This is a genomic window from Exiguobacterium sp. SH4S7 (genome assembly GCF_004336795.1).
In the GTDB taxonomy this organism is placed as follows: Bacteria; Bacillota; Bacilli; order Exiguobacteriales; family Exiguobacteriaceae; genus Exiguobacterium; species Exiguobacterium aurantiacum_A.
In genome coordinates this window covers 57,672-114,373 of sequence record NZ_SJUT01000003.1, presented here as the reverse complement: position 1 = coordinate 114,373, position 56,702 = coordinate 57,672, and the positions used below count along the sequence as shown (strand labels likewise).

Below are 56,702 nucleotides of genomic sequence, written 5' to 3'. Positions count from 1 at the left end.
TAAGATTATCGGCCGCATCTATCCGTTCTTCGGGGCGCTCCTCATGATCAGCGCCGTCGGGATCGGGGTCAGCCTGTTCGTCCAAGGCTATCAAATCCCAGAGATGACATTGACGAACATGCACCCGGACGGCTTGCCGATCTGGCCCCTCTTGTTCTTCACGATCTCGTGCGGCGCACTCTCAGGATTCCACGCGACGCAGTCGCCAATCATCTCGCGGACGACGATGAAAGAGAGCAATGGTCGCAGCATCTTCTACGGCATGATGATCGTCGAGGCCGTCATCGCCATGATCTGGGCAGCGGCCGCGATGGCCATCTTCGAGCCGGGTGAACTGCTCGCGATGATCAACGCCGGCACACCGGCGCTCGTCGTCCAAGAAGTGGCGACGCCCATGCTCGGCAGCATCGGCGGCACGCTCGCCATCCTCGGCGTCATCGTCTTGCCGATCACGTCAGGTGACACGGCGTTCCGTAGCGCCCGGATGATCATCGCCGACTACATGAAAGTCGCGCAGAAGAAGTTCATGTCGCGCCTTTGGATCGCACTCCCGTTGTTCGCCATCTCGTTCATCTTGACGAAAGTCGACTTCCGTCTCCTCTGGCAATATTTCAACTGGGCCAACCAGACGACGGCGGTCATCGCCTTGTTCGTCGGGGCAACGTACTTGTACATCAAAGGACGCAACTACTGGATCGCGCTCGTCCCGGGGACGTTCATGCTGTATGCGGTCTGGTTCTATATCTTGACGGCGCCGATCGGCTTCAAGATGGACGGAATCATTCCGTACGTCATCGCAACGGTCGGGACGGTGACGTTGTTCGGATTGTTTTTCAAGCACGCCAAAGCGATGCGCGCCCAAGATCTCGAGTGCGACGCACCGGTTCGAAAAGCCGCATAACAAACAGGGCCTGGCATACATTGCCAGGCCCCTTTGTTGATCAGTCATATAAGTAAATCGAGAACGTCGTCCCTTCTCCGTACACGGAGTCGGCGTGGATGCCCCAACCGTGCGCCTCGGCGATCCGTTTGCAGATGCGCAGGCCGAGCCCGGTCCCTTTAATCGGGCGGTGGGAGTCGGAGTCGACCCGGTAGTACTCGTCAAAGATGTACGGGATGGACTCAGGAGGGATACCGATGCCTGGGTCACGCACGGACAAGACGAGCGTCGTATCGTCCATCGAGCCCGTGATCCAGATCGTCCCGCCTCTCGGGGAATACTTGATGGCGTTGCCAATCAAATTATGAAGCAGCTGTAACAACTTCTCCTGGTCGGCCTTGACCGTCGCGTCGCATGTGGATAAGACGACCTGGTGATTGGGGGATGTCGCCTCATAATGGGCGACAATACCTTCAAGAACCGGTTTGAGTGCGAACGTCGACAGCGTCAGCAAGTCCGCGGAGTAGTTGACGCGTTGATAGTCGAGGAAGTTGTCGACGAGCCGTTCGAGCCGCTCCGCTTCTCGCTTCACGAGCGTCAGCATGCCGTGCGTCTTCTCGTTATCGGTATGTTGGTACATGAGCAGTTCGGTGTAGCCGCTGATGGCGGTGAGCGGGGAACGGAACTCATGCGACAGCTCGGCCAAAAATGAATCTTTCTGCTCCTCGAACCGGCGCGCTTCGGTCTCGTCGCGCCAGAGGATGAACACGCCGCGCGGGGTGTGGGTGAAGTTCAAGATGAGTTGCAGCGTCCGGTCGCCGAGTTGGAAGTAGTGGGGTTCCATACTCGGACAGCAGCCGAAGCGATTGTCGAGCAATTCTTCCCAAAAAGACGTCACGGCAACCGGGTCGGCCTCGTTCCGTTCGAACATGTCATGGAAGAAGCGGCTCAAGGTCTCGAAATCGGTGAAGCGCCGCGTCGTCAGCGACGGACAGAAAGCACGGAGCGGTTGGTTCGTATACAGGTGGTTGCGGGTAAAATCGATATAACAGACGGCATCCTGCACTTCCTCGATGAGCGAAGCGATGGGAAAGTGCGGCAAGCGTCGTGTTGAATAGTTCGGGATGGCTCGTTTTGGACGTGTTCGGCCGTGCCTTGCGGATGAACGATAAAATCGGTTTCGGTCCATGCGTCGGCCTCCTCTCTACGATGTCGATTGATTTGTCTCTATTATACGACATTGTGCAGTATTTCCCTATATAGTCCATGGACCTACCTAAAAATGAGAGGAAATTGGGACGGTCGGCACAAATTGTTCAAACACAGATAAGTGAACGTATAAGACAATGGAAAGAGGAGGGATTATTATGAAGCAAGCGATTTTAGTGACTGGTGCGACCGGGAACGTCGGACAATACGTCGTGAAGTATTTAGAAGAACCGGGAGAAGCAGTCGTCGTTGCCGGGAGTAAGTTAGACGAGCTACAGCGGCGCTTCCCGACGGCGGCACGACACGTCGAACTCGATTTTGAAAACCCGGACACGTACGAAGCGGCGCTCGACGGGGTCGATCGCGTCTTTTTGATGCGTCCGCCACAGATCGGGGATGCGGACGTGTTCGTTCCGTTCATTGAGGCGATGGCCGAACGTTCGATTCGACTCGTCGCTTTTCTTTCACTCATGGGCGTCGAGACGAATCCGTTCCCGCCCCACTATAAGATCGAGAAGTATATCGAGCAGTCAGGTGTTCCATCCGTTCATATCCGGCCGGGTTTCTTCATGCAGAACGTGACCGGCGTCCACGCCGAGGAGATCCGTCAAGACGACGAGATCTTCATCCCGGCCGGTAACAGTCAAGTCAGCTTCATCGACGCCGAGGATATCGGCAAGGCGATCGCGTACGTCTTGGCCGACCCGGACTCACATCGCAATACGGCCTATACGCTCACCGGACCCGAGGCGCTCGATTATGTCGACATCGCCAACCAATTGACGATTCTGACCGGGCGGCGCATCACGTACGCCAAGCCGGGCATGCTGCGCTATCGCTCACACTATATTCAGGAACGTGGTCTGGATCCAGCGTATGTGAATGTGACGATGGCGCTCTACCTCATGACACGGCTCGGGACGGCGAAGGCGGTGACGGACGACTTTGAACGGTTGACCGGGGAGAAGCCCCGTTCGTTTGCTGCGTTCGCACGTGATCACGTAGATACGTTCCGGCGCTAAAAAAATACACCTTCATCCTTTAGCGGATGAAGGTGTATTTTTTAGAACAACGTATACGGGTTGACGCTGTTGGCGGCTGTCGAGCCGCTATAGACGTACTTGTTTTTATGGATCTCGAAGTGGAGGTGGCTCCCGAACGAGTTGCCTGTATTCCCGATCGTCCCGATGTTCGCGCCTTTTGAGATCGATTGGCCTTTGACGACGTTCAACCGATCCATGTGGGCATAGACGCTCGTATATGCTTGGCCGTTGATCGTGTGCGAGATCATGACGTGGTTCCCGTAGGCGCCATAGTTTCGGGCGACGATGACTTGACCGGAAGCGGCCGCTTGGATCGGTGTCCCTTTGGCGGCCGCGATGTCGATGCCGTTATGGAACGTGTAACCGTACTTTCCGCTCGCCGGGCCATACCCTTGCGACAATCTGCCTTGCGCCGGCATGATGAATTTAGCTGCCGTGGCCGTTTGTAACGCCGTACCGCTATATTTTTTGACATATGTACTCGCTACATATTTCGTGCTGCCGTTGTAATTGATTTTCGTCCATGAGCCGGTCGCCCCTAGATACGTGAACGATTGACCGAGCTTGGCGCTGCCGACCTTTTTGTAGGCGGTCGATGGACCCGTCCGCACGTTCAAGCTGTTCGTTGTGATTTTGACTTTATAAGAAGTGGCTGCTTCTACCGGTGTTGACGTTTGAAGCGTCAAACCGGAAACGAGAAGTGCGCCGAGAGTAATTGTCATTAATTGTTTTTTCATTTTTTGGTAAATCCTTTCGGTCAGTTAACAGGGCGACGGAACGATGTTTTTCTTAACCTTCTTTAGGAATTTTACCATCAAAAAATATAAACAAATATGTCATTTATATTTCAAAAAAATATATTGACATTTTACTATTAAATATAGGGTATATCATCTAATTGAAGCGATTGATCGAAGAGTTGGAGCGGGAAGAGGAAGACGCAAAAGCAAAACAAGAGGAATCGACAATGAAAGCGGCCGAATAACAAGGCCGCTTTTGTCATGTCTCGGTATGAAGTTGTGCTTCAATCAACTCGACGGCGATTGTCAGCGCTTGAATGCGCCGTTTCGCTAGTGTCAGTTGGGACTTATAGCGCTCAGGCTCATCTTTTGCCTCGAGCGTCTTTATCGTCACGTTCAGCTTGTAGAGAATCGAGTCGATTTGTCGTTTCGCTTCTGTTAGTTCTATGGCTGAATAATCCATGTTGCCTCCTAAGTAAGTGTTTTTCTCCAGTATACATATGAAAAACCGAGGCGGGCGCCTCGGTTTAGCGTATTTGCGGTATATATTTTCTGGTACGGCGGTTTGACGAGCGCGGTGCGACGAGGAAGAACAATCCTAACATCACCCCAACTCCAAGTCCCCATAGACTGTTGAACAAAAACATCAACACGATCCCGAAGACGAGTCCAATACTCACATCACCCATACGGTCAAACATTTACAACCACCTTTTCTTTGTTTGCTAGACCAATAATTTACCCGGATTTTAGACGAGATACACCTAACGACGAGATCTAGCTAGCATGTGTTTCTTTATGATACGTTTTTCTGCGAATTTGGTTTCGTTTTGTAAAAACTATAGACGACACTGATCAAGATGACGAGTACGATCGCACCGAGCGACATCCAGATCGGCATCTTGTAGACGTCACCGAAAATCATCTTCGTCCCGATGAAGACGAGCATGAAGCTGAGCCCATGCTTCAAATAGTAGAAGCGATCGATCAAGTTGGCGAGGACGAAGTAGAGGCTACGCAATCCAAGGATCGCCATAATGTTCGCGTAGAAGATGATATACGGGTCACGCGAGTAGGCGAAGCTTGCTGCGACCGAGTCGACGGCGAAGACGATGTCCGACAACTCGATAAAGATCAAAGCGATGAAGAGCGGTGTGAAGAATAACTTGCCGTTGATCCGCTTCGTGAATTTCCCGGACGACATGTCTTGCGTGAGCGGCAAGTGGTTTTTCAACCAGTTGATCGTCTTGTTGTCCTCGAGCGACTCATCCTTGCCGATATTTTTGAACATCATCCAGCCCGTATAGACGAGGAAAGCGCCGAACACGTAATAGACCCAACCGAAGTTCTCGAGAAGCGACACACCGGCGACGATGAAGATGGCCCGGAAGAGAATCGCACCGAGGATGCCCCAGAACAACACTTTATGCTGATACTTGAGCGGGATCGCGAAATAGGCGAAGACGAGCGAGAAGACGAACACGTTATCGATGGCGAGTGCCTTTTCGATGAAGTAGACGCTCGCATATTCGGTTGCGACCGTGCTGCCTTGCGAGTAGAACAACCAACCACCAAACGCAATGGCGATCCCGATCCAAACGAACGTCCATGTCCATGCCTCACGGAGCGAGACTTCGTGTGCCTTGCGGTGGAACACCCCGAGGTCAAGCGCGAGCATGAAGATGACGAGTGCCAAAAAGGCGATGAGTAGGGTCAACAATAATTCCTCCTTATAGGTTCATTTGAACTTTATATTATTATTATAAGTTCATATGAACTCAAAGTAAAGAGGATTCGTATTTCGCATTAAAACAAAGCGAGGAGAAATCAAACCTGTTGGGGCTATGGGAAGGGCTGGAAAATGGCACAGTCACATAAAAAAAGGCTTCTTAGCTGTTTTGCTAGGAAGCCCTTCGTCTTATTTTTTGCGTTTTTGAAATTGGTTGAAGACGCCTTTGACTTTATCCGTCAAGGAGTCGGAATGTCCTTCACCGCTTCGTTGGTTGGTCGTTTTATCATCGTTCATTTTCCCGGTGACTTCTTTCGCCTTAGCCGCAACTTGATCGATGATGTGGTCATACTTACCGTTTTGTTTATTTTCAGACATACGTCTAATTCCTCCTCGTTTCGAATCTTTATAAGTAATATAACCGAATTTGCACTAATCTAAACTTTTGAGGTCGTTAGAACTTATTTTTATGAAGGAGATCTCAATGATAGCGAGACTGACAAAGACAGGGAAGCCTCAGTGGTTTCCCTGTCTTTGTGTTGCCACGTCTTGGACGACGTCGGCGAGTGTCACGTGCTTCAACACAGATTCCATCGCCGCTTGGGCGTTGATGAAGATTGGTTCGATTGTCGCTTGGATATTTTGGCCGACGGGACATGCCGGATTCGGGTTGTCATGGATACTGAACAATTCATTCTCCTCGACGACGCTGACGGCGCGATAGACGTCATACAGCGAGATATCGGTCAAGTCTTTAGCGAGCTTCGCACCAGCTACGCCGGGTTTGACCTCGATTAATCCGGCTTTTTTTAGCATCGCCATGATTTTACGGATGAGGGCGGGATTCGTATTGACGCTTCCGGCCAAAAAGTCAGACGAGGTGACCCCGTCTTGATTGAACTCGATCAACGTCAGGATATGAATGCCGACCGCGAAACGGCTACTGATGGTCATAAGCCACCACCTTTCTGAACAATCATGTAAGCAGATTGGTTACATCCTTAGTATAACAGGGAACAAACAATTGACAAACGTATCAGCTGTAACTATTATGATTACATGTAACTGATTTAATTACAGGCTGAAAAGGAGGAAATGAATCATGAAATACTTAGTCACAGGTGCGACGGGGAAACTCGGATCAAAAATCGTCGAGGTGTTGCTCGAGTCGATACCGGCGAGCGAACTCGCAATCAGCGTTCGTAATCCGGAGAAAGCGGGAGCGCTGAAAGCAAAAGGAGTCGACGTTCGTCACGGCGACTTCGACAAGCCGGAAACGCTTGATGCGGCGTTTAAAGGTGTCGAGCGGTTGCTGATCATCTCGGCGGACGGGGACAACGACACGCGCATCCGTCAACATGCGAACGCGGTCGAAGCAGCGAAGCGGGCCGGGGTCAAGTTCATCGCCTATACGAGCCTCGCCGATGCGACAGAAAGTCAAAATCTCATGGCACCGCCGCACGTCGAGACGGAAGGGGCGATCGAACGAACCGGGATCCCGCATGCGTTCCTGCGCAACAACTGGTACTTAGAGAACGAGCTCGGTGGTATTCAAGGCGCGCTCGCCGGTGCCCCTTGGGTGACAGCGGCCCGTGACGGGAAAGTCGGTTGGGCGCTGCAACAAGACTACGCCGAAGCGATTGCGAACGTCCTCATGGCAGATGATTTCGAACAAGATATCTTCGAACTATCGGGTCCGCTCCACACACAAGCTGAACTCGTCGAAGCGCTCAGTGACGTACTCGGCCGTGAGGTCAAACTCCAAGAAGTTAGTGCTGAGGCGTACGCCGACGTCATGCGCGGTGCCGGTGTGCCGGAAGGGGCGATTCCGATTGTTGTCGGCATTCAAGACAGTATCCGCAACGGCTCGCTCGAAGTCGAATCAAATGACTTTGAGTTGGTGCTCGGTCGTCCGGTGACACCGCTCAAAGAGGCGCTTCAAAAATTCGTCACCGCGTTAGCATAACAACTACAGGACGGGATGCTTCGTCTTTCTGACCAGATTACAAATGACAACGTCACGTTCTCGATTTCGAAAACGTGACGTTTTTTGATGAATGCTAGTGATGGATCCTCACATATTTGCCCCTACGTCCGACATAGCATGTATACTAACAATTAATGGATAATCGAAAGCGTACATATGCAAGAACCGGTAAATATCATCTCGTTCATAGGGGGAGGGATTGTATGAAAAACATGATGTTTTCAATGGGAGTTGTCCTTGGATTGCTCTTACTTTTCGGATTAAGATATGAATTCAATGTGATTGGGGATATGGGCTTCAAAGTTACAGCCATCCTCATGTTTGTGACGATGCTCATCATTCGATCGGCTGCAAACATCTCTTTCTTCAGCCGTTAACTAAAAAACAGACCGCGAATCCAACATTCGCGGTCTGTTTTTTAGTTGGCCCGGGTTTCGAGTTGTCCGGTCACGTCTTCTAACGTGCTCGCGGTCGAAGCGAGGCGGTCCGACATCTGGCTCAGTTCTTTCTGGACGGCGACTTGTTCTTCGGTCGCGGCGGCGACGTGCTGAATCTGTTGTTGCAGTTCGCTCGCCGCTCGTTTTGTCGTCGCAAGGCGCGTCTCGAGCGTCTCCATTTGGGACGTCACGCGCTGACGCGTCTCTTGAATCGAACTGATTTGGCCATCGATCTCGGAGACGTCCTCGGTCAAGCGATGGAAGACGGCGGTCACATCGGCCGAGACGGTTTGACAGTTCTCGGTCGCGCGTTTGAACAACTGCGCCGAATCCCGGACGACGGTCGTGTCACTCATCAGTCCACCGAGGACGCGTGTCATCTCGGCCGCATAATCTCGGGACTGGACGGCGAGTTTCCCGACCTCAGAGGCGACGACGGCAAAACCGCGACCGGCGTCACCGGCCCGGGCTGCTTCGATCGAAGCGTTCAAGGCGAGCATGTTCGTCTGCTCGCTGATTGTCTCGACGTGTTGCAGGATGGCTTGAATCTCGGTCGACCGGTTCGACATCGTCGTGACGACACGTTCAAGCCGATCCGACTCACTGATAATCTCGTCGACTCTTGCCTCCATCCGTCGCATATCACCGTTCCCGGCAATGGCATCGGCCGCAATCCGTGACGAGGCGGCGGCCGTTTGGGCCATCCGTTCTTGGATGAGGGCGGTCAGGGAACGAATCGATTGAATCTCATCGGCACCATGATTCATCGATGTCTCTTGCTCGGTCGCATGGGCGACAATCGGATCGACCGTGACGGCGATCTGTTCCCCGGATTCGAGCGATTGATTGGCCACCGTCTCAAGTTCGGTCGCATGGTTTTTGAGTATCATGACGAGTTGGCTCGCGTCGGTGACGGCTTGTTTCAACAAGCGTTTTGTCTCGTTTTCCTGCTCCTTGACGCGTGATGACTCGAGGTTACGGAAATGGATCTGTGCGATTAGCACGGCACTGAGCAGGACGAGATAGACCGCATGGACGAGAAGCAGGCTGAACGGATAATCGGCCGTCCCGCAAATGATCTCAGGAACCAGGAAGTAGCCGGCCAAGTGTTGCACGGCGAAGATGACGGTGCTGTAGATGATCAAATCGATGCGGCGTATGAACGACAAAATCGCCAGCACGACGAAAATCGAGAAGTGGTACTCGACGAGCCCTTGTCCCCCAGCGACGGTCGAGATACTCGCGAACGTGAGCGTGAGCATCATCAATTGAGGAAAGGTGTGGGGCTTCACGCGATGGCTGACGACCATGGCAATCAACAGAACAATCGGGACAGCGAACAACACCCACGTCGCAATCGGATATACATAGTCGACAGAACCGTTCCGCAATACGATGTACGTATAGGCAAAATCAGTGAACCGGTGGAGCAGATGGACGATGACCGAAGTGAGGACGATAGCGGACGTGATGATGAGCATCAATTGATTTCGTTTTTGGACATTCATGTAGGTTCCTCGCATTCTGTATGTGTTTCTTTTGCGCTAATGTATTATCGGTCGGCCGTCCCGTTTTTATACTCAAATTGCAGACTCAACAGAAATACAGGCAGAAAAGACGGAGAAAGCACATTCATCGCTTTAAAAATGCTAAAAAAGGTCAACATTTTAAGGAAATAACTTCACAATCTCCCCTCACCTACGATAAAACAAATAGGGGGTATGACCATGAAGAATTTGAATATGTCAAAAAAGTTAGCGGTGTTGATTACCGTGTTTATCGCCACTCTTGTGATTGTGGCAGCACTCAGCCACGTCCTCATGGGACGTATGGCTGACGCGGGCGAAGAAATTTATGAGGAACGGCTGTTGCCGATTCGCTATTTAGGACAAATCCGGACGGACAACCGGGCGCTTGATGGTCATCTGCTAGAACTCATGTTGGTCACAGAGGGCGCTCGAAACGAGGAACTTCAAGGCAACATTACTGAGAGACGCGACAGCATCATCAATAATTTAGAATCGTTCGAGACGTCATTCCAGTCCAATGACCCAGAACTCGTAACCGCTATGGAACGTTTGAAAGAGGAGTCGGCAGCTTACCTAGAAGGTGTGGACGCGGTGACGCAACCAGCACTGCGTAATGAGAAGACGGCCGCTTACCGTGTCTATACGGATGAATTGAGACCGGTCCGACAAAAATTAGTCGAAACCGCGACGTTCGTCATGGACGGGATCAATCAAGAAGCAGAGACGGCGAGTGCGACGATGCAAGCAGACCGCGAACGATCCGTCCTCACCTTTTGGGCACTCGTCGCAATCGGCGGAGCGTTATCGATTGCGCTCGGCATCTACATCACACGACTAATCGTCCGTCCGATTCGTGAATTGAACAGACTGATGAGCCGGGCCGGTGCCGGTGATTTGACGGTTGAGAGCACATACGTGTCACGGGATGAGTTGGGTTCCCTCTCGACTTCGTTCAATGAGATGAAAGATAGTCTCCGGGAGTTGATCGGGAATGTCACATCGACCGCCGGACGCGTCGCGACGTCGTCCGATGATTTGAAATCGAACGTCGAAGAGACGACGAAAGCGACTGAGATGGTCGCCGTCACGATGGAAGAGATCGCGTCAGGCTCGCTCCGTCAATTGACGCGGGTGAAAGAATCGAACGGCACACTGACGGAACTGACAAACGGAATCCATCATGTCTCGGACAGTGCCCAACAGATGACGGAGCTCTCGGAAGGAGCGCTCCGGAAAGTCGGTACCGGGAATGACTTGATCGAGACGCTCGAGACACAGCTCGAGGAGATGAATGAGAAAGTCAAAACACTCCAACACGTCATCGGTCAACTCGATGTCCGCTCTCAAGAAATCGGGACGATCACCGGAACGATTTCAGGTATCGCCGAGCAGACGAACTTGCTGGCGTTGAATGCAGCCATCGAAGCGGCCCGGGCTGGTGATCATGGACGCGGGTTCGCCGTCGTCGCCTCCGAAGTGAAAAAACTCGCCGAAGAGTCGGCCGTCGCAACGAAGTTGATCGCCTCGCTGATTACGGACACACAGACGGAGACGAAACAAGCCGTCAAGACGATGCATGTCGTCGAGGATGATATGGCGCATAGCGTGACGAACGTCCAACAGGCAGGGACGGCGTTCGATGAGATTAAGCTTGCGATTGAAGAAGTGAGCCGGAAAGTCGAGGAAGTGTCTGGTGCTGTCGAAGAGATGGCGGCAGGTGCGACCGAAGTGTTGACATCGGTGCATGAGATTCAAGGCATCACCGAGACGACGGCGACCGAGACCGAGAACACATCGGCGGCAACGGAAGAACAGATGGCATCAATGGAAGAAATCACGGCGTCGGCGCAAGAACTGTCGAATATGGCAGACGAGATGCGTGAGATGACGAGACGATTCAACGTCTAAAGCAAACGGATGAGGCAGCCGCCTCATCCGTTTGTTTGTTTATTCTGACGTTAGCCCGAGCCACTTCTTGACCGGATTCCGGAAATAGTAGGTGACGCCCAGTAAACTGACGAAGACGAGGGCGGCGATGAAGATCGTCGTCACGCTCCCTGAAGCGAGGCTAGCACCTAAAAAACTGTAGGCGAGTGTCCCGGGGATCATCCCGAGCACGGTTGCGAGCAGGAACGACTTGAACCGCACTTTCGCGATGCCGCCGGCGTAACTGAGTAGATCGAAACTGACGAGCGGAATCAGGCGCAGCACGAATACGTATAAAAAGCCGCGCTCCTCCATCTGGGCGAACAGTTTCTCCGACCACGGATACTTCTCGACTTTGAGCACCGAACGCCCGAACAGCCGAGCCATGACGTAGCCGGTCACCGCCGCTGCGGTCGCACCGAACAGGATATAGAGGACGCCGGGCCAGACACCGAATGCGAGACCGGCGCCGAGCGACAAGACGGACGTCGGCAAGAACACGAGCGGGCCGATCGCATAGATCAAGAAGAAGACGAGCGGTCCCCACCAGCCGAACGACAAGACGATGTCCCGGACGTCGGACGGGCGAAGCTCGTAATGGAAATGGGTGATATAGAAAATTGTCCCGAACAGGACGAGCATCAAACTGATTTTGAGCGGGCGTGGCACGAGGAATCATTCCTTTCGAATCAATCATTCTTTTGTCCATCGTATCCTACTTTTCCTTCGAATGAAGGTGAACTAGCTTGTAAACTTGTGCCTGATGTGCTGAAGAACTGTCGAACAGAGTAAATGAGAAGTATCAGATGACGAAGAGATTTATCGTCTGACGCGGTAGAATTATGATGACAAGATAAAGAAATCAAGAAGTTAATCAATGAAAAAAACGTTGACAGCGCTTTCGACCGCATGCTATCTTTTAGTCGATGGAACGTAACTGTTTATTCAGGCGTAACCTAAGAGCTTGCACACGTTTTTCTGAGTGTACCGCTTTTGTAGGTTATGCCTTTTTGTGTGGACAAGCACCTAAAAGAGAGGGACCTAATATGAAAGTTGTGAAAGTTTTTAACAATAATGTCGTTTTAATTGAAAATGATAATAATGTTGAAGAAATAGTGACTGGAAGAGGCATTGGGTTCGGTATTCGAGAGGGAGACACCTTGAAGGATGTCAAAATCACACAAAAATTTGTACTAGAAGAACAGGCATCTGTGCATGAGCTGGAAGCACTTCTACAACGAATTGATGTGAAGGACATCGAATTGGCCGGCGATATTCTCCAACTTTATGAAACTGAAGTAGGGAATACGGTCAACAATATGGCTCTGCTTGGACTAGCCGATCACATTAACTTTGCGGTCGAACGTGCGCGAAAAGGGATGAACTTCCGTTCCGCGTTAGAGTGGGAAATTAAGCAGCTGTATGCGAAAGAGTACTCGGTCGCTCTGAGAGCGGTGGGGCTGATGCAACAGAGAACGGGTATCGAGATTCCCGAACAGGAAGCTGCCTTCATCACTCTTCATTTTGTGAACGCCATCGGGACCCACAATCGTATGGAAGAGACGATTTTTATTACGAAAGTGATTCAAAGCATCTCTAATATCATCAAGTATCACTATGGTTTTGAGTTCAACGAGAAGTCGTTCTACTTCACCCGATTTATCACGCACGTCCGTTATTTCGTCAAGCGACAACTAGACAATGAAGTGGCTTCCGAAGAGACTTCAAGTCTTCTGAACGTAGTGAAGCTACAGTACGAAGACGATTATAACTGCGCAGTTAAGATTAAGGAGTTTTTAGAAAAACAACACGGTTGGAATATTTCGAATGAAGAAGTCGTGTACCTTACGTTGCATTTGCATAAACTATCATCTGATAAATAGGGGCGCAACTGTTCAGGCGGGCGTAACCTAAAGAATTGATCAATGACGGGCTTACAAGCTGTCATTATTGATTTTTTGGGTTACGCCTTTTCATTTTGACTAAGAGAGGAAGAAAAAGATGAAATATGAAACGGAAAGTAAGCAAATCATCGAATTAATCGGAGGTAAGAAGAACATCACGAATTTGGTCCATTGTGCGACCCGACTTCGATTCAGTTTGAAGGATTCAACAAAAGCAGATAAAGCATCGTTAGAAAAACTGCCGTACATTTTGTCCGTGGTCGATAGTGGTGGACAGTATCAAGTTGTCATCGGTAACGCCGTATCCGATTACTACACCACAATCAAACAATTGGCTGGAATCGGCGAAGCGTCAAGTGAACCGACAAAAGGGAAATGGACGCTCAATTCCGTCTTCGAGGTGATTTCTGGTGCGTTCTCACCATTGATTCCTGCCATGGCTGGATCTGGGATGATCAAAGCGCTTCTTACTGTACTCGTTCAATTGAATTTGTTGGCAGAAGGCAGTTCAACTTACGCGGTTTTGAGCGCAGCGAGTAATGCAGTGTTTTACTTCCTACCGATTTTTCTAGGGATGACGTTAGCGACGAAACTTGGAGGAAACATGTATGTGGGTGGTGCCATCGGGGCGGCCTTACTAGAACCTTCTTTTACAGGCTTAATTGAGGTGGGGCGTACCGACTTTTTGGGACTGCCATTAGAAGCGGTCAGCTATGCGACAACGATTTTCCCGATTTTTATTGCGATGGCGATTTATGCCCAAGTGGATCGTTTCTTGAAGAAATTCATCTATCGTGACATTCAGTTATTTGCGGTGCCAATGATTGCTTTGATGATCATGGTACCGTTGACGGCGATTTTGTTTGGACCGATTGGGACAGACGTTGCGAACGCGTTAGCATCTGGTGTCAACTGGTTGATTGACAGTAGTAAGCTCATTTCTGGCTTTGTCCTTGGGGGTGGGATGACGTTCATGGTGATGTTTGGACTCCATTGGGGATTTTCTCCGCTTACGTTGGAGAACTTGAGCAAATACGGTGGAGACCCGATCGAAGGGATGGCAGTGGCAGCGGTGTTCGCGCAGGTCGGGATCGCCATCGGATTTTATCTTCGGGCGAAGAAACATTCAAAAATGCGTGCGTTGGCAGGTCCGACCGTCATGACGGGATTGCTCGCTGGGATTACCGAGCCGATTGTCTACGGGATTATTTTACGGTATAAACGGTTGTTACCGATTGTAGCGATTGCAGGTGGAATCGGAGGCGCGATTTGTGGAGTTTCAGATGTGACATTAAACGCTTACGTGTTCCATAACATCTTCTCGATGCCGGCATATACGCCGACGCTCGGGTATTTGGCGGGTGTCTCTACGTCGCTTGTGACTGGAGCTGTACTAGCGTATTACTTCGGCGTAAAACAGGACGAAATGACCGATTTTTATTCGGAAAACCAAGAGAACAATAGTCAAGAAAGCCAACTACAAGGCGTGACGATGGTTCATTCGCCTGTAGTCGGCGCTGTGATTCCGCTCGATCAAGTGGAAGATGCGGTCTTTTCAAGCGGGGTGGCGGGAAAAGGCGTGGCGGTCGTTCCTGATGAAGGACGAGTCGTCTCCCCATTCGATGGAACGGTCATCGTCGCGTTCCCTTCTAAGCATGCGATCGGTCTCAAATCCGATACGGGAGCGGAATGTTTAATCCATGTTGGAATCGATACCGTGAATCTGGAAGGTAAATTCTTTGAAGCGCATGTCGTGGCAGGCGAACAGGTCAAGCAAGGACAGACGATTTTGACGTTCGATAAAGATCAAATCTTGGCTGCAGGTTATAAATTGACGACCCCTGTGATCATCACGAACGGAGACAGTATGAACCGATTGGACTATGTGCAGACGACTGGAGAAATCACGACAGACACGGTCTTATTCTCTGTGTCGAAATAAGAGGAGGAATTCAAAAGATGAAAACAGATTTCCTATGGGGTGGCGCAATCGCCGCGCACCAAGTTGAAGGAGCATGGCAGACAGATGGGAAAGGCATAAGCATTGCGGATGTAATGACAGCGGGGACGAAAAATCAAGCCCGAAAGATCACGGACGGCGTCCTCCCTGGAGAATATTACCCAAACCACGAAGGCATTGATTTTCATGGTCGGTATAAAGAAGACGTGAAGATGTTTGCCGAGATGGGTTTTAAATGCCTGCGTACGAGCATCGCCTGGACACGAATTTTCCCGAACGGAGATGAGGCTGAACCTAATGAGGCTGGACTACAGTTTTACGACGACTTGTTCGACGAGCTATTGCGTCATGATATCGAGCCTGTGATCACGCTCGCACATTTTGAAATGCCTTACCATCTAGTCAAACAGTATGGGGGCTGGCGAAATCGTAAGATGATCGACTTCTTCACGACATTCGCGGTCACCGTCATGAAGCGCTATAAAGACAAAGTGAAATATTGGTTGACATTCAATGAAATCAACAATCAACGAATCTTAGACAATCCGCTCTACTCTTGGACGAACTCCGGTATCTTATACGCGGAGGATGATGACAAGCTCGAGACGATGTATCAGGCCGCCCATTACCAATTCGTGGCGAGTGCTTCAATCGTCATAGAAGGCAAGAAAATTAATCCGGATTTTCAAATCGGATGCGTGTTAGCAGCGACGCCGAATTACCCTCTGACAAGTGATCCGGAAGATATTTTGTTGGCGCAAAGAGAAGATGATCAGCAACTCTTTTTCACCGATGTCCACGTGAGAGGGCATTATCCGAAACGTTTCATCAAAGAATGGGAAAGACGAGGATATCATTTCGATATGACGGAAGCGGATGTGGACATCTTAAAAGCAGGAACGGTCGATTATATCGGCATCACTTATTATTTAAGTAATACGGTATCCGTGCGGCCAGAAGCGGAGCGATTGAACGATGAACTGCTTGGCAATGAAACGATTGTAGCGAATCCGTATGTGGAATCCACGGAGTGGGGCTGGTCGATCGATCCGATTGGGTTACGCTACTATTTGAATTTGTTGAACAACCGTTACGAGTTGCCAATCTTCATCGTGGAAAATGGCTTCGGGTATGCAGATCGATTTGAAGATGGACGAGTCCATGACCAAGAACGCATCGAATACCTCAACCAACACATCACGCAGATGAAGTTAGCAGTTGAAGTGGATGGCGTCGACGTGATCGGCTATACCGTATGGGGATGCATCGATCCGATTTCATTCACGACAGGGGAGATGAAAAAACGCTACGGATTCATTTATGTGGACCGTGATAATGACGGGAAGGGGACGCTCAACCGCTATCGAAAAGATTCGTTCGAGTGGTATCGTCACGTCGTTCGAACGAACGGGAAGAGTCTTCGTTAAAGATAGATGAGATATCAAACAAATGGGATATTTCTATTGCGATATACGCGTCGTATAAAACCCGCACTGGTTCGCCGAGGGCACTGAAAAACTTCAAATGATTTTGAGCAAAGGAGCGTCATCTCGGATGAGATGGCGCTCCTCTGTTTTCATCTTCATCGATTTTGTTAACTGAACAATAATAAAACTAAAAACGTTTAACTTGTTTTAATTTAATATAAAAGACAAAAAACACTTTTTTTGTTTACTAAACATTATTTATTTTATGGACTGAATACGTTAGAATCAGAGTGTGGTGAAACTGATGAGGAGGGAATGGCTATGAAAGACATGATGAAACTGTCTGAAGCATTTACAAACATTTTTCACGAGGACTTCGAGCGGATATTTTTTGCCCCTGGCAGAATCAATTTGATTGGAGAGCATATCGACTACAATGGAGGGCACGTCTTTCCGGCGGCATTGACGTTCGGGACATACGCATTGGTACGACGTCGGGCGGATCGACAATGCCGTTTTTACTCGATGAATTTTCCGGAAGCTGGAGTGGTCACTGTCCCGTTAGAGGAGCTTGATTACCAAGACGCGCACGGATGGGTGAATTATCCGAAAGCGATGCTCCGTTACATGCTTGACGGACGTGAACCGGCGTTCGGATTGGACTTGCTGTACTTTGGTGATATCCCTAACGGTGCGGGCTTGTCTTCGTCGGCTTCGATTGAATTGGTGACGGCGGTCGCTCTGAATGCGGTGTTTGATTTGAACTTTGACCAACTCGACCTCGTCAAATTCGGACAACGCGCCGAGAATGAATACATCGGGGTCAACAGCGGGATTATGGACCAATATGCGGTCGGGATGGGCAAGAAGAATCAAGCGATGTTACTCGATTGCGATACGCTTGAATGTACGTATGCGCCGTTTGAGTTCGAAGATGTGAAAATTGTCATCATGAATACGAATAAGCGGCGTGAACTGGCCGACTCCAAATACAACGAGCGGCGACAAGAGTGTGACACGGCACTAGAAGTTCTCAATCAAGAATTGAATATCCGTGCGCTCTGTGATTTGGACAGTGACACACTAGCAGAAAGACAAAATCGATTTGAAGATGAGACCATCTATCGCCGAGCAAGACACGTCGTCAGTGAAAATGAGCGCACACGTGAGGCGCTTCGCGTACTTCAGGCTGGTGATGTCCATCGCTTCGGAGAACTGATGGATGCCTCTCATCGCTCGTTGGACAAGGATTATGATGTGACCGGTGTCGAGCTGAACACATTGGTCGAGGCGGCGTGGAGACATGGAGCGATTGGGGCACGCATGACGGGAGCCGGTTTTGGGGGTTGTGCCATCGCTTTGGTTCGAGAAGATGAGATTGTCCGTTTCATCCGCGAAGTCACTGCAGACTATGAACGTCAAATCGGATATGAGCCGACTTGCTACGTTGCTTCTATCGGAGAAGGAGCCCATGAAATCAAAAGAGGGGTCATCTCATGAGTATTCTCGTTGTAGGGGGTGCCGGTTATATCGGCTCTCATGCAGTCTATCAACTGATTGATCGAGGTGAAGAAGTCGTCGTTGTGGATAATTTGTCGACAGGACATCGACAGGCATTGCATCCGAATGCGACGTTTTATGAGGGGGATATCCGAGATAAAGTCTTTTTAGACAACGTGTTCTCTCAAAGTCAGTTTGACCAAGTGATCCATTTTGCGGCAAATTCGCTCGTCGGCGAGTCGATGGAGAAACCGCTCGATTATTATGACAACAACGTCTATGGGACCCAGGTGTTGTTAGAGACGATGGTGAGACATAGTGTGCTTGAAATCGTCTTCTCCTCGACGGCAGCGACGTATGGCGATCAGGAAATCATGCCGATCACCGAGTCGGCCCTGACACATCCGACGTCGACGTATGGTGAAACGAAGCTCGCGATGGAGAAAATGATGGGTTGGATCGGCAATGCCCATGGACTACGGTATGTGGCGCTCCGCTATTTCAATGTGGCAGGGGCGAGATCGGGTGGGGAGATTGGTGAAGACCATCATCCCGAAACACATCTCATCCCGCTCATTTTAGAAGTGGCGAACGGGAAACGGAACCATATCTCCATCTACGGAACGGATTATCCGACAGAAGACGGGACGTGCATCCGTGACTATATCCATGTGGAAGACTTGGTAGATGCCCATGTACGCGCCCTCCACTATTTGCGGGACGGTCAAAAGAGTGACGTGTTCAATTTGGGTTCGAATGCGGGATTCTCTGTCCATGAGATGATTCAGGCGGCCCGTCAAGTGACGGGACACGCGATTCCTGCGCAGGCGACAAAACGTCGAGCGGGAGACCCGGCACGTCTCATTGCCTCTGCGGAAAAAGCGAAGCGAATACTGGGGTGGTCTCCTGAAAGAACCGATATCACCCGTATCATCGCAGATGCATGGGCATGGCATGCCGCCCATCCTGACGGGTATCGTGAGGTGGAACGATGAGTGCGCTTGTGAATGGACTTGTGACGGCAACACTAAAGAGTGGTCTCATCAAGGAGCGGGATGTCATCTACGTCAAGAACCGGTTGCTCGCGATGATGGGAGCGACACCGAGCGATGAGACGACGAACGGTCGAATCCCGGAACTCGTCGACCGATTAGTAGAAGAGGCAGTCCGAACCGGTTTGACTGAGGACAGTCAGTCACGGCGAGATCGATTTGCGGCCGACGTGATGGACCAATTCATGCCACGCCCCTCAGATGTGGAGCGGGCGTTTTACGATAACTACACGATAGATCCGGTCATGGCGACAGATTACTTTTACCGGCTGTCGACAGACTCGAATTATATTCAGACAGAACGTACGAATAAGAATATCTCTTATCAAGTAAATACAAAGTATGGAGCAGTCGACATCACCATCAACGTGTCGAAGCCAGAGAAAGATCCAAAAGAAATCGCGCAGCAGAAGAGCGTGAAGCAAGAGACGGTCCCGTACCCGAAGTGTCTCCTCTGTGTCGAGAACGAAGGGTACGAAGGGCGCTTGGACCATCCGGCTCGAGCCAATCATCGGCTTGTGCCGCTCGAGCTCGGGGGTGAGGAATGGTATATGCAATACTCGCCTTACGTCTATTACAACGAACACTGCATCTTATTGTCGGGTGAACATCGGGAGATGCGAATCGACCGTTCAGCATTCTTTCGTCTGCTCGACTTTGTAGAAAAATTTCCGCATTACTTCGCGGGTTCGAATGCCGATCTGCCAATCGTGGGCGGTTCGATCTTGTCGCACGACCACTATCAAGGAGGACGATATACGTTTGCGATGGCGGAGGCGCGTGAAATAGGCCAATTCGCTTTCGAGAAATTCCCGGACGTGAGCGGTCACACGTTGCTCTGGCCGTTGTCGGTCATTCGGTTGCGTAGCCAGAATCAGACCAGTCTGGTCGCATGCGCCGATCGAGTCTTGTCGATTTGGCGCAACTATTCGGACGAAGCGTGTCACATCTTGGCCCGTACGGATGCCCCACATAATACAATCACACCGATTGCGCGAAAAAAAGGTGCATTCTTCGAGTTGGACCTCGTTCTTCGCAACAACCGGACGACATCGGAACATCCACTCGGCCTCTTCCATCCCCATGCTGATGTTCATCATATTAAACGAGAAAACATCGGATTAATCGAGGTGATGGGACTTGCCGTGCTCCCAGCTAGGCTCCAGAACGAGATGGACGTGGTGAAGAGATTTATTGTAGGCGAAGTGGATGACGTACAAGATCTCCATCGAGAGTGGGCCTTCGCATTGAAACGGAGATACGACGGAAGGGAGAACGTCGAACGCTTCGTCGAAGTGGCCGTGGCCGAGAAGTTTGTAAAGGGACTCGAGGACTGTGGCGTCTTTAAATTGGACGACAATGGACAAGAAGGACTTCAGCGCTTTATCCAAGTAATTCAATCTCAGAAATCAAGGAAGGCGGACGGGTGAAAACTTGTCTGCTTTTTACTTTACGGTTGAAACAAAGTTTACTGTTTAGTAAAATAAAATCATATTTTACTTAGTAATGGAGGAATGATTACTTTGACAAGCATTCGTGAAGTGGCGAAGAAGGCGGGCGTTTCGATTGCGACTGTATCCCGCGTATTGAATTCGGATGAGAAATTATCCGTCAGTCAAGAAACACGTGATAAAGTACTGCAAACAGCGAAACAATTAAAATATAGCCCGCGAGAGAAGAAGACGCATAAGAATCGGATCGCCACCCTCGGTTTGGTCACGACGGTCAACGAGATTCAAGAGATTGATGATCCTTATTTCCGTGCGATTCGTCGTGGGATCGAGCAAGAGGCTGAGCGCCTGAAAGTGAATGTGAATCGGGTGATTCGCTTGTCTGATAAAAAGGCGGACTGGGAAGGGCTCAATCACCTCGGAGGGATTCTTGTGCTCGGGACAGTCGATCCAAAGACATTGGAATCCTTGTACCAAGAGAACCCGAATATCGTTGTCATTGACGACTCGCATACGGATTCACGATTCGATGCTGTTTACTCGGACTTCAAGACGGTGACGACGGCGAGTCTCGAGCATTTATATGAGCATGGTCATCGCAACATCGCCTTTATTGGCGGACGACGTGTTGTGATGAATCAGAACGGAGAAGTTGAATTCAATGACAATGAGGACCGTTATCAAGCTTATTTAGCATGGATGGAACAAAAAGGTCTAGGTCAATTCACTCATGGCTTGTTAGGAGAGTGGAGTACGTTAGAAGGACTGCGTTTAGGTGAACAGTTGGCCGAGCGAAGCGATACGACAGCGGTGTTGGTCGCGAGTGACCCGATGGCCGTCGGTGTGTATCGCGCCTTTCAAAAGCAAGGATACAACATCCCTGAGGACATCTCGATTTCTAGTTTCGATGATATTGAAATCGCTGAATTCTTGACGCCTTCGTTGACGACCGTGAAGGTGGAGACCGAAGAACTTGGGAAATTTGCCGTCAAACTGGCATTGGAACGGATCCGTGAAGAACGAGATATTCCCGTACGAGTCATGATTCCGGCCAAACTGATTAAGCGAGAAAGTATCCATTATAAAAATTGAATAAAAGCAATTGACAAAGTGTTTACTAAACGTTAAATTATAGATATGTTTAGTAAACGCTTTTATTTTAGTTTTAATGAAAGCGCAACCACTATTGGGAGGTTGAGCCATGACGTTAATTCAAGTTCATGAAACAGAGAGAGTATTTCACTTAACAAACGAATATTTTAGTTACGTATTACGTGTCGAAGAAGGCGACGTGTTAGCCCAGGAGTATTTTGGGCAGGCGATTGCCACATATAACGGAGGTCGGTATTATCCGCGTGTCGACCGTTCGTTCTCCCCAAACTTTCCAGAGGCGACAGATCGACTGTATTCCCTTGATACACTTCTTCAAGAGTATCCGGGCTACGGCACGGGCGACTATCGGACACCAGCTCAGTTAATTCGTCATGAAGACGGTTCGACTGTGACGGATTTCCGATATAAATCCTATGAGGTCATCAAAGGGAAACCGCGCCTCGCGGGGATGCCTTCTCCTTATGTCGAGCAAGAAGACGAGGCGTCGACGTTGATCATCACGCTGGAAGACCCGAAAGAACGATTGGTTGCCCGGCTCGTGTACACGATCTACCGTGATCGGTCGATTTTGACGCGGTCCGCCCAGATCCAAAACGTCGGGACGGAGACGCATTATATCCAAAAAGCGGCGAGCCTGTCGCTTGACCTTCCGCTACAGGAGCTAGATGTCATCACGTTGAACGGGACGTGGGGACGCGAGCGGATGATGGAGCGTGAACGAGTGAAGCGGGGCGTGAAAGTGTTCGATAGTAAACGAGGATCTAGTAGTCATCAGATGAACCCGTTTCTCGCACTCGTTTCACCTGAGACGACCGAATATACCGGAGAGGCGATCGGCTTCAGTCTTGTCTACAGCGGCAGTCACCAAATGATGCTCGAGCGCGATTCTTATGGACAGACGCGTGTCCAACTCGGAATCAACGAGTTCGGGTTTGAATGGCGCCTCGATCCTGATGAACAGTTTGAGACGCCGGAAGTCGTCATCGCCTATAGCGCGAACGGCACGATGGAGATGTCACAATCATTCCATTCGCTCTATCGAGAACGGCTAGCACGTGGGAAGCATCGCGATGCGGAGCGTCCGATTTTAATCAATAACTGGGAAGCAACTTACTTCGACTTCGATGAAGACAAGATCAAATCGATCGTCGATGAGAGTGCCGCGCTCGGGATCGAACTATTCGTATTAGACGATGGATGGTTCGGTCATCGGGATGACGACTACACGTCGCTCGGCGATTGGTTCGAATATGAAACGAAAATCCCGAACGGATTGACTGGACTTGCAGACTATATTCACGCCAAAGGCATGAAATTCGGTCTATGGTTCGAACCGGAGATGATTTCGAAAGAGAGTGAACTCTTCAAACAGCATCCGGACTGGGCGATCCAAATCCCTGGACGTGGATTATCGAAAGGACGAGATCAATATGTACTCGACTTTAGCCGGAAAGAGGTCCGCGACAACATCGTGCACCAAATGATCGAGGTGCTCGACCGTGTTCCGATTGACTATATCAAATGGGACTTCAACCGCAACGTGACCGAGGTCTTCTCGGCGGCACTACCGAGTGACCAGCAAGGAGAAGTCCTTCATCGCTATGTGCTCGGGCTATACGAAGTGCTCGAGACGATCACGGCACGTTATCCGGATATCTTGTTCGAAAGCTGTTCAGGGGGCGGCGGTCGGTTCGACCCAGGCATGCTCTACTATATGCCGCAAACGTGGACGAGTGATAATACGGATGCCATCGCACGCTTAAAAATTCAACACGGTACGAGTATGGTTTATCCGATCTCTTCGATGGGCGCACACGTCTCGGCCGTACCGAACCATCAGACACATCGTGAGACGAGTCTGAAGATGCGCGGCGATGTCGCGATGTCTGGCGTGTTTGGTTATGAGCTCGATGTGACCGAAATGTCAGAGGAAGAAAAAGCCACTGTGAAAGATCAAGTCACGTTCTATCAAGCGCATCGCCGTACGTTCCAATACGGCACATTCTACCGACTCAAGAGCGCGTTCGACAGCAATCATCCAGCCTGGATGTTCGTCTCAGAAGATGGGGAAGAAGCCATCGCTTGCGACTTCAGCGTCCTCAGTGAGACAGCACCACTCATCCGTGTCTTCAAATTGAAAGGGTTGGACGAAAAAGCGGTCTATGAGGTGGACGGACGACGTTATGGTGGCGATGAGCTGATGCGTGTCGGCTTCTATATCGAACCTGTCGTCAAAGGTGACTTCGCGAGTAAGTTGTATGTACTGAAAAAAGTAAACGAACATCAAGGAGGTCAATCGAAATGAATAAAACAGTGAAACTTGGCATGGCAGGGCTCGTCGCATCTTCTCTCGTCATCGCGGCGGGTTGCTCAGGTGGGGCCGACTCGGATCAAACAGAAATCGAATTCTTTTCACAAAAAGTCGAGATGAAAGGTACGCTTGAAGAAATCATCGAAGACTTCGAAAAAGAAAATCCAGACATCGACGTCAAGTTGACGAGCGTGAGCAATGCCGGAACAGTGTTGAAGACACGGATCGCTGGTGGTGACATTCCGGATATCGTCCATACGTATCCACAAAATGCTGATTTCAAAGGATGGGCCGCTGACGGTAAATTCCTTGACCTGTCTGAAGAAGACTTCCTCAGTAATTTGAAAGAAAGCGCGGCAGAATCGTATGCAATCGATGGAAGCATTTATTCACTTCCGCTCAACTCGAACGCGTGGGGCTTTTTCTACAACAAGTCGAAATTTGAAGAACTTGGACTTGAGGCGCCGAAGACGTGGGCGGAATTCGAAGATGTCGTGAACGAGATTAAAGATGCGGGAGAGACACCGTTCGCTGCAGCGCTCACAACAGATGACTCGTGGACGATGAACGGATACCATCAGCTTGCTTGGGCGACAACGACAGGCGGTTTTAATCAAACGCAAGATGCCTTGAAAAACAGTCCGAAAGATGGCATCCAAGTCGGCAACGAAGACTTTGAGGCAGTCGCGGAAGAGTTGAGCCTTGTCAGTGGCAACACACAAAAGAATGCGAACGGTGCCTCGTACAGTGATGCCGTCGCACTCTTCGCGAGCGGGGAGGCTTTAATCTTCCCGAACGGTATTTGGGCCCTTCCGGTCATCCGTGATCAACAACCAGACTTCGAAGTGAGCATGTTCGCGTATCCAGGACAAGAAGCGGGACAAGAGATGACAGTCGGCGCGGCCGATTTGGCACTTTCGGTCTCAGCTGCCGGATCTGACGCAGAACAAGAGGCATCGAAAAAGTTGCTCGCGTATATGACGGAAGGGGAAGTCATGCAGAAATACTACGACAAAGACGGTTCGCCGACTTCGGTCGAAGCTGTTGACGCAGAAGGGGCGTTCGAGGAAACGAAAGCTGTATCTGACCTCGTCTTCACGGACAAACAGATTATCTGGCTCCATTCCGAATGGCCATCAGAAGAAGAGTTCTGGCACCTTACAGTCGATTATATGAACAAAGGAGATAAAGATCAGCTCGCGAACGATTTGAACGCCTTCTTCAACGGTATGAAATAAAACATAAAGGAGTTGCACCATGAGAGAGAAAGGTTTTGTCAACCGCTACTGGCCGTACCTGTTCATTCTTGTGCCGCTCTTGCTTCAAATCGTGTTCTTCTTCATACCGCTCGTACAAGGTGTGATCTACAGTTTCACGGACTGGACAGGGCTAACAAGTTCTTATAATTTCATCGGATTCGATAATTACTTGGCCATCTTCTCAGATGCGAAATTCTTATCGAGCATCGGCTTCACGTTACTCTTCACGATCGGGCTCGTCGTCGGGCAGATCGTGCTCGGTATCGCGATTGCCCTGCTGTTAAATCAAAAGATTAAAGGAGTCGGGCTGTTCCGAACAGCCTACTTCTTCCCGGCGGTCATCAGTACCGTAACGCTCGGCTTGATCTTCAAACAGTTCTTCAACTATGGACTCGTTCCACTCGGAGAGGTTTTAGGAATTGAATGGCTCTCTCAAAGTTTGATTGCCAATGAAGGGACAGCGTTTTGGGGGCTTCTCTTTGTCGCACTTTGGCAAGGAGTAGCCATTCCAGTCGTCATCTTCTTGGCCAACTTGCAAAGCATCCCGAACGAGATTCGGGAAGCGGCCTCGATCGACGGGGCGAACCGGTGGCAGACATTCAAGAGCATCGAGTTACCATTCTTGTCGCCGGCCATCAGTATCGTCCTCATTTTAGCGATGAAGGCTGGGTTGACGGCGTTCGACCTCATCTATGCCTTGACGGGCGGAGGACCGAGCGGCTCGACCACGTCACTTGGGTTGCTCGTATACAACTATGCGTTTAAGAACAACGAGTTTGGATACGCCAGCGCCATTGCGATCGTGCTCTTTGTAATCATCGCGATCGTCTCTGTCATCCAAATCAATTCTTCGAAAAAATTTGAAGTGTAAGGAGGGGCATCATGAAAAAGGACAAAATTCATATACCGACATACGTGTTTCTGACAGTAGGGCTCGTCTTGATCGCCCTTCCGATGTATTTAACCGTGTTGAACTCGTTCAAAGAGACGCGTCAAATTACCGGCGGCTTCTTCGAGTTACCGGACCCGTTCACACTCGATAACTTCCGTCGTCTGTTAGACGATGGGGTCGTCCAATACTTTGCCAACTCGATGACAATCACGATCTCATCGATCGCGCTTATCATCTTGATCGTCCCGATGGCTGCTTATGCACTCGCGCGGACGATGCCACGTAACCGTGTCTTCCAAGGAATCTATATCATGTTGATCATCGGAATCTTCGTTCCGTTCCAAGTCATCATGATCCCAATCACGTCGATGATGTCGGACTTGGGGTTGTCTAGTAAGTTTGGGCTGATCATTTTGTACCTCACGTATGCGGTCCCGCAGTCGCTGTTCCTGTACGCAGGTTATGTCAAGACCGTCATTCCGAAAGAACTGGATGAAGCGGCGGCCATCGACGGAAGTGGAAAGTTCAATACGTACTTCAAAATTATCTTCCCGATGATGAAGCCGATGCACGCAACGGTGCTCATTTTGAACGCACTTTGGATCTGGAACGACTTCTTGCTTCCGTTACTTCTTCTCAACCGGGATGAATCGACGTGGACGCTCCCGTTATTTCAATTCAACTATCAAGGACAATACTTCAGTGACTTCGGGCCATCCTTCGCGTCATATGTCGTCGGGATCGCTTCGATTCTCATTGTGTACTTGTTCTTCCAACGCCATATCATTGATGGAATGGCGAACGGTTCTGTGAAATAAGCGAGGCTCCTACACGTGAAACGAAGACGGGTAGGAGCTTTTCAAAAGGAGAATAATCATGAGCTTAAAAAATGAAGTGATGTTGATCACCTATGCAGATAGTCTCGGTAAAAATTTGAAAGAACTTGATGAGATCACCCGTACGCATCTCGATGGGGTGATTGGTGGGATTCATTTGTTGCCGTTTTATCCTTCGTCTGGCGATCGTGGGTTCGCACCGATGGACTATATGAAAGTCGATGCGGCGTTTGGGTCGTGGGAAGACGTCCAACGTTTGAGTGAACGGTATGATTTTATGATGGACTTCATGGTGAATCACATTTCACGCCAGTCACCTTACTTCCAAGACTTTTTGGAGAAGAAAGAGGAGTCGCAGTACAATGACTTTTTCATCCGTTACAGTGAGTTTTGGCCAGGTGGAGAACCGGACCAAGACCAAGTTGACCTGATTTACAAGCGGAAACCGCGAGCGCCTTATGTAGAAGTCACATTCGCTGATGGGACGACAGAGAAGGTATGGTGTACGTTTGATGAAGAACAAATCGATTTAGACGTCACGAAAGACGCAACCCGTGACTTCATTAAACGACAGCTCGAGTTTCTCGTAGGAAAGGGAGCGTCAATCATCCGTCTTGACGCATTCGCCTATGCGAATAAGAAAATTGGGACGAACTGCTTCTTTGTGGAACCAGATATTTGGGAGATGCTCGAATATTGTGAGGAGGTCGTTGCCGACAAAGGCGCGACGGTTCTGCCTGAAATCCATGAGCATCACAGTATCCAAGAACGTATTGCTGAGAAAGGGTATTACGTGTACGACTTCGCTTTGCCGATGCTTGTGCTCCATGCGTTGTATAGCGGTCGTGCAGAACGATTGATCCGTTGGATGCAACGTTGCCCGCGTAATCAGTTCACGACACTCGACACACATGACGGAATCGGCGTAGTCGACGTCAAAGACCTATTGACGGACGAGGAGATTGAGATGACACGGGAAGCCTTGTACAGCAAAGGCGCGAACGTGAAGAAAATTTACAGCTCGGAAGCGTATAACAACCTCGACATCTACCAAATCAACTGCACCTATTATAGTGCGCTCGGAAACGATGACGCGTCATACTTGCTTGCCCGAGCCATTCAACTGTTCGCCCCAGGCATCCCGCAGGTGTATTACGTCGGACTTTTAGCTGGTGAGAATGACATCGAATTGTTGGAAGCGACGAAAGAAGGGCGGAACATCAACCGTCACTACTACTCGAAAGAAGAAGTCGCGAGCGAAGTCGAACGGCCGATTGTGCAGGAACTGTTCGATTTGTTCAAATTCCGAAATCGTTCAACGGCTTTCGATGGGGAGTTCGAAGTGCGGCAACCAACCGAGCACTCACTTGAAATCACTTGGACGCATGCATCGGTTCAAGCAATATTATCCGCCGACTTGTCGACGAAGGCATTTGAGATTCAAGAAACAAAGGAAGACGAGATGTCGTATAAGTACGAATCACCGTTTTTAATAAATAAATGACGTAAAGCCCACACTCAATCAAACGTGTGGGCTTTACGTCGACTTATCGACGATTGTGTTCGTAAGCAGCGATCCATTGCTCAGGTGTCATCTTCGCGACGAGCTCACCGATCAAGTCATACGGGATATGCTTCATGTTTTTGAAGCGGATGCAGCTTTTTCCCATGTCTATCTTCGTCGGCACTTGTGCGGCGTAGGCCTGCTCGAACCAACGCAACACGTCTTCGTCGGCGTAGACGCCCATGTGGTACAAAGCGACATGGTTTTTCTGGGCGATGACACTTAAGAACGGGAGCGGGGTACCGGGCGTGACATGATACCCGGGCGGATATGTCGACAGCGGCACGACGTAATGGATGCCGTTCCCATCGGTCGTCTTCTCAAAGCCGTCCGGTAAGTTCGCATCGATCACGTCGATCAAACGGATGAAAGCGTCGAGCCGTTTGTCATCGACGAGTGTCGTATAGTCCATTACTGTTCGCCTCCCCGTAAAATCTTCGTCATCGCCTTTCCTTTCGCGAGTTCGTCGACGAGTTTGTCTAAGTACCGGATCTCCCGCATGAGCGGTTCTTCAATGTTCTCAACACGGACGCCACAGACGACACCTTTGATCAAGGTGCGGTCTTCGTTCATATGTGGTGCCGTTGCGAAGAACGTATCGAAATCGACCTCGGCCTCGAGCTGCCGTTCGAGCCCGGCCTCGTCATAACCGGTCAGCCAGCGGATGATCGTGTCGACTTCATCTTTCGTCCGGCCTTTCCGTTCGGCTTTCGCGATGTAGTGCGGATAGACGCTCGCGAAGCTCGTCGTGTAAATACGATGTGCCATGAAATTCCCTCGTTTCGTGGAATGATAGCTTTATTTTCTCATATTTCCGCAAAAGGTGTGAGAACTCTTTTTGTTGTAAATACAACTAAACGGAGTATACTTAATGTATTGCAAATACAATAATCAGGAGGATTCGATGAAAGACCAGTTACGTGAAATCGGGATGATCGCTCGCGCCCTCGACTCGATCAGCAACATCGAGTTCAAGGAGCTCGCATTGACGAAAGGGCAGTATCTCTATTTAGTCCGAATCTGTGAAGAGCCAGGCATCATCCAAGAGAAGCTCGCCGAATTGATCAAAGTCGACCGGACGACAGCGGCACGGGCGATTCAAAAGTTGGAAACGAACGGGTTGATCGCCAAACAGGACGACCCGCACAACAAGAAAATCAAACGGCTCGTCCCGACCGAACGGGGTAAAGATCTGTACCCAATCATCATCCGGGAACATGAGCACTCGACGGACGTCGCGCTCGCTGGGTTGTCCGACCAAGAGGCCGAACAGCTGCTCCGGCTGTTGAAGCGGGTTCGTCAAAACATCGAAGGGGACTGGGATGCAGTGAAGAAAGGCAAGAAGCGAGACTACTAGAGGGGGGAGGCATATGATCACCATCAAAGCTTGTACGATCGAAGACGTCGACGCACTTCGAGACATCAGCATCGAGACGTTCACGGACACGTTCGAGGCGGAGAATGACCCTGAACATCTCGCCGCGTATCTCGAGCGGGCGTACAACATGCCCCAGCTCGAGTGCGAACTGTCGAACCCCGACTCGCAATTCTTCTTTGCTTATGTTGATGGGAGAGTGGCTGGGTATTTGAAAGTGAACGCCAAAGACGCCCAGACCGAGGTCATGGGCGATGAGGTGTTTGAACTCGAACGGATTTATGTCCGGCGCGCCTTCCAAGGCAGTGGCGTCGGCAAGGCGTTGTACGACCGGGCCGTCTCCTGCGCCCGTGAGCTGGATAAACGGGAGATTTGGCTCGGTGTCTGGGAACATAACCACAAAGCGCTCGCCTTCTATAAGAAGCATGGCTTCGTCCAGACCGGGGCGCACACGTTCTATATGGGGGATGACGCCCAAGCCGATTTGATCATGGCCAAGCGGCTTCGTCCGTGACCCATTCTAATAAACCTGACAAGTCGTCATACACGGCGTCGGGGGCTAGGTCGGGCATGTCGAGCGGTTTACCGTCGCGGTTGATCCAGGCGGTATGGAAGCCGAAATTTTTCGCCCCGGCGATGTCCCAGCCGTTCGAGGAGAGGAACAGCACCTCGTCCCGCTTCAGCCCGCTCGTCTTGAACCAATGCATGTAGGCGGCGGGAGACGGCTTGGTTTGTTTGACGCCGTCGACACTGACGAGTTCATCGAACAGCTCGGTGAACCCGGCGTTGTGGATGAGTTCCGTGAGCATCGCATCCGTCCCGTTCGAAAGAACCACGGTCCGTTTAGGGTGCAGTTGCTTCAACACATCCTCAACTTCCTCGTACGGCGACAGTTCTGCGTATGTGGCGATAAGGGCGTCCTCGGTGTCGGTCGTCCACGTCACCTCGGCCGCCGCCAAGGCGTAGCGCAGGGCGTCGCGTGTGACGACAGAGAAGTCCTCATAGCGGCCCATGATGTGGCGGGTAAAGAAGTAGTCGAGTTGTTTCGTCCGCCATGTCTGGCTAATCTGTTCACCTTTCCCTGGGAACTGTTCGTCACACGCCGTTTTGACGGAATGGACATCGAATAGCGTCCCGTACACGTCGAACACGAACGCTTGAATCGTCGGTTTCATGAGAAATCCCTCCTGTGTGGTATAGCATCCTTTAGTCTTTACCCGACTTGATGAGGATTAGACGAATGAGTACGATATCCGATAAGCTGAAAGCAGTCATCAAAGTCATAGGATAGGAGGAGTTCGATGTACGTTCCAAAACTATATGCCGTCAAGGACGTTGAAGAAGTCCACGCTTTCTTGAAAGCCCATCCGTTCGGCACTGTCGTCACGCATGACGGACAGAAGCCGATTGCGACGCACGTGCCGCTCCGGTTTCATGAAGCGGACGGTCGAATCTGGTTCACGACGCACGTCGCCAAAAACAACCCGCAATGGCAGACGATCGAAGACCAGACGGTGCTCGTCATCGTTCAAGGGTCGAACGCCTACATCTCGGCGTCCTTGTATGGCCACGAGGACGTGTCGACGTGGAACTATCAGGTCGTCCATACATATGGACAGGCGACTATCCTGAACGCGGAACAACTCGAGGAAGATCTGGCCGGGCTACTCCATGACCATGAAAAGGAAAGAGAGAACGCCGTCATCTGGGAAGAGCTGTCCGAGTCCGTGCAGCGACAGAAGCATGGCGTTGTAGGTTTCCGTATCGATATCGATGAAATGCAGGCGGCGTTCAAGTTGAGTCAAAATCGAAATGAAGCCGACTACAATCGCATCGTCTCCGAGCTCGAGCAAGCAGGGTGTCCGCTAGCGGACGTGATGCGAGAACATAAAAAATAACCCTGACCTCGTCTGCGCGACCGAAAACGCAGATGAGGTCAGGGTTTGTTTCATGACGATTCGAGATCGGCATGTTGGCTCGTGATGGTGCGGTCTAACTGGTGAAGGTACAATTTCGTCGTCAAAAACACGATAAATGAAAAGCCGAACAACAAATAGAGTGGTGACCGGTACGCGAGCATGCCGAGTGCCGTGAATAACAGAAGCGCGAGCACGATGATATATCCGTATCGCATGATACTGAATAGCGCCAATTTCAAAGCGTCCATCGTCTTCATTTCGTAATGCGTCAAAATCGGAAACAGGAACAAGGAAAGAGCGATGAAGACAAAGCCGATCACGAACAGACCCGTAAAGAGCATCGTTTGCCACGCATCGATTTGACGAATGAGTAAAAAGTCGATCAACAAGATGAGCAGAAACAAGGTCCAGACGGCACCGAGCTTGTAATGGCGGCGCACTCCTTCGTTAAAAAAGCGGAAGTAGGCGCGGAACACGCTGTAATCTTGGTTGACCGCCCATTGCCGTGTGACAGCGTTCAAGGCGTATAAGGCTGGGAACAGTGTGATGAGAGGCAAAATGCTCAGTAAAAAGACCACGTTCAGTTGAACCAGGCTGGTGACAAATTCGAGCACTTGGAATAATTTGTTGTGTTCATGCTTTAAGTTCATGATGACCTCCAAGAAGTTAGGGGTGAATCAGCCTAATTTAGATTCGAGACGATTATAGGGTGCGGTCGAGTTTCGGACAATCAATTCAGGTTCATACGTATGTGACGGTGGTGTCTCTGTTTTCTCGACAGCCGCAATGATCCACTCGGCTGCGGCACGGCCCAGCTCTTGTTTAGGATGGACGATAGAAGTCAATTTCACTTCCGTCGCGACTGCGAGTACGGAATCATCATATCCGACGAGTGAGACATCTTGCGGGACAGAGAGACGCAGGCTTCTTAGTTGGTCCAGTACGTTGAGGGCGAGTTGGTCGTTGTAACAGACGATTGCACTAGGTCTCTCGTCCGCGTTTTGAAATACTTGATGAATCACGTCATAAAAAGAAGGCACAAGTTCTTCTGTCGTATACGTTATAATTAATTCTGGCTCTAAGGGGAGGTTGTATTCCCGGAACGCTCGAATGAAGCCACGCATTCGGTGGACTCCCTGGAGGTCGTCCGTTTTGAAAAGTCCCATGATGCGCTCGTGACCGAGTTTGATCAGGTGTTCAGCAGCCAAGAATCCGCCTTTTTCGTCATCCATGATCAAGTATGGAGGCGTTAGTTGCGAATAGTATTGGTTAATCATCAAATAAGGAGTATGCTGTTGTTCGAGTTCTAAATAATATTTGATATTCGGATTGTAGCTACTGCTCTTTGTCGGCTCGACAATCAGCCCGTCGATTTGACGATCTAACATCATTTCGAGACATTGCTTTTCTTTCTCGACATTGTTATCCGTACAAGACAGTGTCAACGTATATCCTTTCGAAGCCAAATGTGATTCAATCCCCCGGATAATAGACGGGAAGATATAATCGGACATATAGGTTGTGATGACCCCGATGTTTTTACCATTGCCCGAACGTTCGATCGTTTGGGGAGTAGAGGTCGGAAGGACAAGGGAGCAGTACGTGCCCGAGCCCTGTTCACGGTAAAGATAGCCTTCGTTCACTAATTCCCCAACAGCTTGTCGAATCGTGTGACGGCTCACTCCAAAGGATTGGACCAATTCATTTTCAGAAGGAATTTTTTCACCTGGTCGTACCGTTCCATCTTTTATCCATTCAAGAATATGATCTTTGACCATATTGTACTTTGTGCGTTGTGCCATCTGGCGTCCCTGCTTTCTTTCATGTACGTCAGGAAACTCATACGTACAAGATATAATCTTACTTACATACTAACAAACAAATGTACCATTTACTATGAATAAGCAAAAAAAGCATCTGAATTTTCTATGAATATGTACGTACGAAATACAAAAATACATAAAAATCGAATTGACATGTCCGAACGTGTGTAATAGACTCAAATTGTACAGAAAACGCTTTCATTACTAACTATATCGGTTTGTTGGTGAGTAAATGTATAGTGTTGTGTGGGCTTCATTATACAGTTTGCTTTTTTATTTAACTCAACATGTACGTACATCTTTATCATGCTTTGCACATGAATATAAAGTGATGGAGGAATTCACAATGAATCGTAAATCGAAAAAAATGTTTGCGTTAACGATGTCAGCACTGATGACAACTTCTTTGGCGCTCGCCGGCTGTTCGGGAGATGAGGCAGGCGCTGATGGAAAAGTTGAACTGACATTTATGTTCCGTGGAAATCCAGAAGAGTTAAAAGCCTATCAAGCGACGGTGAAACGTTTTGAAGAAGCCAACAAAGACGTGAAGGTGACGATGGTCCAGACGGCCCCTGATCAGTACGATACAAAACTCAAGTCGGCCATCGCGGGTCGGAAGATTCCGGACGTCTTCTTCTATAATCCTGCCCAAGTGAAAGCATACGTAAACTCGGGTGTGCTACTCGATATCACAGAGGCGGTTGAAAATTCAGAAGACGTCAAGTTGGACGATATTTGGGAGAAGGGTGTCGACAAGTATCGCTTCGATGGTGAGACGCTTGGAGAAGGCGCAATTTACGGACTGCCGAAAGATTTAGGACCGTTCGCACTCGGCTACAACAAGACGATGTTCGAAGACGCGGGCATTGCGCTTCCGGATAAAGACAAACCGTACACATGGGATGAGTTCGTGGACGTTGCCAAACAGTTGACGAAAGATACGAACGGTGACGGAAAAATGGATCAATACGGCACTGGCTTCAACGTAAACTGGGCACTTCAGCCGTTCGTTTGGAGCAATGGGGCGGACTGGATCAACGAGGACGGCACGAAAGTGACGATCGATGATCCGAAATTCATCGAAGCGTTACAGTTCTTCGTCGACCAGCAGTTGAAACATGGTATCACACCGTCGATCGGGGAAACACAGACGCTCGACACGTACCAACGTTGGTTGAAAGGACAACTTGCCTTCTTCCCTGTCGGTCCTTGGGACATGGCGGCATTTAAAGAACAGCTGAAATTTGAGTATGATTTACTTCCGTGGCCAGCCGGTTCGACGGGTAAAGCATCAGGATGGGTCGGTTCGCTCGGAATCGGTGTCGGTTCAACGACGAAACATAAAGAAGAAGCAGCGGAACTAGCCATGTACTTGTCTGCCGACCAAGAAGGACAACAGGCGCTCGTAGATGCGCAAGTCCAATTGCCGAACAGTATGGAAATTGCAGACAACTGGGCGGCTGACACGTCGATCAAACCAGAAAACAAACAAGAGTTCCTTGATTTGATCAATGACTATGGCCGCGGCTTCCCAGCTGAGAAAACATACACGGCAGAATGGTATGACGAGTTCTTCAAAAACATCCAGCCTGTCCTCGACGGCAAAACGTCGGTTGAAGACTATGTGAAGACGGCGCAGCCGAAGATGCAGAAATTGCTCGATGCGGCGATCGAACAAGAGAAACAGGCGAACTGATCAGAGAGTCGAAACGGGGTGGCGATGTTCGCCACCCGCGTCTCTGACGTTGAAAGGATGGAAGAACAATGAAGACAAAATCGATTTCTAAGTTATATCGAACAGAGCAGCGATACGCCTATCTGTTCGTTGCGGCACCGGTCATTGGGTTTTTCCTCTTCGCGTTCGTCCCGTTGATGTACTCTGTTTACGGCGCCTTCACGAATTGGAACGGTCTCGGTCAAATGAAATTTATCGGGTTTGAGAACTTTGTTAACTTGTTCCAAGATGAATATTTTTATAAATCGATGTACAACACGCTCTTTATGATGATTGGAATCCCGATTGGAATCGCCCTCGCGCTCATGCTCGCTCTTGCGTTGAATCGAGGGATTTTTGGGACGAATACCTTCCGCGTGATTTACTACATTCCCGTCATTTCGTCGATTGCCGCCGTATCGATTTTATGGCAATGGGCGTACAACGGAGACTACGGATTGGTGAACCAATTTTTGGCTTTGATCGGCATCGATGGGCCGAACTGGCTCCAAAATACCGATACCGTCAAGCCGGCGCTTATCCTCATGGCAATTTGGAAAGGGCTCGGCTATACGATGCTCCTTTATTTGGCGGCGCTCCAAAGTGTTCCGAAATCATTTTATGAAGCGGCAAAACTGGATGGAGCCAACGCTTGGCAAAGCTTTTGGCACATCACGCTTCCGATGGTCAAACCGGTCACGTTCTTCATCATCGTGACGAACATCATCGGTGGAGCGCAAATTTTCACGGAAATCAACGTCATGACACCAACCGGGGGTCCGGAGTACTCGTCTGCCTCTGCGGTCTTCTATATTTGGCAAAAATCGTTCGGGAACTTCCAACTCGGTTACGCTTCGGCGATGGCGCTCGTCCTTGGGCTCTTCATTTTCATCGTCACGTTGCTCCAATTCCGGATGAATGAAAAATCATCGTTCGATCTTGATTGAGCGATTCGCGTATAGGAAAGGAGAATAACCATGCAATTAGCTCTCTCACGGAAAAAAGAGAACGTGGAAACGATGTCGGTGAAGAAGAAGGATCGGATCACGGATTTCTTCATTTTTATCTTCCTATCCATCGGAGCGGTCGTCATGATCGCGCCGCTGCTCTGGATGGTGTCGACGTCACTAAAATCAAAAGAAGATGTATTCGCGCTCCCGCCGGTATGGATCCCGACTGATATTTCGTTTAGTAAATACACGGAAATTTGGAGTATGGGTCCGCTGTTGTCAGGGATATCAAACAGTTTGATTGTCGCATTATCCGTCACGATTGTCGGGACGTTCACGTCAAGCTTGGCGGCGTTCGCCTTCGCGAAGTTGAACTTCAGAGGCAAGAATAAAATCTTCCTTCTCTTGTTCGCTTCTGTCATGATCCCATACCCGGTGCTCATGATTCCCCAGTTCATGATGTTCTCGAGCATCGGCTGGGTGGATACGCTGTTACCGTTAATTGTGCCTGGGTTATTCGGGAACATCTTTATGATTTTCTTCTTGCGCCAATTTTTGAACAGCATCCCGAACTCGATTATCGAAGCAGCGAAGATTGATGGGTGCTCGTACTTCCAAATCTTCTACAAGATTATTTTCCCGTTAATCAAGCCGGCCGTGGCCGCGCAGTTGATTCTTTGGTTCATGGCAATTTGGAACGACTATCTTGGGCCGATTCTCTATTTGAACTCGCCGGAGAAACAGACGCTTCAACTTGTCATCGCGAACTTTAACGCATCTTATGCAATTCAAAGTGATTATCCGTTAATCATGGCCGCGTCTGTCGTGGCATTACTCCCGATGTTGCTCGTCTTCATGATCTTCCAAAAACAGATCATCGAGTCGATTGCGATCTCTGGTGTGAAGGGCTGAGGTGTGACAGGACAGAGGCACCCGTCTTTTAAAAAGGCGGGTGCCTTTTTGATGGAGAAAGGGGATTTAACATGAGAAAAATGATGGTATGGCTAACACTACTCGCCGTAGCAATCGGAGGAATCTTTTTCTGGCGGACGACGAGTGCGTCAATCAATGATTTAGCACTCCCGAAAGCACCGTTTGAAAAGAAAGTGGACGATGTGACGCCGGAGGTGCTCAACAAAGAGCGTGAGTGGACGACGAACTTCACGCATGACGGGGCGATTTTGAAAGACGGAGACACCTATTACGTCTTTTCGACGGATTACATGGTAGGAAGTCCTCCGACGCCCGGCATTCAAATCCGCAAATCGACCGACCTGGTTCATTGGGAATTCGTCGGTCGTGTGTTTGATCAAGTGTCTGAGGAGGCGTTCGCTTGGGCCGGCGGGAACACATTTTGGGCCCCGGCGATCACGAAAATCGGAGATCGATTCCACTTATACTATTCTGTCTCAGGGGTCGGGAGTCGAACGTCGTATATCGGGCTAGCGACTGCGACAACGATTGAAGGACCTTGGGAAGATGAGGGCGCCGTCATCGCATCGAAAGAAGGTGACGGGGGTGTCGCCAATACAATCGATCCTCACGTGACGCAAGATGCGGAAGGCAAATGGTGGATGACGTATGGTTCGTACTTTGGCGGAATCTTTTTGACGGAGATTGACCCAGACACAGGAAAACGAGTGGATGAGTCGTCAGAAGGCACACTGCTCGCCAAGCGGAAAGACATGTCGATGGGTATCGAAGGGCCAGAAATTTTATATAACGGCGAGACGGGCTATTACTATTTGATGGTGTCGTATGGATGGTTGGAGGATACGTACAACGTCCGGATCGGTCGCTCGAAATCGATTGCGGGACCGTACGTCGATTCGGTTGGCCGGGACTTACGAGACGAATCGGATGAGTCGTTTGATACGGGCATGAAAATCGTTGGGCCGTATCGTTTCGAAGGAGATGACGGATACGTCGGGACCGGTCACTCCGCATTCTTACAAGATGGGACCGATACGTTCGTGCTGCATCAGGCGCGGCCGAGTGAAGATATCTACTGGTCACAGCTGCACGTCCGGAAAGTGTATTGGACGAAAGACGGTTGGCCGGTCGTCTCGCCCGAACGCTATGCGGGGGAGAGCGATATCGAGGTCGACGAAACGCACCTGGTCGGGGATTGGGACGTCATCACGTTCCCACGGTTTGACGACGGACAGCAAACCTCGAGTGTATTGACGTTGAAACGAGGCGGAACGCTCGAAGACGGGGACGGGTCGTGGGAATTGAATGATTCGGTCCTCGAGGTCCAAGTCGGACAGGAGACGTATGAGGCGCAAGTCGGAGCGGCTTGGGACTGGGAGACTTGGGAACCGACAATCATCTTCACTGGTCTGAGCGAGGATGGCACCGCCGTATGGGGCAAAAAACGATAAGAGGAGAAGAGGGACCATGCAAAAATTGAACAGTCCAAACCGAGAAGAACGCTATGTGTTGGAACGATTGACGAATGAAACGATGTGGGGCACGCACAACGCCCACGACCCGGCCTCGATCAAAGTCGGGGACTGGTATTACGTGTTCTCGACGGACGCTGCCCATGGGCATCAAATCAACGGCGGGATTCAAGTGCGTCGCTCGCGGGACTTGATCCACTGGGAATATGTCGGCTTGGCGCTTGAAGAGCTTCCGCACGAGGCTGTGGAATGGACCGGGGCGCCGGGACTTTGGGCGCCGGAAGTCGTATTCATGGGTGGCCGCTACGTCATGTATTATGCAGCTTCACAGTTCGGACAGACGCGTTCTTATATCGGTGTCGCCAGCGCGGAAACAATCGATGGACCGTGGCGGGATCACGGGCTCGTGGTGAAAAGTGAGGCCGGTACGTCGGGACCGAACGCGATTGACCCGAATATCACGTTCGATGCGCATGGGGATCCGTGGCTCGTCTACGGTAGTTTTTTCGGTGGGCTGTACGTGTTCCCGGTCGACCCGGAGACGGGGAAGAAACGTCCGGGGAGTGAAGAGACGTTGATCGCGAAACGGCATCAACGTGTCGAAGGGGCGGTCGAGGGACCGTATATCGTCTACCGGGAGGAGGATCGCCATTACTACTTGTTCGTCTCGTACGACTCCTTGTTCAAGGACTATCACATCCGTGTGGCCCGATCGACTTCGATCACCGGACCGTACGTCGATTTTGATGGGAACGTCATGACCGACCTCGAGATCGACCCGCAACAAGTTGGCATGAAGATTTTAGGCGGTTATCGGTTCGGGGATAATGAGGGCTGGGTCGGGCCTGGGCATAACTCCGTCTTACAAGACGGGGACGATGATTATCTCGTCCATCACGTCAGAGGTGAGCAAAATCCGCATTGGCACGAGCTGCATATCCGGAAAATCATCTGGACGAAATCGGGCTGGCCGCTCGTATCTCCGGAACGATATGCCGGGGAAGCGGAACGTCCTGTCGAGATGCAAGAACTCTTCGGAGAGTGGGAGTGGATTTACATGGACCGGACGTACCATGGCGTCCTACATTCGAGTAAGATTGAACTCCTGGCTGACGGGACGTTCGTGACGGAGCATGACGAACGAGGACGGTTTGAAAAACTGGCGGATGCGAGCATCAAGCTCTACGGTCCCGAAGGAATCACTTGGTATGTGTTACCGGGCTGGGATTGGGAGAATTGGCGAGAGACGCTCGTATTTGCCGGATTGTCTGACCAAGGTCATGTCTTTATCGGCAAAAAGTTATAAATATCCGTACAACTTCTGTCGATTCATTTTAAGTAGCTTGTCACAAATTGCTCAGAAAAATTACAAAAATGTTCGAATGAAATGTTGAAAACAGTTGATTAATTTAAAATAGTTGATACAATCAAGGTGTAAGTTATACGTACAACTTGATTGTATCTTTTTGTTTTCTGTATGAATCAAGCACGTTATTTGAATAGTTGTACGGATGAAAGGGAGAGGAGTGCCCACACACTTTATTTTTTTCATCCTTTATGTAAGCGTATTCTTTTGGAGGTAGGGTGATGAATATGACCAATTATACAATCGGTGTCGACTATGGGACGCAATCAGGACGCGCGGTCCTCGTCGACGTAGCGACAGGTCGAGAAGTGGCGACAGCGGTCAAACCGTACACACACGGCGTGATGGATGAATATTTACCGGACGGGGCGACCCGTCTCGAGCATGATTGGGCGCTCCAACATCCACAAGACTATTTAGAAGTACTGGAAATCACCATCCCGGCCGTCGTGAAAGAGGCAGGGATCACGCCGGAGCAAGTCATAGGGCTCGGCATCGACTTTACCGCATGCACGATCTTACCGATAGACGAACATTTGAATCCACTTTGTTTCCGTGAGGAACATCAACAGAATCCACACAGCTACGTGAAGCTTTGGAAGCACCACGCCGCTCAGGACGAGGCGGATGAGTTGAACCGCATCGCGGCCGAGCGGGACGAGGATTTCTTGAAACGATACGGCGGTAAAATCTCATCGGAATGGATGATCCCGAAAGTGTGGCAAATCTTGAACGAGGCCCCGGAGATTTATCAGGAAGCAGATCAGATTCTTGAAGCGACGGATTGGGTCGTCTCTCAGATGACGGGCCGTGTCGTTCGAAACAGTTGTACAGCTGGATATAAAGCCATGTGGCATAAACAAGACGGCTATCCGTCAAACGAGTTCTTCAAAGCGCTTGACCCTCGGTTGGAGAACGTCGTCGAAGAGAAACTATCGCGTGACATCGCGCCGATTGGAGCCAAAGCAGGCGAACTGACAGAAGCGTTTGCCGCGCGCATCGGACTCCTTCCGGGCACGGCCGTCGCGGTTGCGAACGTCGACGCCCACGTGGCGGTGCCGGCCGTCGGGATTGCAGAACCTGGCAAGATGTTGATGGTCATGGGCACATCGACGTGCCACATCCTGCTCGGTGAAGATGAACAAGTCGTCCCAGGCATGTGCGGCGTCGTCGAAGACGGTGTCATTCCAGGCTTGATGGGCTATGAAGCTGGTCAATCGTGTGTCGGGGACCATTTTGAATGGTTCACCGAGACATGTGTCCCAGGGCATTACGTGGAAGAGGCCGCCTTGAAAGGTATCGGTATCCATCAGCTGTTGACGGAGAAAGCAGCCCGTCAACGTGTCGGTGAGAGTGGACTCGTTGCTCTCGACTGGTGGAACGGAAACCGGTCAACGCTCGTCGATACGAATTTGACGGGTGTCCTTCTCGGAGCGACATTGCTCACGAAGCCGGAAGACATCTATCGGGCGTTAATCGAAGCGACAGCATACGGGACGCGGACGATCGTGGAAGCGTTCCGCAACAGCGGCGTCCCCGTGCATGAAGTGTATGCCGCAGGTGGGATTGCCGAAAAGAACGCACTCATGATGCAAATTTATGCGGACGTCTTGAACATGGAGATCAAAATCTCAGCCTCTTCACAAACACCAGCTCTAGGCTCCGCCATGTTCGGAGCAGTAGCTGCCGGCGTGGAGCGGGGAGGTTATGCCACGATCAAAGAAGCTGCAGCGAAGATGGGCCGCGTCAAAGAAGAGACGTATAAGCCGATCTTGGAAAACGTCGCGACGTATGACGCTTTGTTCGCCGAATACACGAAACTATACGATTACTTCGGTCGCGGCGAGAATGACGTGATGAAACGTTTGAAAAAAATAAAAGCTGAAGCCTCACGTGTGAAGGAGGAGCCTGTATGGTAAGCCGTCGCTTGAAAGAAGAAGTGTTACAAGCGAACTTGGCTCTTCCGAAGCACGGTTTGGTCACGTTCACCTGGGGCAACGTCAGTGGCATCGACCGCAACGCCGGCTTGGTCGTCATCAAACCGAGCGGCGTTCCGTACGAACGATTGACCGTGGAGGATATGGTCGTCGTCGATCTCGAAGGTAACATCGTCGAAGGTGAACTGCGTCCCTCATCAGACACACCGACCCATCTCGCGCTCTACCGGTCTCTCCCTGAGATCGGTGGTGTCGTGCACACACATTCGCCATGGGCGACAAGTTGGGCACAGGCGAAGCGGGCCATCCCGGCGTTTGGAACGACACATGCCGATTACTTTTATGGCGAGATCCCATGCACCCGTGAATTGACAGACGAGGAAATCGAAACGGCGTATGAACTCGAGACGGGACATGTCATCTTGGAAACGCTTGATGAGTTAATGCTCGAAGCAGTCGCCGTACCCGGTGTGCTCGTGGCGAACCACGCACCGTTTTGCTGGGGCAAAGACGCGGATGAAGCCGTCCATAACGCGGTCGTCCTCGAAGAAGTCGCGAAGATGGGCCTTCATGCCTTGAATTTAAATCCAGGCCTGACACCGATTAAACAGAGCGTATTAGATAAACATTATTTGCGAAAACACGGGGCGAACGCATACTACGGCCAAAAATGACCGTCACTCGCCTTGATATTAGGGGGACTTTGAATGTTGACAGCGAAAACATACGAATTTTGGTTCGTGACAGGAAGCCAAATGCTTTACGGCGAAGACGTGCTCCGACAAGTTGAACAAAACTCAAAAGACATGGTGGTCGGTCTCGATGCGGACGACGCATTCAAGGATCGAGTCGTATTTAAAGGCGTCGTTAAAAATTCAGAAGAAATTCGTCAGATGATGTTAAAAGCGAACGCGGACGACTCGTGTGCGGGTGTCATCACTTGGATGCACACGTTCTCGCCATCGAAAATGTGGATCAGTGGCATGCGTGTCCTGCAAAAACCGTTGCTCCATTTCGGGACACAGTTCAATCGCGATATCCCGTGGGATGAAATCGATATGGATTTCATGAACTTGAACCAATCGGCACATGGCGACCGGGAGCACGGCTTTATCACGAGTCGCATGAACGTCAAACGCAAAGTGATCGTCGGCCATTGGCAAGATGAGGCGACACGCGGCAAGATGGCGAATTGGATGAAAGTCGCGCATGCGTTGTCGGAGAGTAAGGCGTTAAAAGTGGCGCGTTTTGGTGACAACATGCGTAACGTCGCTGTGACAGAAGGCGATAAAGTCGAAGCGCAGATTCGCCTCGGCTGGACGGTTGACGGGTATGGGGTCGGCGATCTCGTCACATATATGGACGCCGTGACAGACGCTGACCTCGATGCGTTAATGAATGAATACGCGTCTCGCTATGAGCTCGCGAATAAAGGGATGGCTGAAGATGAATTCCTCGCATCCGTCCGTTATCAAGGTCGCATCGAGCTTGGGATGAAAGCCTTCCTCGAGGCAGGCGGCTATACCGCCTTCACGACGACGTTTGAAGACTTGCATGGCATGAAGCAGTTGCCAGGTCTTGCCGTCCAACGCTTGATGGAACAAGGGTATGGCTTTGCTGGAGAAGGCGACTGGAAAACGGCGGCGTTGGTCCGTCTCATGAAAATTATGGCGAACAACGAGCGGACGTCGTTCATGGAAGATTATACGTACCACTTTGAACCGGGTAACGAAATGGTGCTCGGTGCCCACATGCTTGAGATTTGTCCGACGATTGCTGTCGATAAACCAAGAATCGAAGTCCATCCGCTCGGGATCGGTGACCGGGAAGCACCGGCACGTATCGTCTTTGAAGGACAGAGCGGCAAGGCGTTGAATGCGAGTATCATCGATCTCGGACATCGCTTCCGTCTTCTCGTCAATACAGTTGAAGGCATCCAGCCGGAAGAAGCGATGCCGAACTTACCGGTCGCCCGCGTTCTTTGGAAAACAGAGCCTTCGATGGCGCAAGCGGTCGAAAACTGGATTCAAGCCGGCGGCGCGCACCATACATGTTACTCCTATGAAGTGACGACCGATCAATTGCGTGATTTTGCGGAACTGCTCGACGTTGAAATCGCAGTCATCGACGCCAAGACCGAGACGGTCCAGTTCAACAACGAGCTACGGTGGAACGAACTTTACTATCGACCATAATCTAAAGGGCCACTTTGATGGCCCTTCTTCATGGAGGAGAGACAATGAACAACCAACTCATTAAACCGATGCACAAGGCGACAGGAACGACGCAGATCATCGTCAATGCCGACTTATCGAAAGGGAAAATCAGCAAGCACATTTATGGGCACTTTGCTGAACATTTAGGTCGTTGTATTTATGAAGGCCTCTGGGTCGGTCCTGACTCCCCGATTCCAAACACCGACGGCATTCGAAATGACGTGATCGCTGCCCTGAAAAAATTGAATATTCCCGTTCTCCGCTGGCCGGGTGGCTGTTTTGCCGACGAGTACCACTGGAAGGACGGAGTCGGTCCAAACGAGAATCGTAAACGGATGGTCAATACGCACTGGGGCGGGGTCGTCGAAAACAATCATTTCGGCACCCATGAATTCATGCGCCTCTGTGAACTGCTCGAGTGTGAGCCATACATCTGCGGGAATGTCGGAAGTGGGACGGTCCAAGAAATGTCGGAATGGGTGGAATACATGACGTTCGGCGGCGAGTCACCGATGTCGAACTGGCGTCAAGAGAACGGTCGGACTGAGCCGTGGGAACTCACCTACTTCGGCGTCGGGAATGAGAACTGGGGTTGCGGCGGAAACATGCGCCCGGAATACTATGCGGATCTGTATCGCCGCTACCAGACGTACGTCCGCAACTATGACGGCAACAAACTCTATAAAATTGCTGGCGGAGCGAATATCGATGACTATAAATGGACAGAGGTCCTCATGCGGGAAGCAGGGACGATGATGGATGGACTCAGTCTCCATTACTACACGATCCCCGGCGACTTCTGGTTGGGCAAAGGATCAGCCCTCGATTTCACGGAGGACGAATGGTTCATCACATTGAAGCGCGCTCTCCATATGGATGAGTTGATCACGAAGCACGGCCAAATCATGGACCAGTATGACCCGGAGAAACGCGTCGGGTTGATCGTAGACGAGTGGGGCACTTGGTTCGATGTCGAGCCAGGGACGAACCCAGGTTTCTTGTATCAACAAAACTCGATTCGGGATGCACTCGTGGCTGCAATCCATTTCAACATCTTCCATAACCATAACGACCGCGTCCATATGGCGAACATCGCCCAAATGGTCAACGTGTTGCAGGCGATGATTTTGACAGAAGGAGACCAGTTCGTCCTCACTCCGACGTATCATGTGTTCGAGATGTACAGTGTCCACCAAGACGCAGAGCGCGTCGAACTCGCCGCGCATACACGTAACTATGTGGCCAAAGATGAAGCAATTCCGGCGGTGAACGCCACTGCTTCGCGAAATGCGGACGGGGTGCTCCATATTAGCTTGTGCCAACTCGACCATGAGCAAGGCGATACGGTCGAAATCGATTTACGGGGCATCGGCGCCATCTCTGACGTGTCGGCCCGAATCTTGACGGCGGACCACTTGAACGCCCATAACACGTTCGAACAGCCGGATCTCGTCTCACCACGCAATCATGATGTGACTGTCACGGAAGACGGGAAGCTCGTTTTCGACGTCCCGGCGATGAGCGTCATCACGATCGCGGTCCGCTGAGATGACAGTGGTGGAGACGCGACGATGCCGGACATGTCTTCCTCAGGAAACGGATACGGACTGGCTGTTAACCATCGATGCGGAAGTCATGGACCAAGTCCCAGATGCCGAATATGAGGCACGACTCACGCATTGTGCGGCTTGTCCGTTCCACCAACAAGACACCTGTTTAAAATGTGGGTGCTATGTCTCATATCGGGCCAGACTCGCGACGAAGCACTGCCCATTGAACGTTTGGTAAAAAGGAGTAGATGTCATGAAGCAGCAAACAGAGTCAACAATCGTACTCGAAAATGACTCGTGTCGCTTGAACATATTGACTTACGGTGCGACGTTGCAAGAATTCTCGATTCAAGACGAGGGTTGGAAAAACATCATCTTGTCATACGACACGGTCGAGGAATACATGAAGGACACGTATTATTTAGGAGCGACAATCGGTCGAGTTGCCGGACGGATCGACAACAGCACGTTCGATCTTGACGGCACGACCTATCGCTTACCTGCGAATGATGGAATGCATCATCTGCACGGCGGGGATGGTTTACACCGTCGCGTCTGGACGGTCGAACAGAGGACGTCCGACCGTGTGACGCTTCATTGCGTCAGTCCGGACGGAGCGAACGGGTATGGTGGCACGCTCGATGTCCGCGCCACGTTCGAACTGGTCGACCGTGGTGTCACCATCATGTACGAAGCGACATCTGACGAAGACACGGTGTGCGACTTGACGAACCATACGTATTTCAACTTGAGCGGAGGCGAGCGGGACATCTTGAACCATGAGCTTACGTTGTCCGCCGACACGTTCGCTGAGCTGCGTGATGATTTGATTCCGACGGGACGCTTGCTTGAAGTGGACGGTACACCGTTCGACTTCCGGACAGGTCGCGCCTTGTCTGATGGTGTCGCCTCGACACATCCGCAAAATGAATTGGTCAACGGCTACGATCATCCGTTTATTTTCACTGATCGACGTGAAGCGAGATTGTATGACCGAGAGTCACAGCGTGAGTTGACGTTGTCGACGACCGTCCCTGCCATCGTCCTCTATTCGGGGAATCAGATGAACGAGACGACTTCATTGCGTGAAGGGATGTCGAGACGTTACTACGGCGTCTGTCTTGAACCGCAACACCTCCCTGATGCGGTGCACCATGAGACGTTCCCGTCGATTCGCTTGAAGGCGGGAGACACGTACCGCTGGCAAACGACGTACCGAGTCGAGACAGGAGTCAGCCGATGAACCTCGAACAGATCAACCAACGTGTGCAAGCCTGTGACTGCGGGAATCCCCATCACGCGATCACGATTGAACGGATGGTCGCGTCAGATTACGTCTGGGACGAATTGGCCGCATTTGTACAAGAAAAAGGATGGACAAGTGTCCTTGTCGTCGCCGACGCCAATACCGAGCGCGTCGGGTTTCTCCCGCTACGAGAAGCCTTGATGAAAATCGGAGTCGATGTGTCGCTCGTTTCGCTCCAAGCGGACGAGCAAGGTGACGTCTTGGCGAATGAACGCTCGGTCGTTCAAGTGTTGCTTGCCCAAGAGGCAACCGTCGACGCGCTCATTGCGCTAGGAGCAGGTACGATTCACGATGTCACCCGTTTCTGTGCGGCCAAAACGAAAGTGCCATTCATCTCGGTGCCGACCGCACCATCAGTGGATGGTTTTACGTCAAAAGGGGCGCCGCTCATTGTAAGAGGCAAAAAAATCACGTACCAACTCGTTTCTCCGATTGCGGTATTCGTCCCGAACCAGGTGATTCGGAAGGCACCCGATGCATTGATTGCAGCCGGGGTCGGCGATATGCTTGGGAAGTACACGTCCTTGTTGGACTGGCGGTTTGGAGCGTTTGACGGTGGTGAACCGTTTTGTCCGGTCGCCGCATCGCTGACAGAACAGGCGTTACAATCGTGTGTGGACAACTTGCCTGCCATCTATGAACGAGACGCGGACGGGTTGGATCAACTGATGGAGTCCCTACTGTTGTCGGGGATCGCCATGTTGATTTTTGGCCATTCACATCCAGCTTCCGGCGGTGAACATCACTTGTCCCATTATTGGGAGATGGACTTTATCGCCAACCATCGTCCAGCGGTCCTTCATGGAACGAAAGTCGCCATCGCCACGATGGAGCTCATCGATACGTATAAAACGACGATGCTCGACTGGCCCAACACACCGGACTCGTTACGGACGTGGGCCGAGCTGATGCCGACACGGGAAGAGCTCGAACACATCTTCCGCGCGTTACAGGCGCCGCTTCGACCCGAAGAGATCGGGGTCTCCTCACTTCTGTTAGCGAGCAGTCGGAGAGAGGCATACCGCTTGAGAGAACGACATACGTTATTGAAACATATGAGCTTGAACCGAACACAATCTGAGGTAGGGGAGCGTTCTTTATGAGAGAGACGATCACGAATCCATTAGTTGAACAACGGGCGGACCCATGGATCACACGCCATACAGATGGCTATTATTATTTCACGGCCTCATTGCCTGACTTCACTGGCATTCCGCTCCGTCGAGCGAAAACGCTCGCAGGCTTGACAGAGGCGGAAGAACGAGTCGTTTGGAACAAGCATGAGACAGGAATCATGAGCGCTAATATTTGGGCTCCGGAACTACATCACATCCATGGGAAATGGTACCTTTATTTCGCGGCCGCGCGGGAAGACGACATTTTCGATCATCGGATGTACGTGCTCGAGAATAGCTCATCGAATCCGTTAGAAGGAGAATGGGTCGAGAAAGGGCAAGTCCGGACATGGTGCGAGTCGTTTTCCCTTGATGCGACGACGTTCGAGCACGAGGGACGTCTCTATTATGTATGGGCGCAAAAAGACCCGGCAATCGACGGCAACTCGAACCTTTACATCTCGGAGATGGAGAACCCGTGGACGCTCACGGGTCCACAGACGATGATTGCGACTCCGGAGTATGACTGGGAGAAGGTCGGGTTCCTTGTGAACGAAGGACCCGCCGTGTTGAAGCGGAATGGTCACATTTACATCACGTTCTCTGCGAGTGCGACGGACCACAACTACTGCATGGGTCTACTGCGCGCCGAGGAGACGAGTACTCTATTGGACGCTCGGAGTTGGACGAAACATCCCGAACCGGTCTTCGGAACCGATGAAACGGCAAGCCAGTACGGACCGGGTCACAACAGTTTTACGACGCTAGATGACGGGACGGACATCCTCGTCTATCACGCCCGCAACTACAAAGAGATTGAAGGGGACCCGCTATGGGACCCGAACCGACATACGCGTGTCCAACCGTTCATGTGGGATGAAGTCGGCCCAGTGTTCGGCCGACCGATTCGTGACGAGGAGGCTGTACGATGAAGCAAGTAGAAGATCGACATTTGATTTTAGAACAACGGGCCGACCCGTGGGTGTATTTGCATACCGATGGCTATTACTACTTCACGGCGTCAGTGCCTGAATATGACTTGATTGAGCTACGTCGGGCTAAATCACTTCAAGCGCTTAAGACGGCCGAGCCGGTGACCGCATGGGTGAAGCATGAGACGGGACCGATGAGCGACTTAATTTGGGCGCCTGAGCTACATCACATTCACGGTAAATGGTATATATACTTTGCTGCCGCGAAGTCACGTGACATCGTCAATGGTTTGTTCGACCACCGCATGTTCGTGTTAGAGAACGAATCGGCGAACCCGCTTGACGGGGAATGGGTCGAAAAAGGTCAAGTCCAGACCGAATGGGATTCGTTCGCCCTTGATGCGACCGTATTTGAACATAAAGACGTACATTATCTTGTGTGGGCGCAAAAAGATCCCGCCATCGACGGGAACTCAAATTTATATATCGCCGAACTGGAAAATCCATGGACCATCAAATTACCGCAAGTCATGCTGACGAAGCCGGAGTATGATTGGGAGACTCGTGGTTTCCTCGTCAATGAGGGAGCAGCAGTATTGAAGCGGAACGGCCACATCTTTATCACGTACTCTGCGAGTGCGACCGATGAGAATTACTGTTTGGGCATGTTGTGTGCATCAAGCGAATCTGATGTGTTGAACCCGGCGTCATGGTCGAAAGCGTTTCGGCCGGTGTTCCAAACGAATGAAGCAGTCAATCAATTCGGGCCCGGACACAATAGCTTCACGGTGAACGAGAACGGTGAAGACGTCATCGTTTACCATGCACGGACGTATACAGAGATCGAAGGTGATCCACTGTACGATCCGAATCGTCATGCGCGGGCCCAAGTGTTTATATGGAATGAGGAAGGCCGCCCTGAGTTTGGGAAACCGCTCTAAAAGAACGATTTTGACTTGAGCCTGCCTTCTCTGTAGATGGAGAAGAGCAGGTTTTTTAGTTTCTTCAATGGAACAACTTATGAATTCCTTAAACTTCACGTTGACAACGTCAAGCCGTTCATCCTATACTCATAAATGATAATGATTATCAATGTCGTTATAAAGGCATTGTCATAGGAAAAGGGGATTCGAACATGAAAAGTTACAAGAAATTGCTACATATGTTCATCATCATGTCTGCTTTCGTGCTCGTGCTCGCAGGATGCGGCTCGAACAATGAAGATGCGGCCACGACAGATGAGTCTGCCGAAACGGCAGAAGGCTATCCGATCACGATTAAACATGCGTTAGGCGAGACGGTCATCGACAAGAAACCGGAACGCGTCGCAACAATTGCTTGGTCGAACCAAGACGTCGCCCTTGCGCTTGACGTCGTCCCAGTCGGTTTCTCGGCTGCGAACTACGGTGTCCAAGACGGCAGCGGCATGTTGCCATGGACGGCTGAGAAGCTAAAAGACCTTGGGGAAGAAAACCCGAACATTTACCAAGACACAGACGGTCTCGACTTCGAAGCGATAGCTGACTCACAGCCGGACGTCATCTTGGCTGCCTACTCAGGCATCACGCAAGAAGACTACGACACGTTGAGCGAAATCGCACCGGTCGTTGCTTACCAAGAAACGCCTTGGGTCTCATCATGGCAGGACACGGTCCTCTACGACTCGATCGCCATGGGCATGGAAGCAGAAGGCAAACAGTTGATCGAAGACACAGAGAAACTCATCGCTGACAAAGCGGCTGAAGTAACGGACATGGCTGGCAAAAAAGCAGCCTTCATCGCGCTCAGCCCGGACGACCTTTCGAAGTTCTACATCTACACGACGGGTGACCCGCGTGGCGCCTTCATCGAAGAGCTCGGCATGGAGTACCCAAAAAACATCACGGACCAAATTAAAGACGAGAACAGCTTCTACCTCGAGCTCAGCTCGGAAAACGCCGACATCTTGAACGACGTCGACATCTTCGTCGCTTACGGCAACGAAGAGACGTTGAAAGCACTTCAAGCTGACCCGCTTTACAGCAAAGTACCGGCCATCGAGCGCGGTTCGGTCGTCATGATCGAAGACAACACGCCGCTCGCGGCTGCCGGGACACCGTCACCGCTCTCGATCGAATACACGATCGACGACTACCTGAAGCTCGTGTCAGAAGCAATCGGGAAAGTCGAGTAATCATATGAATACGCTGAAGAAGTTGCAAACGCCGAGACATTTCCCGCTCCTGCTCGTAGGGTCGATCGTCCTGCTCGTCGTCTGCATGCTCGCTTCACTTGCTTTCGGCTCACGGACAGTCGGATGGGATGAACTGCTTGACGGTTTATTCCGTCCGGCTGTTCAGTCGTATGAAGCGGACATTGTCCGGCAACGGGTCGTGCGGACGCTGTTCAGTCTCATGTGCGGCGCGGCGCTCGGTGTGTCGGGTGCTTTGATGCAGTCGGTGACACGTAATCCGATCGCTGACCCGAGCATTCTCGGGGTGAACACGGGCGCGGCGCTGTTCGTCGTCGTCGGGATCGCGTTCTTCAACATCTCGACTGCGGGCGACTACATCTGGTTCGCCCTCGTCGGTGCGCTCTTGACGGCCGCGTTCGTGTTCGGTATCGGCTCGCTCGGGCGGGGCGGCTCGACCCCGCTCAAGCTCGTCTTGGCCGGGGCGGCGACGAGTGCGGCCTTGTCCTCGCTCGTCATGGCAATCATGATCCCGCGCTCGAACGTCATGGACCAGTTCCGGTTCTGGCAAGTCGGCAGCGTCGGGGCGGGGACGATGGACTCGATCGTAACGTTTCTCCCGTTCTTCATCGCCGGCATTTTTATCGCCATTTTCGCGGCCCCGTCACTCAACATCATGGCGCTCGGCGAAGAGATGGCGACGGGACTCGGGGTCCGGATCGGTTCGTTAAAAGTCATCGCCTCGTTCGCCGGCGTCATCTTGTGTGGCGCAGCGACGGCATTGGCCGGTCCGATCGGCTTTATCGGTCTGTTGGCCCCGCACTTGATCCGTCTCGTGCTCGGCCCGGATGAACGGTATATCATTCCGATGTCAGCCTTATCGGGCGCCATCCTGTTGACGTTCGCCGACGTGGTCGGGCGTTTGCTCGGCAGTCCGGGTGAACTTGAAGTCGGCATCGTCACCGCGTTCGTCGGGGCACCGATTTTGATCGCCTTGACGATGAAAGTGAAGGTGCGTGGCCTATGATGAAACAGTCAGTTCAACCTATCATTCACAATAGTCGCAAGCGCCGGCAGCGTACGGTGTTCGTGACGCTCGTGCTATTCGTGCTCGCGCTCGCCTTGAGCGCATTGATGCTCATGCTCGGTAATACGATCTATCCGGTTGCGGACGTCGTCCGTGTCTTGTTCGGGGAACAAGTACCGGGTGCCTCGTTCGCCGTCGGCACGATCCGTCTGCCACGCATGCTCGCCGGCGTCTTCTCAGGACTCGCGTTCGGCATCGCCGGGACAGTGTTCCAGACGATGCTCAGAAACCCGCTCGCCAACCCGAACGTCATCGGCATCACGACAGGATCGAGTGCGGCCGCCGTGTTCGGCATCGTCGTCTTGCAGGCGAGCAACACGTTCGTCTCGGTGATCTCGGTCATCGGGGGACTCGCGACGGTGATCGTGCTCTACGTCTTATCAAAAGGCGCCGCTTTCTCGATCGGACGTCTCGTCTTGGTCGGGATCGGCATCCAAGCGATGCTGACCGCGGTCATCAACTACTTATTGCTCATTAGTCGCCAAAACGATGTCGGGACGGCGATGCGTTGGCTGAGCGGCAGTTTGAACGGGGTCAAGATGGAGACGTTGCCGCCGCTCATGCTCGCGGTCGCCCTCTGTCTCCCGGTCATCCTCCGCCTCAGCCGGCAGCTGCAGATTTTAGAACTCGGGGAGATGACGGCGACGTCGCTCGGCATCAAGACGAACCAGACCCGGATCCTCTTGATCATCGCCTCGGTGCTCATGCTCGCGCTGGCGACAGCAACGACCGGACCGATCGCTTTCATCGCTTTCCTTGCCGGACCGATCGCGAAACGGCTCGTCGGGGATGGACGCTCGACGATCATTCCGGCCGGACTTGTCGGCGTCGTCCTCGTGCTCGCCGCCGATTTGATCGGACAGTTCGCTTTCACCGTCCGCTATCCGGTCGGGGTCATCACCGGCATGGTCGGGGCACCGTATTTGATTTACCTCTTGATCCGGATGAACCGGAGAGGGGAATTGTAGACGACAGGAGCCGTGTCTGGTGGGACACGGCTCCTGTTTCGTCTAGGTGAAAGCGCCATCAAAAAGACGTTGACTTTGGTCGATGTGGGGTGTATGCTAAAAATCCTGCCCAAAAATCGAGGCACGGGAACTGGCATCAGTTCATTTTGAGTCAGAGAGGATACAATCCCATGAACCAACAACAATTAGTCGAGCGCGCCCGTCAATTGAAAGACAACGCCTACTCACCGTATTCGAATTTCCGCGTCGGAGCGGCCCTTCTTATGAAGGACGGGACGGTCATCGACGGCGTCAACGTCGAGAACGTCTCGTTCGGAGCGACGAACTGTGCCGAGCGCACGGCTGTATTCACGGCCATCGCGCAAGGTTATAAAAAAGGTGACTTCGAAGCCGTTGCGGTGTCAGGTGACACGGTCGACTTCTTACCACCATGCAGCATCTGCCGCCAAGTGCTCGTCGAGTTCGGTGATCCGGACTTTAAAGTGTTGCTCACGAACGGCAACGCCGACGTCAAAGAAGTGACGCTCGAAGAACTCGTTCCGCTCGCGTTCACAGAGCTCGAGATGTAAACAGCAGTGCCGAGTCCATGCGACTCGGCATTTTTTACTGTCTTGGCTTCCATTTATTGAAGAAGTTGTGCGGGGTTTTGATGCCTTGTAGCGTCCTGAATTCGTAGCCGCGTTTCTTCGAATGTCGGAGGATGTAGTCGAGTGCGGTCGGGGTGATCGAATGGTCGTGCGTCAGGATGATCGAGGCGATTCTCGCTCTGTAGTTCGCGTCGAGCCGGGCGAACACTTGATTTTGGACGCGGCGGTTGTCCGACTTATACCGGTAGTCGAGACTGTCGATGTTCCAGTCCCACATTTGGAAGCCGGCTTTCGCCATCGCTTGCCTGTGCGCTGACGTCATGTACGGATTGCTGCCGTATGGGGTGCGGACGATGTTCGATTTGACGCCTGTCACTTGGAAGACGAGCTTTTGGACCGTCTGCATCTCGCGCACGGCTGTCGTCGGCGTCCGGTAAAACTTATGCCGGTCGTGCGTCATCCCGTGCAGAGCGATGAGGTGTCCTTCGGCGACAATCCGCTTCAGCAGTTTCTCATTGCCTTTTATATTGTTGCCGAGAATGAAAAACGTGGCCTTGACCTTATGCTTCTTCAAAACGTCGAGCAACGCGCCCGTCTGACGATGCGGCCCGTCATCGAACGTCAAATAAATGAGGCTGCGGTCGTTGTACGCTTTTGGCGTCGCCGCGCTTGCTGGCGACAAAGGGCTGAGCAACAGACAGGCCAACACGAACAAAATCAAGCTCTTCTTCATCGTACAAACCCTCCTAACGTTAAGTCGACGGGGGTTGGACGGTGCCGGCGTGAAATATACGTTACTCTTTACCCGATTAGAAGGCGAAACAGCATATTTTTGTACAAGAAATGGATGATTCGCGTTGCTCGTTTCAGTTGATGGCTGATGGTGTTTTGAAGAACTGGATACCCTTGAAGTCACCAGTCGTTTTTGGGTATAACAAGGTAAAGGGGATATGAGAGAGGGGTGAGTCAGTTGACTATAATTGCTTATAGCGAAGCGCGGAAAAACTTGAAGAAAATCCTTAATCAAGTCCGCGACAATAGCGAAGCAATCACTATCGCTCGGGAAAATGGACGGAATACGGTCATCATGCCTGAGCAAGAATACAATCAATTGATAGAAACGATGTATTTGCTGCAAAGTCCGAAAAATGCTGAGCGACTTCTCGAATCCGTTCGACAGCTTCAATAAGACAAAACTCGACCTCACTAACATGACGCACACCTTTAGCGGCATGCGTCATGTTTTATGTATACCCCCACAATTTCTCGCAACTTGTTTGGAGCCACGACCTCGACGAACATCCTGCTCCCTTTCATCGTCGCATACGTCATCTCGACTTTGCGTTTTTGTGCGACCGCCGCATACACTTCTTTCGCGAACGGTGCCGGTGGAACGGTCTTTTCCCTGAGCCCTAAAATATTTTTCTCGAGCAGCGCAATCTTCGTCTCGAGATCATGCGGCAGCTCGTTCACGTACATTAAGCTGAACATATCACGAACCGAGGAGGGAATCATCATGGCAAACGTCGTCTTATATATCGCGATGAGTCTAGATGGAAAGATTGCTCGGACGAACGACGATCTCGACTGGTTGGTCGAGGTCGTTGGTGAGGGAGATAACGGTTACGCCGACTTCTTCAAGACGGTCGGTGCGGTCATCATGGGGCGGAAGACGTACGAGGAAGTATTGAAGCTAGCGTCAGACGGTTATCCGTACCCGGACATCCCGAACTATATTTTGACGCGGAACCCGGACCGGGAAGCAGAGCATGTCACGTTCACGGATGAGCCAATCGAACGGTTGATTGAGCGGTTGAAACAAGACATCGATGGGGACGTCTGGATCGTCGGTGGTGGGGAAATAATTAAGGCTGCGATGGAGCACGATTTGATCGACCGCTACGAGATTATCGTCGCCCCGGTCGTATTAGGAGAAGGGATCCCGATGTTCCCGGAAGGCACGAAGGAGACGAAGTTGAAACTGACGAGTCAGCGCGCGTCCGGACAGTTCGTCATGGTGACGTACGAAAAATAAACCTTTGTGCGTAAAGAAATATATTGGAAGTAGTTCATTTCCGTAATGTGTGACTGATTTCACGTTATGGTGATGAACTTAAAAATTATAGAACTCAACAATAAAGAGAGAAAAAAAGTAAATGATAGGAAGGAAAGTGATTACTAAACCGATAACTCTAGTTGATTGTTTAAACTGCATTAACAAACCTATAAACCATACCACCAATAAAAGTAACCAGTACATACTAGATGCTGGTTGGGGTCCTTCTGCCATACCACTTATTCCGTAAGCGAAAATAGTGAGAACGGTAACGACCAATCCAGTTATAATGTTAATTATAATTAAAAGCGCTTTATTCAATTTCTTTCCTCCTTTTCCTTTTTGAAAATGCCAACTAACAGCAGAGTGAGTCCGATTAAGAAAATAATGGGGAAGATAAGCCACATGATTAATCCGGCCCAACCATTTTCGACACTAATTGCATAGGAGAGTCCGATCGAAAAAGCTAAAGCGGGC

The 56,702-nt window shown here is 51.0% G+C and carries 58 protein-coding genes (2 of these 58 cut by a window edge); 40 read left to right on the top strand and 18 right to left on the bottom strand.

Annotated elements, in window-relative coordinates; translation table 11 throughout:
• Positions 1-901 carry the 3' portion of a carbon starvation CstA family protein gene (locus tag EVJ29_RS07325; protein ID WP_131504922.1) on the top strand. 542 nt of this gene lie to the left of the window's left edge, so the window shows 901 of its 1,443 coding nt (coding positions 543-1,443); the start codon falls outside the window, past its left edge; the stop codon is at positions 899-901.
• 40 nt (positions 902-941) lie between these two features.
• On the opposite strand, the gene EVJ29_RS07320 is transcribed toward EVJ29_RS07325, so the two are convergent.
• The gene (locus tag EVJ29_RS07320; RefSeq protein WP_236633433.1) at positions 942-2,069 is read right to left on the bottom strand and encodes a sensor histidine kinase; all 1,128 of its coding nucleotides are present in this window, start codon (positions 2,067-2,069) and stop codon (positions 942-944) included.
• A 178-nt stretch (positions 2,070-2,247) separates the two neighbouring features.
• On the opposite strand from EVJ29_RS07320, the gene EVJ29_RS07315 reads away from it, so the two are divergent.
• Positions 2,248-3,111 carry an SDR family oxidoreductase gene (locus EVJ29_RS07315; RefSeq protein WP_236633432.1) on the top strand — a complete coding sequence of 288 codons (864 nt, stop codon included), beginning with the start codon at positions 2,248-2,250 and terminating at the stop codon, positions 3,109-3,111.
• A 41-nt stretch (positions 3,112-3,152) separates the two neighbouring features.
• On the opposite strand, the gene EVJ29_RS07310 is transcribed toward EVJ29_RS07315, so the two are convergent.
• The 6 genes from EVJ29_RS07310 to EVJ29_RS07290 form a co-directional block, all read right to left on the bottom strand.
• Positions 3,153-3,869, bottom strand: coding sequence for a peptidoglycan DD-metalloendopeptidase family protein (locus EVJ29_RS07310; protein WP_071398313.1), 717 nt, complete (start codon positions 3,867-3,869; stop codon positions 3,153-3,155).
• 262 nt (positions 3,870-4,131) lie between these two features.
• The gene (locus EVJ29_RS07305) at positions 4,132-4,335 is read right to left on the bottom strand and encodes a hypothetical protein (RefSeq protein WP_131443574.1); all 204 of its coding nucleotides are present in this window, start codon (positions 4,333-4,335) and stop codon (positions 4,132-4,134) included.
• A gap of 64 nt (positions 4,336-4,399) precedes the next feature.
• Positions 4,400-4,573 carry a hypothetical protein gene (locus tag EVJ29_RS15465; protein WP_201738997.1) on the bottom strand — a complete coding sequence of 58 codons (174 nt, stop codon included), beginning with the start codon at positions 4,571-4,573 and terminating at the stop codon, positions 4,400-4,402.
• Positions 4,574-4,668: 95 nt separating this feature from the next.
• The gene (locus EVJ29_RS07300; RefSeq protein ID WP_131504920.1) at positions 4,669-5,589 is read right to left on the bottom strand and encodes a TerC family protein; all 921 of its coding nucleotides are present in this window, start codon (positions 5,587-5,589) and stop codon (positions 4,669-4,671) included.
• A 201-nt stretch (positions 5,590-5,790) separates the two neighbouring features.
• Positions 5,791-5,979, bottom strand: coding sequence for a hypothetical protein (locus EVJ29_RS07295; protein WP_071398311.1), 189 nt, complete (start codon positions 5,977-5,979; stop codon positions 5,791-5,793).
• Between the two features lie 138 nt (positions 5,980-6,117).
• Positions 6,118-6,555, bottom strand: a complete 438-nt coding sequence (locus EVJ29_RS07290) for an Rrf2 family transcriptional regulator (protein WP_131504919.1) — start codon at positions 6,553-6,555, stop codon at positions 6,118-6,120.
• 148 nt (positions 6,556-6,703) lie between these two features.
• Here EVJ29_RS07290 and EVJ29_RS07285 point away from each other — a divergent pair, with 148 nt between their 5' ends.
• A complete protein-coding gene (locus EVJ29_RS07285; protein WP_131504918.1) occupies positions 6,704-7,567 on the top strand; it encodes an SDR family oxidoreductase in 864 nt (287 codons plus the stop codon).
• Positions 7,568-7,791: 224 nt separating this feature from the next.
• The gene (locus tag EVJ29_RS15405) at positions 7,792-7,965 is read left to right on the top strand and encodes a hypothetical protein (protein WP_161567337.1); all 174 of its coding nucleotides are present in this window, start codon (positions 7,792-7,794) and stop codon (positions 7,963-7,965) included.
• Positions 7,966-8,006: 41 nt separating this feature from the next.
• Here EVJ29_RS15405 and EVJ29_RS07280 read toward each other — a convergent pair whose 3' ends face one another.
• Positions 8,007-9,533 carry a methyl-accepting chemotaxis protein gene (locus EVJ29_RS07280; RefSeq protein ID WP_161567336.1) on the bottom strand — a complete coding sequence of 509 codons (1,527 nt, stop codon included), beginning with the start codon at positions 9,531-9,533 and terminating at the stop codon, positions 8,007-8,009.
• Positions 9,534-9,752: 219 nt separating this feature from the next.
• Between EVJ29_RS07280 and EVJ29_RS07275 the strand changes: the two genes are divergently transcribed.
• On the top strand, positions 9,753-11,462 hold the full coding sequence (locus tag EVJ29_RS07275; RefSeq protein ID WP_131504916.1) for a methyl-accepting chemotaxis protein: 1,710 nt from the start codon (positions 9,753-9,755) through the stop codon (positions 11,460-11,462).
• A 39-nt stretch (positions 11,463-11,501) separates the two neighbouring features.
• Here the strand turns inward: EVJ29_RS07275 and EVJ29_RS07270 are convergent, their stop codons facing one another.
• Complete coding sequence (locus EVJ29_RS07270) at positions 11,502-12,149, bottom strand: TVP38/TMEM64 family protein (protein WP_131504915.1); 648 nt, start codon at positions 12,147-12,149, stop codon at positions 11,502-11,504.
• A gap of 377 nt (positions 12,150-12,526) precedes the next feature.
• Here EVJ29_RS07270 and EVJ29_RS07265 point away from each other — a divergent pair, with 377 nt between their 5' ends.
• The 12 genes from EVJ29_RS07265 (at position 12,527) to gtfA (ending at position 28,689) form a co-directional block, all read left to right on the top strand.
• On the top strand, positions 12,527-13,363 hold the full coding sequence (locus EVJ29_RS07265; protein WP_131504914.1) for a BglG family transcription antiterminator: 837 nt from the start codon (positions 12,527-12,529) through the stop codon (positions 13,361-13,363).
• Between the two features lie 118 nt (positions 13,364-13,481).
• Positions 13,482-15,326 carry a beta-glucoside-specific PTS transporter subunit IIABC gene (locus tag EVJ29_RS07260; RefSeq protein WP_131504913.1) on the top strand — a complete coding sequence of 615 codons (1,845 nt, stop codon included), beginning with the start codon at positions 13,482-13,484 and terminating at the stop codon, positions 15,324-15,326.
• A 17-nt stretch (positions 15,327-15,343) separates the two neighbouring features.
• A complete protein-coding gene (locus tag EVJ29_RS07255) occupies positions 15,344-16,771 on the top strand; it encodes a 6-phospho-beta-glucosidase (protein WP_131504912.1) in 1,428 nt (475 codons plus the stop codon).
• A gap of 321 nt (positions 16,772-17,092) precedes the next feature.
• The gene (locus EVJ29_RS07250; protein WP_236633431.1) at positions 17,093-18,271 is read left to right on the top strand and encodes a galactokinase; all 1,179 of its coding nucleotides are present in this window, start codon (positions 17,093-17,095) and stop codon (positions 18,269-18,271) included.
• Complete coding sequence (gene galE, locus EVJ29_RS07245) at positions 18,268-19,266, top strand: UDP-glucose 4-epimerase GalE (protein WP_131504911.1); 999 nt, start codon at positions 18,268-18,270, stop codon at positions 19,264-19,266. The genes EVJ29_RS07250 and galE overlap by 4 nt, the downstream gene beginning before the upstream one ends.
• Entirely contained in the window at positions 19,263-20,753 is a 1,491-nt protein-coding gene (locus EVJ29_RS07240; protein ID WP_131504910.1) for a UDP-glucose--hexose-1-phosphate uridylyltransferase, read from the top strand. The genes galE and EVJ29_RS07240 overlap by 4 nt, the downstream gene beginning before the upstream one ends.
• An 84-nt stretch (positions 20,754-20,837) precedes the next feature.
• Entirely contained in the window at positions 20,838-21,866 is a 1,029-nt protein-coding gene (locus EVJ29_RS07235) for a LacI family DNA-binding transcriptional regulator (RefSeq protein WP_201738996.1), read from the top strand.
• Between the two features lie 109 nt (positions 21,867-21,975).
• Entirely contained in the window at positions 21,976-24,192 is a 2,217-nt protein-coding gene (locus tag EVJ29_RS07230) for an alpha-galactosidase (RefSeq protein ID WP_131504909.1), read from the top strand.
• Entirely contained in the window at positions 24,189-25,436 is a 1,248-nt protein-coding gene (locus tag EVJ29_RS07225; protein ID WP_131504908.1) for an extracellular solute-binding protein, read from the top strand. The genes EVJ29_RS07230 and EVJ29_RS07225 overlap by 4 nt, the downstream gene beginning before the upstream one ends.
• A 19-nt stretch (positions 25,437-25,455) precedes the next feature.
• On the top strand, positions 25,456-26,328 hold the full coding sequence (locus EVJ29_RS07220) for a carbohydrate ABC transporter permease (RefSeq protein WP_131504907.1): 873 nt from the start codon (positions 25,456-25,458) through the stop codon (positions 26,326-26,328).
• Between the two features lie 11 nt (positions 26,329-26,339).
• Positions 26,340-27,167: a carbohydrate ABC transporter permease gene (locus EVJ29_RS07215; protein ID WP_131504906.1), complete on the top strand. Its 828-nt coding sequence runs from the start codon at positions 26,340-26,342 to the stop codon at positions 27,165-27,167.
• Between the two features lie 58 nt (positions 27,168-27,225).
• On the top strand, positions 27,226-28,689 hold the full coding sequence (gtfA, locus tag EVJ29_RS07210; RefSeq protein ID WP_131504905.1) for a sucrose phosphorylase: 1,464 nt from the start codon (positions 27,226-27,228) through the stop codon (positions 28,687-28,689).
• Between the two features lie 43 nt (positions 28,690-28,732).
• On the opposite strand, the gene EVJ29_RS07205 is transcribed toward gtfA, so the two are convergent.
• Positions 28,733-29,161 carry a DUF1801 domain-containing protein gene (locus tag EVJ29_RS07205; protein WP_131504904.1) on the bottom strand — a complete coding sequence of 143 codons (429 nt, stop codon included), beginning with the start codon at positions 29,159-29,161 and terminating at the stop codon, positions 28,733-28,735.
• Complete coding sequence (locus EVJ29_RS07200) at positions 29,161-29,517, bottom strand: DUF2200 domain-containing protein (RefSeq protein ID WP_131504903.1); 357 nt, start codon at positions 29,515-29,517, stop codon at positions 29,161-29,163. Before EVJ29_RS07200 ends, EVJ29_RS07205 begins: the two co-directional genes overlap by 1 nt.
• Positions 29,518-29,653: 136 nt before the next feature.
• Between EVJ29_RS07200 and EVJ29_RS07195 the strand changes: the two genes are divergently transcribed.
• Positions 29,654-30,106: a MarR family winged helix-turn-helix transcriptional regulator gene (locus tag EVJ29_RS07195; protein ID WP_131504902.1), complete on the top strand. Its 453-nt coding sequence runs from the start codon at positions 29,654-29,656 to the stop codon at positions 30,104-30,106.
• 13 nt (positions 30,107-30,119) lie between these two features.
• The gene (locus EVJ29_RS07190; protein WP_131504901.1) at positions 30,120-30,638 is read left to right on the top strand and encodes a GNAT family N-acetyltransferase; all 519 of its coding nucleotides are present in this window, start codon (positions 30,120-30,122) and stop codon (positions 30,636-30,638) included.
• On the opposite strand, the gene EVJ29_RS07185 is transcribed toward EVJ29_RS07190, so the two are convergent.
• On the bottom strand, positions 30,613-31,299 hold the full coding sequence (locus EVJ29_RS07185; RefSeq protein WP_131504900.1) for a haloacid dehalogenase type II: 687 nt from the start codon (positions 31,297-31,299) through the stop codon (positions 30,613-30,615). The two genes, EVJ29_RS07190 and EVJ29_RS07185, sit on opposite strands and share 26 nt — an antisense overlap.
• Before the next feature lie 126 nt (positions 31,300-31,425).
• On the opposite strand from EVJ29_RS07185, the gene EVJ29_RS07180 reads away from it, so the two are divergent.
• Positions 31,426-32,022 carry an FMN-binding negative transcriptional regulator gene (locus EVJ29_RS07180; RefSeq protein WP_131504899.1) on the top strand — a complete coding sequence of 199 codons (597 nt, stop codon included), beginning with the start codon at positions 31,426-31,428 and terminating at the stop codon, positions 32,020-32,022.
• Positions 32,023-32,072: 50 nt separating this feature from the next.
• Here EVJ29_RS07180 and EVJ29_RS07175 read toward each other — a convergent pair whose 3' ends face one another.
• On the bottom strand, positions 32,073-32,693 hold the full coding sequence (locus EVJ29_RS07175) for a YesL family protein (protein WP_131439072.1): 621 nt from the start codon (positions 32,691-32,693) through the stop codon (positions 32,073-32,075).
• A 27-nt stretch (positions 32,694-32,720) separates the two neighbouring features.
• Complete coding sequence (locus EVJ29_RS07170; RefSeq protein ID WP_071398300.1) at positions 32,721-33,845, bottom strand: GntR family transcriptional regulator; 1,125 nt, start codon at positions 33,843-33,845, stop codon at positions 32,721-32,723.
• A gap of 367 nt (positions 33,846-34,212) precedes the next feature.
• Here EVJ29_RS07170 and EVJ29_RS07165 point away from each other — a divergent pair, with 367 nt between their 5' ends.
• From EVJ29_RS07165 to EVJ29_RS07080, 18 genes are all read left to right on the top strand, one after another.
• A complete protein-coding gene (locus tag EVJ29_RS07165) occupies positions 34,213-35,562 on the top strand; it encodes an ABC transporter substrate-binding protein (RefSeq protein ID WP_131439070.1) in 1,350 nt (449 codons plus the stop codon).
• Between the two features lie 68 nt (positions 35,563-35,630).
• The gene (locus EVJ29_RS07160; RefSeq protein ID WP_131439068.1) at positions 35,631-36,527 is read left to right on the top strand and encodes a carbohydrate ABC transporter permease; all 897 of its coding nucleotides are present in this window, start codon (positions 35,631-35,633) and stop codon (positions 36,525-36,527) included.
• A gap of 72 nt (positions 36,528-36,599) precedes the next feature.
• Positions 36,600-37,442, top strand: coding sequence for a carbohydrate ABC transporter permease (locus EVJ29_RS07155; protein ID WP_084812969.1), 843 nt, complete (start codon positions 36,600-36,602; stop codon positions 37,440-37,442).
• A gap of 71 nt (positions 37,443-37,513) precedes the next feature.
• Positions 37,514-38,914: an arabinan endo-1,5-alpha-L-arabinosidase gene (locus EVJ29_RS07150; protein WP_084812966.1), complete on the top strand. Its 1,401-nt coding sequence runs from the start codon at positions 37,514-37,516 to the stop codon at positions 38,912-38,914.
• Positions 38,915-38,930: 16 nt separating this feature from the next.
• Positions 38,931-40,241 (top strand): arabinan endo-1,5-alpha-L-arabinosidase, encoded by a 1,311-nt coding sequence (locus EVJ29_RS07145; protein ID WP_131504898.1) that lies wholly within the window; start codon positions 38,931-38,933, stop codon positions 40,239-40,241.
• A gap of 281 nt (positions 40,242-40,522) precedes the next feature.
• Complete coding sequence (gene araB / locus EVJ29_RS07140) at positions 40,523-42,220, top strand: ribulokinase (protein ID WP_131504897.1); 1,698 nt, start codon at positions 40,523-40,525, stop codon at positions 42,218-42,220.
• The gene (araD, locus tag EVJ29_RS07135) at positions 42,214-42,912 is read left to right on the top strand and encodes an L-ribulose-5-phosphate 4-epimerase (RefSeq protein ID WP_071398291.1); all 699 of its coding nucleotides are present in this window, start codon (positions 42,214-42,216) and stop codon (positions 42,910-42,912) included. Before araB ends, araD begins: the two co-directional genes overlap by 7 nt.
• A 33-nt stretch (positions 42,913-42,945) precedes the next feature.
• The gene (araA, locus tag EVJ29_RS07130; protein WP_131504896.1) at positions 42,946-44,433 is read left to right on the top strand and encodes an L-arabinose isomerase; all 1,488 of its coding nucleotides are present in this window, start codon (positions 42,946-42,948) and stop codon (positions 44,431-44,433) included.
• Between the two features lie 68 nt (positions 44,434-44,501).
• Entirely contained in the window at positions 44,502-46,001 is a 1,500-nt protein-coding gene (locus EVJ29_RS07125) for an alpha-N-arabinofuranosidase (RefSeq protein ID WP_131504989.1), read from the top strand.
• Positions 46,002-46,011: 10 nt separating this feature from the next.
• On the top strand, positions 46,012-46,242 hold the full coding sequence (locus tag EVJ29_RS07120) for a DUF6171 family protein (protein WP_131504895.1): 231 nt from the start codon (positions 46,012-46,014) through the stop codon (positions 46,240-46,242).
• A gap of 15 nt (positions 46,243-46,257) precedes the next feature.
• A complete protein-coding gene (locus tag EVJ29_RS07115) occupies positions 46,258-47,247 on the top strand; it encodes an aldose epimerase family protein (RefSeq protein ID WP_131504894.1) in 990 nt (329 codons plus the stop codon).
• Complete coding sequence (locus EVJ29_RS07110) at positions 47,244-48,413, top strand: sn-glycerol-1-phosphate dehydrogenase (protein WP_131504893.1); 1,170 nt, start codon at positions 47,244-47,246, stop codon at positions 48,411-48,413. Before EVJ29_RS07115 ends, EVJ29_RS07110 begins: the two co-directional genes overlap by 4 nt.
• Complete coding sequence (locus tag EVJ29_RS07105) at positions 48,410-49,357, top strand: glycoside hydrolase family 43 protein (RefSeq protein ID WP_131504892.1); 948 nt, start codon at positions 48,410-48,412, stop codon at positions 49,355-49,357. The genes EVJ29_RS07110 and EVJ29_RS07105 overlap by 4 nt, the downstream gene beginning before the upstream one ends.
• Entirely contained in the window at positions 49,354-50,298 is a 945-nt protein-coding gene (locus EVJ29_RS07100; protein ID WP_071398286.1) for a glycoside hydrolase family 43 protein, read from the top strand. The genes EVJ29_RS07105 and EVJ29_RS07100 overlap by 4 nt, the downstream gene beginning before the upstream one ends.
• Before the next feature lie 194 nt (positions 50,299-50,492).
• Positions 50,493-51,530 (top strand): ABC transporter substrate-binding protein, encoded by a 1,038-nt coding sequence (locus tag EVJ29_RS07095; protein WP_201738995.1) that lies wholly within the window; start codon positions 50,493-50,495, stop codon positions 51,528-51,530.
• 4 nt (positions 51,531-51,534) lie between these two features.
• The gene (locus EVJ29_RS07090) at positions 51,535-52,554 is read left to right on the top strand and encodes a FecCD family ABC transporter permease (protein WP_070328124.1); all 1,020 of its coding nucleotides are present in this window, start codon (positions 51,535-51,537) and stop codon (positions 52,552-52,554) included.
• Positions 52,551-53,582 carry a FecCD family ABC transporter permease gene (locus EVJ29_RS07085; RefSeq protein ID WP_131504890.1) on the top strand — a complete coding sequence of 344 codons (1,032 nt, stop codon included), beginning with the start codon at positions 52,551-52,553 and terminating at the stop codon, positions 53,580-53,582. The genes EVJ29_RS07090 and EVJ29_RS07085 overlap by 4 nt, the downstream gene beginning before the upstream one ends.
• A gap of 146 nt (positions 53,583-53,728) precedes the next feature.
• Complete coding sequence (locus EVJ29_RS07080) at positions 53,729-54,151, top strand: cytidine deaminase (protein ID WP_255569855.1); 423 nt, start codon at positions 53,729-53,731, stop codon at positions 54,149-54,151.
• A 34-nt stretch (positions 54,152-54,185) separates the two neighbouring features.
• On the opposite strand, the gene EVJ29_RS07075 is transcribed toward EVJ29_RS07080, so the two are convergent.
• Positions 54,186-54,902, bottom strand: a complete 717-nt coding sequence (locus EVJ29_RS07075; protein ID WP_131504889.1) for a polysaccharide deacetylase family protein — start codon at positions 54,900-54,902, stop codon at positions 54,186-54,188.
• A gap of 237 nt (positions 54,903-55,139) precedes the next feature.
• On the opposite strand from EVJ29_RS07075, the gene EVJ29_RS07070 reads away from it, so the two are divergent.
• Entirely contained in the window at positions 55,140-55,358 is a 219-nt protein-coding gene (locus EVJ29_RS07070; RefSeq protein WP_131504888.1) for a type II toxin-antitoxin system Phd/YefM family antitoxin, read from the top strand.
• Between the two features lie 35 nt (positions 55,359-55,393).
• Here EVJ29_RS07070 and EVJ29_RS07065 read toward each other — a convergent pair whose 3' ends face one another.
• Positions 55,394-55,660: a hypothetical protein gene (locus tag EVJ29_RS07065; protein WP_236633429.1), complete on the bottom strand. Its 267-nt coding sequence runs from the start codon at positions 55,658-55,660 to the stop codon at positions 55,394-55,396.
• A 25-nt stretch (positions 55,661-55,685) separates the two neighbouring features.
• Between EVJ29_RS07065 and EVJ29_RS07060 the strand changes: the two genes are divergently transcribed.
• A complete protein-coding gene (locus EVJ29_RS07060; protein ID WP_131504887.1) occupies positions 55,686-56,204 on the top strand; it encodes a dihydrofolate reductase family protein in 519 nt (172 codons plus the stop codon).
• A gap of 78 nt (positions 56,205-56,282) precedes the next feature.
• Here EVJ29_RS07060 and EVJ29_RS07055 read toward each other — a convergent pair whose 3' ends face one another.
• Both EVJ29_RS07055 and EVJ29_RS07050 read right to left on the bottom strand, forming a co-directional pair.
• Positions 56,283-56,546: a hypothetical protein gene (locus tag EVJ29_RS07055; protein WP_131504886.1), complete on the bottom strand. Its 264-nt coding sequence runs from the start codon at positions 56,544-56,546 to the stop codon at positions 56,283-56,285.
• Positions 56,543-56,702: the 3' portion of a hypothetical protein gene (locus EVJ29_RS07050; RefSeq protein WP_131504885.1), read on the bottom strand. Its footprint extends 125 nt past the window's final position; the window shows 160 of its 285 coding nt (coding positions 126-285); its start codon lies beyond the right edge, outside the window — the gene reads right to left on this strand; its stop codon occupies positions 56,543-56,545. The genes EVJ29_RS07055 and EVJ29_RS07050 overlap by 4 nt, the downstream gene beginning before the upstream one ends.

What these genes read in the sequence shown, in the direction of transcription:
- EVJ29_RS07290 (WP_131504919.1), bottom strand. Translation starts at nt 6,555, where the DNA reads ATGACCATCAGTAGCCGTTTCGCGGTCGGCATTCATATCCTGACGTTG.
- EVJ29_RS07280 (WP_161567336.1), bottom strand. Translation starts at nt 9,533, where the DNA reads ATGAATGTCCAAAAACGAAATCAATTGATGCTCATCATCACGTCCGCT.
- EVJ29_RS07125 (WP_131504989.1), top strand. Translation starts at nt 44,502, where the DNA reads ATGCACAAGGCGACAGGAACGACGCAGATCATCGTCAATGCCGACTTA.
- EVJ29_RS07100 (WP_071398286.1), top strand. Translation starts at nt 49,354, where the DNA reads ATGAAGCAAGTAGAAGATCGACATTTGATTTTAGAACAACGGGCCGAC.
- EVJ29_RS07250 (WP_236633431.1), top strand. Translation starts at nt 17,093, where the DNA reads ATGAAAGACATGATGAAACTGTCTGAAGCATTTACAAACATTTTTCAC.
- EVJ29_RS07155 (WP_084812969.1), top strand. Translation starts at nt 36,600, where the DNA reads ATGTCGGTGAAGAAGAAGGATCGGATCACGGATTTCTTCATTTTTATC.
- EVJ29_RS07060 (WP_131504887.1), top strand. Translation starts at nt 55,686, where the DNA reads ATGGCAAACGTCGTCTTATATATCGCGATGAGTCTAGATGGAAAGATT.
- EVJ29_RS07115 (WP_131504894.1), top strand. Translation starts at nt 46,258, where the DNA reads ATGAAGCAGCAAACAGAGTCAACAATCGTACTCGAAAATGACTCGTGT.
- EVJ29_RS07090 (WP_070328124.1), top strand. Translation starts at nt 51,535, where the DNA reads ATGAATACGCTGAAGAAGTTGCAAACGCCGAGACATTTCCCGCTCCTG.
- EVJ29_RS07170 (WP_071398300.1), bottom strand. Translation starts at nt 33,845, where the DNA reads ATGGCACAACGCACAAAGTACAATATGGTCAAAGATCATATTCTTGAA.
- EVJ29_RS07185 (WP_131504900.1), bottom strand. Translation starts at nt 31,299, where the DNA reads ATGAAACCGACGATTCAAGCGTTCGTGTTCGACGTGTACGGGACGCTA.
- EVJ29_RS07175 (WP_131439072.1), bottom strand. Translation starts at nt 32,693, where the DNA reads ATGAACTTAAAGCATGAACACAACAAATTATTCCAAGTGCTCGAATTT.
- EVJ29_RS07165 (WP_131439070.1), top strand. Translation starts at nt 34,213, where the DNA reads ATGAATCGTAAATCGAAAAAAATGTTTGCGTTAACGATGTCAGCACTG.
- EVJ29_RS07260 (WP_131504913.1), top strand. Translation starts at nt 13,482, where the DNA reads ATGAAATATGAAACGGAAAGTAAGCAAATCATCGAATTAATCGGAGGT.
- EVJ29_RS07230 (WP_131504909.1), top strand. Translation starts at nt 21,976, where the DNA reads ATGACGTTAATTCAAGTTCATGAAACAGAGAGAGTATTTCACTTAACA.
- EVJ29_RS07275 (WP_131504916.1), top strand. Translation starts at nt 9,753, where the DNA reads ATGAAGAATTTGAATATGTCAAAAAAGTTAGCGGTGTTGATTACCGTG.
- EVJ29_RS07095 (WP_201738995.1), top strand. Translation starts at nt 50,493, where the DNA reads ATGAAAAGTTACAAGAAATTGCTACATATGTTCATCATCATGTCTGCT.
- EVJ29_RS07310 (WP_071398313.1), bottom strand. Translation starts at nt 3,869, where the DNA reads ATGAAAAAACAATTAATGACAATTACTCTCGGCGCACTTCTCGTTTCC.
- EVJ29_RS07255 (WP_131504912.1), top strand. Translation starts at nt 15,344, where the DNA reads ATGAAAACAGATTTCCTATGGGGTGGCGCAATCGCCGCGCACCAAGTT.
- EVJ29_RS15405 (WP_161567337.1), top strand. Translation starts at nt 7,792, where the DNA reads ATGAAAAACATGATGTTTTCAATGGGAGTTGTCCTTGGATTGCTCTTA.
- EVJ29_RS07075 (WP_131504889.1), bottom strand. Translation starts at nt 54,902, where the DNA reads ATGAAGAAGAGCTTGATTTTGTTCGTGTTGGCCTGTCTGTTGCTCAGC.
- EVJ29_RS07160 (WP_131439068.1), top strand. Translation starts at nt 35,631, where the DNA reads ATGAAGACAAAATCGATTTCTAAGTTATATCGAACAGAGCAGCGATAC.
- EVJ29_RS07235 (WP_201738996.1), top strand. Translation starts at nt 20,838, where the DNA reads ATGATTACTTTGACAAGCATTCGTGAAGTGGCGAAGAAGGCGGGCGTT.
- EVJ29_RS07305 (WP_131443574.1), bottom strand. Translation starts at nt 4,335, where the DNA reads ATGGATTATTCAGCCATAGAACTAACAGAAGCGAAACGACAAATCGAC.
- EVJ29_RS07195 (WP_131504902.1), top strand. Translation starts at nt 29,654, where the DNA reads ATGAAAGACCAGTTACGTGAAATCGGGATGATCGCTCGCGCCCTCGAC.
- EVJ29_RS15465 (WP_201738997.1), bottom strand. Translation starts at nt 4,573, where the DNA reads ATGTTTGACCGTATGGGTGATGTGAGTATTGGACTCGTCTTCGGGATC.
- EVJ29_RS07105 (WP_131504892.1), top strand. Translation starts at nt 48,410, where the DNA reads ATGAGAGAGACGATCACGAATCCATTAGTTGAACAACGGGCGGACCCA.
- EVJ29_RS07265 (WP_131504914.1), top strand. Translation starts at nt 12,527, where the DNA reads ATGAAAGTTGTGAAAGTTTTTAACAATAATGTCGTTTTAATTGAAAAT.
- EVJ29_RS07180 (WP_131504899.1), top strand. Translation starts at nt 31,426, where the DNA reads ATGTACGTTCCAAAACTATATGCCGTCAAGGACGTTGAAGAAGTCCAC.
- EVJ29_RS07065 (WP_236633429.1), bottom strand. Translation starts at nt 55,660, where the DNA reads ATGTTCAGCTTAATGTACGTGAACGAGCTGCCGCATGATCTCGAGACG.
- galE (WP_131504911.1), top strand. Translation starts at nt 18,268, where the DNA reads ATGAGTATTCTCGTTGTAGGGGGTGCCGGTTATATCGGCTCTCATGCA.
- EVJ29_RS07320 (WP_236633433.1), bottom strand. Translation starts at nt 2,069, where the DNA reads ATGGACCGAAACCGATTTTATCGTTCATCCGCAAGGCACGGCCGAACA.
- EVJ29_RS07285 (WP_131504918.1), top strand. Translation starts at nt 6,704, where the DNA reads ATGAAATACTTAGTCACAGGTGCGACGGGGAAACTCGGATCAAAAATC.
- EVJ29_RS07085 (WP_131504890.1), top strand. Translation starts at nt 52,551, where the DNA reads ATGATGAAACAGTCAGTTCAACCTATCATTCACAATAGTCGCAAGCGC.
- EVJ29_RS07295 (WP_071398311.1), bottom strand. Translation starts at nt 5,979, where the DNA reads ATGTCTGAAAATAAACAAAACGGTAAGTATGACCACATCATCGATCAA.
- EVJ29_RS07225 (WP_131504908.1), top strand. Translation starts at nt 24,189, where the DNA reads ATGAATAAAACAGTGAAACTTGGCATGGCAGGGCTCGTCGCATCTTCT.
- EVJ29_RS07190 (WP_131504901.1), top strand. Translation starts at nt 30,120, where the DNA reads ATGATCACCATCAAAGCTTGTACGATCGAAGACGTCGACGCACTTCGA.
- EVJ29_RS07240 (WP_131504910.1), top strand. Translation starts at nt 19,263, where the DNA reads ATGAGTGCGCTTGTGAATGGACTTGTGACGGCAACACTAAAGAGTGGT.
- EVJ29_RS07150 (WP_084812966.1), top strand. Translation starts at nt 37,514, where the DNA reads ATGAGAAAAATGATGGTATGGCTAACACTACTCGCCGTAGCAATCGGA.
- araA (WP_131504896.1), top strand. Translation starts at nt 42,946, where the DNA reads ATGTTGACAGCGAAAACATACGAATTTTGGTTCGTGACAGGAAGCCAA.
- araB (WP_131504897.1), top strand. Translation starts at nt 40,523, where the DNA reads ATGAATATGACCAATTATACAATCGGTGTCGACTATGGGACGCAATCA.
- araD (WP_071398291.1), top strand. Translation starts at nt 42,214, where the DNA reads ATGGTAAGCCGTCGCTTGAAAGAAGAAGTGTTACAAGCGAACTTGGCT.
- EVJ29_RS07315 (WP_236633432.1), top strand. Translation starts at nt 2,248, where the DNA reads ATGAAGCAAGCGATTTTAGTGACTGGTGCGACCGGGAACGTCGGACAA.
- EVJ29_RS07205 (WP_131504904.1), bottom strand. Translation starts at nt 29,161, where the DNA reads ATGGACTATACGACACTCGTCGATGACAAACGGCTCGACGCTTTCATC.
- EVJ29_RS07145 (WP_131504898.1), top strand. Translation starts at nt 38,931, where the DNA reads ATGCAAAAATTGAACAGTCCAAACCGAGAAGAACGCTATGTGTTGGAA.
- EVJ29_RS07200 (WP_131504903.1), bottom strand. Translation starts at nt 29,517, where the DNA reads ATGGCACATCGTATTTACACGACGAGCTTCGCGAGCGTCTATCCGCAC.
- EVJ29_RS07215 (WP_131504906.1), top strand. Translation starts at nt 26,340, where the DNA reads ATGAAAAAGGACAAAATTCATATACCGACATACGTGTTTCTGACAGTA.
- EVJ29_RS07220 (WP_131504907.1), top strand. Translation starts at nt 25,456, where the DNA reads ATGAGAGAGAAAGGTTTTGTCAACCGCTACTGGCCGTACCTGTTCATT.
- gtfA (WP_131504905.1), top strand. Translation starts at nt 27,226, where the DNA reads ATGAGCTTAAAAAATGAAGTGATGTTGATCACCTATGCAGATAGTCTC.
- EVJ29_RS07110 (WP_131504893.1), top strand. Translation starts at nt 47,244, where the DNA reads ATGAACCTCGAACAGATCAACCAACGTGTGCAAGCCTGTGACTGCGGG.